Genomic DNA, 57,671 nt, shown 5'->3' on the forward strand with positions numbered 1-57,671 from the left:
CGACTCACTCCTTCCAATTTCATCAGATCGAAGGTCTGGTCGTCGGCAAAGGGATCCGGATGAGCGATTTGAAGGGAACCTTGCTCGAATTCACGAAGAAAATGTTTGGCCCGAATACGCAAATTCGTCTGCGTCCAAGCTTCTTCCCGTTTACCGAGCCCAGTGTGGAGGTTGACGTAACCTGCGTGAAATGCGGCGGCAACGGCTGCCGGGTGTGCAAGCACACCGGATGGCTCGAAATTCTGGGCAGCGGCATGGTACACCCTCGCGTGCTGGAGATGAGCGGCTATGATCCTGAAATTTATAGCGGTTTTGCATTCGGTATGGGTGTGGAACGAATCGCAATGCTGAAATATGGAGTGGATGATATTCGTCACTTCTTCAGCAATGATCTTCGTTTCTTGCAGCAGTATGCCAGAATTTAATAGCGGAAAGGGGAAAGTCAGATGAAAGTATCAGCCGAATGGTTATCTAAATATGTATCGCTTGAGAATGTAGATATTACTGAGCTTGCAGAGCAAATTACGCGCTCGGGCATTGAAATTGATTCGATCGAAAACCGCAACAAAGGGGTGACAAAGGTTGTTGTAGGTTATGTGAAGCATAAGGAGAAGCATCCGGATGCAGACAAGCTGAACGTGTGTACAGTAGATGCAGGAGAGGGTGAGGATCTGCAGATCGTCTGCGGAGCCAAGAATGTGGACGCTGGCCAGAAAGTTCCGGTTGCGCTCGTGGGCGCCGAACTGCCCGGCGGCTTGAAGATCAAGAAGGCGAAGCTTCGTGGTGTTCCTTCCCATGGTATGATCTGTTCTGCGAAAGAGCTGGGGCTGAATGATAAGCTGCTGCCGAAGGAACAGCAGGAAGGAATTCTCGTACTGCCGGAGCAAGTGGAGATCGGTACGCCGATTGCCAGGCTGCTCGGACTTGATGACCAGATCCTCGACTTTGATCTGACGCCGAACCGTTCCGATTGCTTGAGTATGCTGGGTGCAGCCTACGAGGTAGGCGCGATTCTCGGAAGAGAAGTCAAGCTGCCAACGCCGGAGAAGGAACTGGTAGAAGTGCGGAAGCCAGCCAGTGAATATATCGCTGTGAAGATCGATGCTCCGGCAATGTGCGATCGCTATGCGGTTCGCTATATGACAGGCGTTCAGATTGCCCCTTCACCGCTATGGATGCAGAATCGGCTGATGGCTGCGGGAGTTCGCCCGATCAACAATATCGTTGATATAACGAACTACGTAATGCTGGAATATGGTCAACCTCTGCACGCTTTCGATGCCGACAAAATCGCTGGCGGTGTGATCGGCGTTCGTGAAGCCAAAGCAGGGGAGAGCCTAGTTACGTTGGATGGACAGGAGCGCAAACTGGGAGCGGGAACGCTCTTGATTGTGGATGGCGAAGATCATCCGATCGCTCTGGCCGGTGTCATGGGTGGGCTTAACTCGGAAGTAACCGAACAGACGACGAATATTGTGCTGGAATCGGCCAAATTCAGCGGCAGCTCGGTCAGAGTGACGTCCCGTCATTTAGGACTTCGTTCAGAGGCGTCCCTCCGATTTGAGAAAGAGGTGGATCCGAACGCTGTAATTCCGGCTCTGAACCGGGCGGCTGCACTTATGATGAAGCATGCTTCTGGCAGCGTTCATCAAGGCGTAGTTGAGAAGGTTGTCAATCAGCCGAAGGAGCGGATTATTTCCTTGTCCCTCAGCAAGCTGAATGCTTTCCTTGGCACGGATATTTCGTCGCTTGAGACGAAGACGATTCTGAGCCGTTTGCATTTTGATTGCGGCGATGTGGCCGGTAATACTATTGAAGTGCGTGTGCCTACACGTCGTGGGGATATTACTCGCGATGTTGATCTAATCGAAGAAGTGGCCCGCTTGTATGGATATGACAATATCCCGACTACTGTAATTGAAGGGCCAACGACGGCTGGCGGTTATACGAAGCCGCAAGCTTTGCGCCGTTCCTTGCGCAAACTGCTGGTGCATGGCGGTTGGCAGGAAGCAATGGGATATTCCTTTGTGAAGGAAGGAAGCATTAAACGATTCCCACGTCTGGGCGAAGGAGAATATGAAGTGAAATTGGCAATGCCGATGAGTGAGGAACGGGGCGTGCTGCGCAGCAGCCTGCTGCCGGGGCTGACTGAGATCGCGGTATATAACCGTAATCGCAAGCAGGATAATCTGGCATTGTTCGAGATCGGCAACGTATTCTTATCTAAAGAGCAAAAGCTGACGAAGCAACCCCAGGAGATGTCCGTGCTTGGAATGCTGCTGGCTGGAAATCGTCATGAGAAACGCTGGAATGTGCCTCTGGAGAAGGTGGACTTCTTCGATATTAAAGGAGCGCTGGAAAGTGTATTTGAAGCGCTGGGTCTAAGTGAAAAAATCTCCTATGAAGCGAACAAGCCAGTCGGGTTCCATCCAGGACGTTCTGCTTCCGTGTATCTCGATACAGCGGAAGGAAAGCTGTGGATAGGTACTTTGGGACAGCTTCATCCAGAGCTGCAGCATGAATTGGATCTAGAGGATACGTATGCGGCAGAATTGCTGCTTGAACCGATCTACCGTCATGCAGGGGCAACGGTGGTATACCGTGATTTACCGCGTTTCCCTTCGATGCAGCGCGATATTGCTGTTGTGGTCAGTCAGGAAGTTCAAGCTGGCGACTTGATCGGGTCGATCCGTAAGACCGCTGGCGAATTGCTGGAAGCCGTTGAAGTATTCGATGTATTCACCGGCAGCAAGCTGGGAGATGACAAGAAGAGTGTGGCCTTGTCACTTGTGTACCGTCATAAGGAGCGGACATTGACGGATGAAGAAATTACGGCAGTGCATGGATCTGTGGTGAGCGCGCTTGAGCAAACTTTTGCTGCTGAATTAAGAAAATAGCAGGAATTGTACAAAGTCACATCGAATCAAGTACAAGTAAACGATTCGATGTGACTTTCGTGCAAAAAAATGCATATTTCAGACACCTAGAACAAAGCGCAATAAAGGAGGCACAAAGTTTGAATACCCCTGACCGAATTAGTGTAAACGTAGATATTTACGGTACTTCTTATAAAATTGTTGGCAGTAATGAAGCGTATATGAAACAGATCGCTAAGCGCGTGGACGAGCAGATGCGTTCCATCTCCAAGGCGTATTCACATTTGGATACTCCTCGTTTGGCGGTCTTGACCGCTGTTCGGATGACCGAAGAGGCCGCCAGAGTCGATCAGCTTCAAGGTGAATTGAAGAGTTTGCAGCAGGAGAAGGCGTCCCTTGTTCAGGAGCTTGAAGTGCTCAAGACATTAAATGTCAAGCAAGAAGAGCAGCATGCCAAGCTTCAGGAGGAGTATGGCAATTTGAAGGACGACAGAAAGGCGTTGTCTGACAAGCTTGCGGCTACCGAAGCGGCGTTCAAGCAGCATGAAGCCGAAAGCGCCAAGCAAGCCAAGGAGCAAGAGGCTGAGAATCTGAGGCACAAGAACAAAGTGCAGGAGCTGGAACGTCAGCTGAGTGAACAGCGGAACAGCAACACTCAATTGCAGAATAAGCTGCGTGCTACGGAACAAAACGCACAGCGGGAGAAGAGTGAGCATGACAAGCTTAGCGCTCAATTGAAGGCTGTGCAGCAGCGTGAAGAAGCGGCTAAGGTGGATGGACAACAATTAAGAACGACCGTAGATAAGCTGGAACTGCAGAAGAAAGGTCTGCAGGAATCGCTACAAAGTGCAGAAGCAGAGGCTAAGAAGCTGCAGCAGCATGCGCAGGAAGCGAATGAGAGGGAGAACAAGCTCCGCTCCGAATTAGATGGTGTTCTGCAGAACGAGAAATCGTGGCAGAAGCTGGCTGAGAAACGTAACGAAGAGCTAAGCGTACTCGAAGCAAAGCTGCTTGCGGTATCCGAAGAACTGGAGAAGAACGAGCAGCAGCTGCAATTCGCCACGAAGGAAACGAATGCCGCTCGACAAGGTCTACAGGTTGAGCAGGACAAGTTTAAACGGGCGGCCGGTGAGTTGGAAGAGCTGCGCATGAAATTGAAGCAAGCGCTGTCTGATCGGGGAACCGCTATAATGAAAGCGGAAGCGAGCGAAGCGGAGAAGATTCGTCTGCAAGATGAGATTCAAAGCATGGGTGAACGCATAAATGAGCTGACAGAAGAGTCCAAGGGTTATGCTCAGCTAGCGGAAGCGAGCGAAATAGAGAAGAATCGTCTGCAACAAGAGATTCAAAGCCTTGTCGATCGCATTCGAGGTATGGAAGAAGAGGCTAGAAACTATGATCAGCTTGTAGAATCTGGCGAAGTAGAAAATGAACAGTTGCGGCAGAAAATCCATAATCTTGAAGATCGGATCCGGACTCTTCAGGAGGAGTCACAGGACTATGCCCTGCTTGCAGAGACGAGTGAAGCCGAGAAGAATCATCTGCAAGTGGAAGTTCAAAATCTTGAAGAACGTATCCGTGTACTGAAGGAAGAGACTCAGGTCCATGCTCAGCTTGCAGAAGCAAGTGAAGCTGAGAAGAAGCGTTTGAGTGAGAAGATAGAGAGTCTTGGTGAGAAGAATCAGAGCTTGCAGGAAGAGTCCAGGGAGTACGCTCACCTCGTTGAGGCTGGCGAAGCCGAGAAAGAGCAGCTCCAAGCGGAGATTCAGAGCCTGGAAGAACGTATCCGGGAGCTGAAGGAGCAGTCCGGGGACTATGCCCTGCTTGCAGAAGCAAGTGAAGCGGAGCAGAGCCGCTTGAACGAGGAGATTCAAAGTCTAGGCGATCGTATTCGTTCCTTAGAGGAAGAAGCCAAAGGTTATGCCCAGCTTGCGGAAGAGCAAGAACAGGCGCGCAAGGAAGCCGAGCAGCAGGAGCAGGCCTGGAGGACCCAGTTGGCTTCAGCAGAACAGGAACTGGCATCCTGGCGGGAGATCGAGGCGGATTTGCAGCGACAATTGAATACATGGCAGCAGGAATGTGCGGCCAGCTCGGAGAAGGTTGAGGACCTGAACGAGCAGCATGCTGCTCTGCTGCAAGAAAAAGAGCAGATGTCAGAGCAGCTCCGGCAAATTTCCGAAGGCTACGAAATTGTGTCACATGAGTATCATTTGTTAAAATCAGCCAGAGAGCTGGACCAAGAGAATACGCAGAAGCTTGAGCAGGAATATAAGCGGCTGAAAGAAGATTATTCGAAGCTGCAGACGGAGTATGACGAGTGGATCGAATTGATTGAGCAGGATAACAACTAGCTCTGTGAATAGTCACGGTACTGAATAAGGGTCCTTAGGCGATTCGCCCAAGGACCCTTGCTGTGCTTATTGACTAACTTCAGCTGATTCTATTCTTCTACAATAATTTTGGAGATCATGGTTGAATGTCCGGTTCCGCACATAATGGAGCAGGCCAATTCAAATTCCCCGGCTTCCTGTGGGATGATTGTCTTGGACTGGCTTTTGCCGCTTAGCTGCAGCTTGAGTCCAGGCACGAGCATGCCATGATTGCCTTCCTTCCTCTTGAAAGTGATCTTCACCGGGACGCCCTTCTTCAAATGGTACTCAGGCTGATCAAATTGATAATCAGTCGCTTCGATCGTGAGCTCGGCTTCCGGTGTAATGTTGTTATTTTCAGAACTGGTATTGGAACCGCTGCCACAAGCAGCCAAGACGAGAAGTAGCACAGATGTAGCCATAAATGCAATGGTTTTCTTCATAATCATCACCTGCAATATAGTATTATTGTGACAAATTTAAGAATATTATAGCGCAGGTTTTTAATCAAAAGAGGGGGACGGTATGAATAATTAGTGAACATTTTCCAAATTTTTCAGATTTCCGAATATACGTGTCATCGGGAAATGAGTCCATATAGAAAACTACCCCGAAGCCTCCAGTTGTTAGGGCACGGGGTAGTTCTTGCTGCATCTTGTAGCTTTTAATGAAGAAGCTTATCGAGAGCCATTATCTCGGCCTGCCTCAAAGGGCGTAGATACGGGGATGAACAAGTCGATAATCCCGATCACTAGCGCTGCCAGTAAGGCGCCGATTACAGACACGGAGACTCCGGATACGACGAATTGAGCGAGCCAGATCACGAGTGCACTGGCTAGAAAACCGACGATGCCGCGTCCAAATGGAGTAACCTTCTTGCCGAATATGCCCTCAATGGCCCAACCCAATAAGGCAATTACAAGAGCGAGCACAAGAGCGCTCCAGAACCCTCCTACACTGAATTGTGGAACGAGCCAGCCCACAACCAGCAGTACCAGGGCGGAGACGATAAAACGGACAACATGCCCAAGAAAATGCACGGTATTTGCCTCCTTTTTTAATGAAATACATGTGGCAACTCGATATTATGATGTTCATGAAAGTCGGTTCTTATGTGCCTTTATTTTTAAATTAAGGCTAAATAGCGAAATTTGAGCGGTTTCGATATAATGTAACCATAGCTCGAGAGAGGTTGTGAAGTTTCTTGGATCAGAAAATACTGCATACAATGGAATATCCCAAAATAATAAATCAATTAGCCCGTTATACGCAGACCTCACTAGGCAAGCAAATGGCGGAGGAATTACAGCCGGTGACACGCTTGGAAGATGTGAAATTGCTGCTGCAGGGGACGGAGGAATCGTTTACGGTTGACCGGCTCAAGGGTTATCCTTCCTTCGGGGGAATTGTAGATATAACGTCGGCTGTGAGACGAGCCCGCATTGGCGGCACGCTGAATCCTCATGAACTGCTGGGAATTGCGACAACGCTTGAAGGTTCAAGGCGGATCAAACGCTATCTGTCCGCAGTGCATGAGGACAATCCGGTGGAAATCTTATTTACACTGAGCGATTCCTTGAGTGAGCAGAAGCCGTTAGAGGATGCGATCAAACGCTGCGTGGATGACAGTGCGGAGATTATAGACTCGGCAAGTGCGGAGTTATCGCAAATTCGCCGTGAACTGCGCGGTGGTGAAGTGCGGATCCGCGAGAAGCTGGATTCGATGATCCGTTCGTCGACGGTGTCGAAGATGCTGCAAGACCAGATCGTTACAATTCGCGGCGATCGCTTTGTTATCCCGGTTAAAGCGGAATACCGCTCGCATTTCGGTGGAATCGTACACGACCAGTCCGGCTCAGGGGCAACCCTGTTTATTGAACCGGAGTCGATTGTTGCGTTAAATAATAAGCTGCGCGAGACGAAGCTGCGCGAGGAGCGGGAAATCGAGGTTATTCTGCAGAAGCTAACCGCGCTTGTCGGTGAGCAGGCGGAGCTGCTGTTATATGACATCGATATTCTGGCCCAGCTTGATTTTATGTTCGCCAAGGCACGTCTGGCCCGCGAGATGAAGGCCACGCTGCCGCGAATGAATGACCGCGGCTTCATTAAGCTGCGGAGAGGACGGCACCCGCTCATTTCGATCGACAAGGTTGTTCCGATTGATGTTGAGCTTGGCAATCACTTCTCGACGATTATCGTCACCGGCCCGAATACCGGCGGTAAGACGGTTACGTTGAAGACGATCGGCCTGCTCAGCTTGATGGCAATGTCCGGGTTGTTCGTTCCGGTAGAAGAAGGCTGTCAATTATGCGTATTTGATGCAATCTATGCGGATATCGGCGATGAGCAGAGTATAGAGCAGAGCCTGAGTACCTTCTCCAGTCATATGACGAACATCATCTCCATTTTGAAAAATATGACGCCGAAGAGCCTTGTTCTACTCGATGAGGTTGGGGCGGGGACAGATCCTGCCGAAGGCTCGGCACTGGCGATCGCAATATTGGAGCATATACATTCGCTCGGCTGCAGAATGGTGGCCACAACACACTATAGCGAGCTTAAGGCTTTTGCCTACGAACGTAAGGGTGTCATCAACGCCAGCATGGAGTTTGATATCAATACACTTAGCCCAACCTATCGCTTGCTGGTAGGTGTGCCTGGCCGAAGCAATGCATTTGCAATAGCTGAGCGGCTTGGGCTTCCGGCTCCGATTCTTGAATTTGCCCGGGGCGAAGTTAAGGAAGAAGACCTGCGGGTGGAGAATATGATTGCCAAGCTCGAAGAGAATCGGAATATTGCGGAGCAAGAGCGTGAGAACGCTGAGAAACTGCGCAAGGATTTGGAAAGCCTGCGCGGCAAGCATGAAGCCGAGCTGGAAAAGCTGGAGCAGCAGAAGGAACGTTATCTGGAGAAGGCAAATGAGGATGCGAGAGCGATTATCGCTAAGGCTCGCAGCGAAGCGGAGAAGATTATCGAGGAGCTGCGCTTGCTTGCCATGGAAGAAGGGGCCTCGGTGAAGGAGCATAAGCTGATCGCTGCCCGCAAGCAGCTTGACGATGCTGAGCCGGCGATGCGCAAGAAGTCTGTTGCTCCTAAAGCTGCCAAGCCAAAACGTTCGATCCAGCCTGGGGATGAAGTGAAAGTGCATAGTTTGAACCAGAAGGGGCATGTTGTCGAGCTGTCCGGCGACAAGGAAGCACTTGTTCAGCTGGGAATTATGAAGATGAAGGTTGCGCTTGATGACCTCGAGCTGATTGGTTCAGCTCCCGTTACGAAGCCGGTTCAACGAACCGCGGCTAATGTGAAGCGTACGCGGGACGAGCATGTGCGGACAGAGCTGGATCTGCGTGGAGCGAATTTGGAAGAGGCGTTGATTGAGGTGGATCGCTTTATTGATGAGGCTTACCTGAGCAATCTGGGGCAAATCTACATCATCCACGGTAAAGGTACCGGTATTCTGCGCAGCGGAATATCCGACTATCTGCGCAAACATAAGCATATCAAGAGCTACCGTCTTGGAAATTACGGAGAAGGCGGCACAGGAGTTACGGTGGCGGAGCTTAAATAATTCGTTTGGAACGAATAGATCCATGTAGGGGGAGTAAGATCATGCTGAAGAAACTGGTCAGGGTTTTATTCGCAGCCGCCGTATGCTTTATTGTCGCTGGAATTATTTATCTCTGGGTGGCGTAACCCGCATTGAAGTGCATGTTTCTAAAATCAAGCGTTCAAGGGATTTTCTGATAATCTTTATATAACGAAAGGATGGGAACAATGGAGACCACGATTTGTCCATGGTGCCAGACAGAAATTGTCTGGGATGAAGAAATAGGGCCCGAGGAGTACTGCCCCTATTGCAACAATGAGTTGAAGGGATACCGGACTTTGAATATCGGAATCGATGAGATTGAGGAAGAAGAGAACGAATACGACGGGGATGAGGATCAGAAGGTTTTCTGGGAACATGAAGAGAGCGGACATCTCGATGCGATTCGTAGAGTAGAGACCTTTGCCAAGGCAGGCGGAGATTTGTTGGCTTATGACTCCGGAGTGGAGAAAGTACTGGATGGACAGGAAGAGGTCCCTGAGTGCCCTCATTGCCGTGAGTACATGTTATTTGCCGGCAGCCAACCCTTGCCGGACAGCTTCGTACCTGCAATTCCGGCCGGTCTTTCGAAGCCTTTAGTGCAGAAGGCAGCGAAGCTGGATATTTATATTTGCTCAGCCTGTTTTCATGTGAGTCATTTCTTGACAGAGGATGAGAGGATGCATCTCATCCGTACTGTTACTGAAGAAGAATAAGAGCAGACTTAAGTAGAACCTTCATTTCCGTTGATCGGAATTGAAGGTTCTTTTTTATTTGTAGTAACTCTTAGCAGAATACCATTCGGAATCTAATGGTGTTCAGGAGTAGGGCGGGAGGTGCGCGTTAGAGAGAATAACTGCATGTCCGGCCGTTCAATTCCGCTGAGGATATCCGTAATCATCTCCGCGGCAATCGTGCTGCATACCGTACCGTTGCCGCCGTATCCTTCAAGAAAATAACAATGCGGATAATCAGGGTGGGTTCCGATATAAGGAAGCCCGTCATGAGTATGCCCGAACACTGCGCCCCATCTATACTCTGCTTGGATTGCAGCGGACCGCGGGAACATTTGATGTACATAATCAAGCAACTGTTTGCTCTTGGCTAGATACCGTGCTTCCACCAGCTTGCCTCCAGGTAAAAGTTCATCCAAGCCTCCGGCAATAATTCTTCCGTCCCGGATAGTTCGCAGATAGTAATATGGGCGGGCTGTTTCCCAGATCAGGCATTGTTCATACCAATCCCGGAAGTCCTTAAGCGGTTCAGTAACGATGACATAGGAGCTTGTTAATTCTGCACCTTTCTCGCGTTTGTATTGCTGTGTTTCATATCCGGTTGCAAAAATAACATGCTTGGCAGTGATCTGTGACTGTCCGCAGCGACAGATCACCCGGTCTTGAGTAAATTCGCAGCCGCTAATAGCAGATTCTTCATAGATCCTCGCTCCCTCCCGGGCTGAAAGTTCGATCAGGCTATGAACAAAGGCGTAAGGATTAACCTCAGCGTCCCCTTTGGTATAGATAGCAGCTGGCTTTTTGAAGGGGAAGTGGGTTGAGATTTGGTCTTCCTCCCACCACGATGCATCAAAACCATAGCGCTGCAAGGTTATATGCTCCTCTCGGAGCATATCGACATCCTCAGGCGTGCTGGCGAAATATAAGCTCCCACGGGTAAGCAGGCGTGCTTCCTCGGGAAAATCCTGACTAAGACGGATTAAATGCTGAATTGCATCACGGCAGAGTTGATAGAAATGCACGGCTTCCTGCTCCCCAAACGTATGAATCAGTGAGGTTAAGGTCTTGTCATTGGAGAATTGAAGTAAGCCTGTATTTGCCAGGGAGCTGCCGGATGCAATTTGATGACTTTCAACCAGCACAGTGTCGATATTCTTCTGGGTTAAAAGAAATGCAGTGATTGCCCCGCCCATCCCGCCTCCGACAACCAAAACATCGCAGGAAATATCCGTGTTTAGGATAGGGTATTTGTTTGGCTTGGGGGATACGGTGGGCCAGTAGTAATGACCGGAATGCAGCTTCAAATTAAGCCACTCCTTTAAAGGAAATTCAAAAAGTTTGCTTTTGATCTCGAGGTGAATCGAGAAGTAAGTCGACATCGAATCTTGAATGCAGCCGGTCCTTCCGGTGCTCACGTACCCACAACGTACGCTCCGCTCCTCAGTCCCTGGCTTCATCCAACCTTCTTGGAGCTGAAAACCGGACTTTTTGAATCTTATTTGAATGAGGAAATTCAAAAAGTTTGCTTTTGATCTCGAGGTGAATCGAGAAGTAAGTCGACATCGAATCTTGAATGCAGCCGGTCCTTCCGGTGCTCACGTACCCACAACGTACGCTCCGCTCCTCAGTCCCTGGCTTCATCCAACCTTCTTGGAGCTGAAAACCGAACTTTTTGAATACGAATTAAAATAAGAAATTCAAAAAGTTCTCGGTTGTTCACGAGAATGTCGTTAGTATGTCCAATTAGAGACATCATAAAAAATCACTTGCGGGAGCATAATAGGCAAGAAATGAATCAAAAATCAGGAGGAATAGGCATGAACAATATGCAAATGAAGCCTCTCTCAGGCAAGGAATTGGATTACATCGCCGATTCATTGTCGAATGAGAATATGCTTATCAAGCTTTGTGCGACAGCAAGAAGTGTATCGGCCAACGCGCAGATCAGCCAGGTCATAGATCAGCATCTGCAGGTTCATGAGCAGCATACGCATCAGATGATTGAAATGCTGAAGCAGCACCAGTCAATGGCACCGACACAAAGTCATTAACCCACAATTCTTTGATTAAAACATCTAGGAGGATAGGAATAATGAATCAACAACAGAATCAATCACAGGGTCAACAAATGTTGAACGAGTCCGATTACCTGAATGTTATTCTGTCCGATCTGAAGAGAACGGTGCGCGAATACACAACCGCTACGACAGAATCGGCCTGTCCTGTTGTCAGACGCATGTTCACGGATCTGACTAACAGCACGCTGCGTTTACAGGGTGAATTATTTCAGGTGATGGAGCAGAATCAAATGTATACCGCGCCTTCTCCAGCACCGCGTCAAATGATTGATAAAGAGATTCAGACCGCGCAGCAGGATCACCAGCAGGCCCATCAGATGAGCCAGCAGCACGGGATGCAATCCGATGCTTTCTACCATCAGAGCAATGTGCAAAACCACAATTCAAACGTACAGAATCCATACTTAACCTAACCGTTCAAGCGGCTGGAGAAACGATGAGTTTAATTTTCCGGCTATAGTTCAGCGACCGTCCGTCCAGGGGAGAACTCCTCCCTATGGCGGGCGGTTTTTGTTTGCAGATGCATGAAATTCATGTAATATTAGTATTAAATTTAGTTTTCGGCAGGCGGCGCGTGGAGCAGGCTTACGATCTACCGCCCTGGCATTTGCCGGAACAGCGCTGGAGGATGAAGGATGAGACAAATAAGCGAGCTTAAGCTGAAAGTGCTGGATCTTCTGAAAGAGGACGCAAGGCGTGACCCAGATTTGCTGGCGACATTGCTCGGCGTGACTTCTGAGGAGATAGCGGAGGCGATTGCGGAACTGGAAGAGGATAACGTGATCGTAAAGTACGCTACGGTGGTTAATTCCAGCAAGCTGGACGATGAGAAGGTAACGGCGTTAATCGAAGTGCAAATTACGCCGGAGCGCGGAAGAGGATTTGAGACGATCGCCGAGCGCATTTATTTGTTCCCGCAAGTAATGAGTGTCTACTTAATGTCCGGCGCATATGATCTGTTGGTTGAGGTGGAAGGCCGAAACCTGAAAGAAGTGGCAAGCTTCGTATCCGACAAGTTGTCTACACTTGAGTCCGTACTGTCTACCAAGACGCATTTTATTTTGAAGAAATATAAGCAGGACGGCATTATTTTCGAAGATCCGGAAGAGGATCGCAGGCTTTTGATATCCCCGTAAAGGAAGTAATAATATGAGTGTAAATTCACAGGATGTAGAGAACAATAGCAAATCGATGACATCTTATCTGTCTCCCGTCGTTAGAGAGATACAGCCTTCGGGTATTCGTCGTTTTTTTGATTTGGTGAGTGGAAATAAGGATATTATTACTCTAGGCGTCGGTGAACCGGATTTTATAACTCCCTGGCATGTGAGAGAAGCATGCGTATATTCGCTGGAGCGCGGGTTTACGAGCTACACCTCCAATGCAGGCATGCCTGAGCTTCGCGAGGCCATTGCAGAGTACCTATATAATAGCTATGATCTGAAATACGATCCCAAAGAGGAAATGATCGTAACGGTGGGCGGGAGCGAAGCGATTGATCTTGCTCTTAGAGCTTTGATCGAGCCGGGGGATGAGGTTCTTGTGCCGGTTCCGTGCTATATTTCTTATTCCCCGATTACTTCAATTGGCGGAGGAGTCCCGGTAGAGGTTGAGACCTTTGCCAAGGACAGCTTTAAGCTGAAGGCCGAGCATCTTCAAGCAAAGATTACGCCGAAGTCCAAGATATTAATTTTAAATTATCCGAGCAATCCGACAGGTGGTATTATGACCTATGAGGATTGGCTGCCGATTGCCAAAGTGGTGGAAGATAATGATCTGATTGTGATCGCGGACGAGATCTATTCGGAATTGACCTACGACCACAAGCATGTCAGCTTCGCATCGATCCCTGGCATGAAGGACCGTACCTTGCTCGTTAACGGCTTCTCAAAGGCTTTTGCCATGACAGGCTGGCGCATGGGATATGTATGCGGACATCCTGACCTGATCTACGCAATGCTGAAGATCCATCAATATACCGTGATGTGCGCTCCAGTGATGGGTCAAGTGGCTGCGCTCGAGGCTCTGAAGAACGGCCTTGGGGAGAAGGATCATATGGTAGAATCGTATAACCAGAGAAGACGCCTGATCGTACAGGGCTTGCGGGATATCGGCTTATCCTGCCATGATCCTCAAGGGGCATTCTACGCCTTCCCAAGCATCCAATCGACTGGACTTAGCTCCGAGGAATTCTCGCAGAGATTGCTTATGGAAGCCAAGGTAGCAGCGGTTCCTGGCAACGCCTTTGGCGGTGGCGGCGAAGGCTTCCTACGTTGTTCCTATGCGACATCGGTCAGTCAACTTAATGAAGCGCTGCACCGAATGGGCCAATTCGTCCATAAACTGAAGCAAGGCTAGGACTGGGGCTGTGCCCATCAACTATTCACCCGGGAAAATGGTTCTATTTAACATTTCTTTCATTTATTAATTGATCATTGTCCAATTAATATGGTATAATATGTTTTCGGAGGAAGGTTATAGTTTCTCAGGGAGGGATAACTTTTGGGTTGTGGTGAATACAATCTAGTATATGATATGGCGGGGCTATTGATCGCTGAAGACAATGAATCAAACAAGTGGATGGTAGAAGCGAGCCGTAATACTTCACCACAAGCAGTGACCTTGGAGGATGAAATTCATATACTTCGTAATAGAATGGAAAAGATGTTCTTGCAAGAGAAGTCTTTTACCTCGGATATTGTAATCGAAATCAGTCGTTTGCTGGATCTGAAGATTAATGAATTTATGAAGAAGCGAAGCAAAAGACAATAATCAATTAATGGCCTGACAGAGTCAGTCGATGGAAGAAGATCTTTTACAGATCTTCTTTTTTTATGTGATATGGGTCGTCGAAAAAATGCATGAAGGCTGAAATGGTCTAGTAATCATCTGGAAAAGCCCTCAGCACTGTTTTATGGTATATTGGAAATATCGAGTTCTAAGGATAGGGGGAGTTTTTCTAATGGCGATTTACACACGTACTGGTGATCAGGGGCAGACCTCAGTGATCGGCGGAAGAGTATATAAAGATGATGAGAGAGTGGAAGCTTACGGCACGATAGATGAATTGAACTCTTTTGTTGGGCAGGCCGCGAGCCTTGCGGAAGGAGAGAAATTTGCCGACCTGCGCGAGGATTTGCTGCAAATTCAACAAGAGTTGTTCGATTGCGGCTCCGATCTGGCCTACGTCAAGATCAAAGAGAGCAAATATAAAGTAACGTCCGAGCTATGGGAGAGATTGGAACAGTGGGTAGACCGCTATGAACAGGAAAATCCTAAGCTTGAGCGTTTCATTCTGCCTGGCGGTTGCCAATTGGCCGCTGTTCTTCACGTCTGTCGTACCGTCTGCCGCCGTGCTGAACGCCGCGTAGTAACCCTGAGCCATAAGACGGACATTAACGAGGAAACTTTGAAATATATCAATAGGTTATCTGATTTCTTCTTCACGGTGGCCAGGACAGCCAACGCGCGTCTGGCAGTTCCCGATGTAGAATATATGCGCAGTCGGAAGGTGTTCGGCAATAAATCATGACAGACTACTATGAACCGATTACTTATCAAGTAACAGAGCTGGAAGAAGGTTGGCTGGTGAAGACGGTATTGCAGCGGCGCTTAGGCGTATCGCGGAAGCTGCTGTCACGGATCAAGTTGACGGAACGCGGTGTAATGCTGAACGGGGAACGAATATATATCAGCATGCCGGTAAGAGCGGGGGATATCGTATCCATCTCCTTGGAGCAGGAGATGTCGGAGGATATTTTGCCCCAGCCGATTTCATTCGATATTGTGTATGAGGATAAAGCACTGCTGATCGTCAACAAGGAACCGGGGATTATTGTTCATCCAACACATGGTCATTATGTGAACACGCTAGCCAACGGGGTTGTGCACTACTGGCAAGCCAAAGGCGAGAAGTATCGGTTTCGTCCGATCCATCGTCTGGATCAGGAGACGAGCGGGATTATTGCAATAGCCAAAAACGCCTATATCCACCAGCATATTTCCGAGCAGCTTATAGCCGGACAAGTTTCCAAGAAGTACATCGCTCTCGTTCACGGTTGTCCGCAGCCTGCGAGCGCCTCGATTGACGGTCCGATCGATCGTGATCCTCAGGAGCCGCATCGCCGCATCGTAACCGCGGATGGATACCCTGCATTAACTCATTATGAGGTAAAGGCTTGCTATGGACAAGGAGCTCTGGTAGAGCTTGGGCTGGAGACGGGGAGAACACATCAAATCCGCGTTCATATGACCTCAATCGGTCACCCGCTGATTGGCGACAAAATGTACCGCCATTTGGGTTACGACCAGCTGGATGAGCAGGAGCGGATAAGCATGCAGGCGCTGGATGCTCTGATTGACCGGCAGGCGCTCCATGCTGCTGAACTGGGGTTGATCCATCCGTTAACAGGTGAGCAAATGATGTTCACTGCACCGCTGCCCGCAGATATGGCTTATTTGCAGAACAGGCTGACATCGCAAGCGTTTGCTTAAGATCGGCCGGCTGAATTCATTTCGATGTCGAATATGTTTTAGAGAGGAACTATATTTATGAGTACACTTACAGTTTATCATTACCCTAAATGCGGTACATGCCGCAAAGCGGTTAAATGGTTGGAGGAGCGGGGTCATCATTTGGAACTGCACAATTTGAAGGAGACAACTCCATCAAGTGAACAATTGTCAGAGATGATCGACCGCAGCGGGCTTGAGCTTAAGAAGTTCTTTAATACGAGCGGTGAGGTATATAAAGAACTGGGACTTAAGGACAAGCTGCCGGGTTTGTCGCGCGAAGAGGCGATCCAGTTGCTTGTCTCTAATGGGATGCTGATTAAGCGGCCGCTTGTGACGGACGGACATAAGGTTACCGTAGGCTTTAAAGAGGATAGCTATGAGCAGTCATGGGGAGACAAGTAGATTTTAATAGGGGAGCTTATTTACGATTATGGAACAAACAAAACAACGTTTATTATTGGTTGATGGGATGGCATTGATGTTCAGGGCTTTTTATGCTTCAGCGGCAACCGGATATATCCGGCGCACCAAGGAAGGTTTGCCTACCAATGCTGTCTATGGATTTATGCGTTATTTCTGGGATGCTGTGCAGAAGTTTGGGCCAACCCACATTGCCTGCTGCTGGGACCTAGGCAGTAAGACTTTTCGCACCGAGAAATTCTCGGCCTACAAAGGCAATCGCTCGGACGCCCCTGATGACCTGATTCCACAGTTCAGTGTGATTCGTGAAGTAATGGATAGCTTGGGGATTCCTAATGTCAGTTCGCCTGGGTTTGAGGCGGATGATTGCATCGGATCGCTGTCCGTCAAATTCAGCGAGGATATGGATGTGTTCGTCCTGACCGGTGATCATGACATGCTTCAGTTGGTGACTGACCGAATCAGCGTAATCATTATGAAAAAAGGTCATGGCAATTATATGGTATATACGCCGGAAAGTCTGATGGAGGAGAAGCAGCTAAGACCGGCGCAGATTATCGATGTAAAAGGTTTAATGGGCGACCCAAGCGACAATTATCCGGGGGTTCGCGGGATCGGCGAAAAGACTGCGATGAAGCTGGTCCAGGAATATGGCTCTGTGGACGGTATTTTGGCCAATCTGGAGGGGTTGTCCACGTCGGTTCGTACGAAAATCGAGAATGATCTGGAGATGCTTCATCTCTCCAGGCAGCTTGCCGAGATCCGTTGTGACATAGAATTGGAGTGTACGCTGGAGGGGTGCTGCTTCGAGTTGAACCCGGCGCTGGTTGTATCCAAATTTGAAGAGCTCGAAATGGCGAACGTCTCTTCATGGATGGGATTGGCGGTAGCCAGATAGACAAACAGCTGTTATGGCTTGTGGAAATTTCCGCTGACTTGTCGTTCACTCATGACAGCATTCGTAATTGGATTTGCCAGGGCACTAGGAGAATTCGAGCCACGCTTGATGACCGCCAGCCATATACCCGGCAGAACGAAGATGCTGCTGGCGGTGATTTATATGGCGGTCGAATCCGGGGATACGAAACTCGGCTTGGCTATGGGCAGGCCTTAAGATATTAATCTCTTTCGCATTGCTAACAGTCACCAGCCCCCGTTCACAGTGAATGGGGGCCTCTATTATTTATTGTGACGTTGATTGGCTGTTTAATCCGTAAAGTAAGGGTCTCCTACGACTTGATATAGGAAGCTGCGCATTTCCTCGCCTTCTTGTTCTTCCAGTGAGAAGATATGCTCAAGGTAGCCTTCCTCTTCGAGGTCGTCGGTACCCAGGATGGCTGTACGCCCATTTTGCAAATCGGTGACAAGCTTCTTGCCGTAGAAGCGGTTTGTCGTCGTTACAGCAAGATCAAAGCGCTTCAATGAATGCCCGATGAAGGTTACAAATCTTGTTGAAGTGCTCTCTGTACTGTCGGATAAGAAATCAAGATCATTTGAGCCAGTCATAGTATAGCCCTCCTTAAAATGCAATGTCTTTTGTCATTATATCTGAAAAAACGGCATTTGTGGGAAAACAGCATTCCTCGTTGACAGCGCTTTGAAAAATGGTACAATTAGGAATAACAGTATACGTCTAGGGGAAGCACCTCTCTTGCTATTAGCAGGGGAGGTGCTTTTTGTCGTTGTAAGCACCCTGCCGTGTTGCTGAAAACATTGAGGAGGCGAAATTGAAGGATGCGGATCGTATTTTTGAACAGCTTGGAGAGAAAAAACCAGGAGGACAGGACGGTTGAGGCGCAGATTTGGATTGGTGAAAATGAGGGTGTATGGCATATGGGCTGGAATGAGCTGGAGCAGGAGGGGCAGAAGGAGACGATCTGGTTCGAAGGGGCATCGTGGTCGGAAATGCTGCTCGTGTATCGTCATCGTCTGGCAGCCAAGCTGAGTGAAGGCTTCAGGCCGATAATCGATGGCATATGGGATGAGCAGGATCTTGCGCACGGTCGGGGAATGGCCGCACAGAGGCTGATCTGTTATAGTGAGCTGCACCCCAACGAGGAATTTTATACTGAACTGGCCTCTTGGCGTAGAAGGAAGGCGTCCATGGAACGCAAAGCCCCTTATTTGATCGCCAGCAATCGTCTGCTTAAGCTGATTAGTGTATTTTGTCCGCATAGCAAGGAGGAATTGCTGCAGCTTCCTGGTGTTGGCGAGAATAAGGCGAATGAGTATGGGGCCGAACTACTAGAGCTGTCGAACGTTCGTGAACAACCTAGAGCCTTTCCGCTTGATTGGGTGGAGGAGAGGATCGACGACGAAATATTCCGGTCCTGGGTGTACAAGCAGAAGGAGGCTAAATACCGCGCTGAAATGGAGAAGTTCAGTCTGCGTCGCAAAGTGCTGGAATGTTTGGCAGATGGACAGGATCTCAACGATATCTGTATTCATAGCGGACTCGAACGCAGGGAGGCGTTAGAGCTGCTGGAGAATTTGGAGAAGGACGGTTATCAGATGGATGAGCTGATTAAGCTGGAGCTTCAGAATATGCCCGAGCAAGAGCAATCGGCAGCATGGCAAGCGTTCGAAGAGCTGGGGGATCATCTCCTTAAGCCGGTGTTATTGCGTGTATTTGGAGCAGAGGCGGCAGAGGATGAACAAGTGGACCAACTGTATGAGCGTCTGAGACTGATTCGTCTCTCTTTCAGACGCAATGCGGGTTCGGTTCAAAGAGCGGTGTGATTTGACCTATAGTCGAGTGCAAAAAGTCAGACTTTCAGCAGCGAGAAGGTGGATGAGCGCTATAGAATCTGCACGTTATCAGCGGAAGCTGATATAATTCCAGATCACAAGAAATCTATCTTTTAATCGCGGCCGCTCATCTTCGAAGGGCTTCGATCAGGCTTGCTTATTTAAGGGTGCTTTTTGGACTACCTCTCAAAAAAACGAGGAATATTCATCAAGGGAAAACCCGTTGGTGAATATTCCTCGCTATCTGTTCAAATCCAGTCCCGCTTGCGGAAGAGATAGAACATCCCGGCCCCAAGCACGGCCATGATGCCAAGTACAACATAGTAGCTGTATTTCCAATGCAGCTCAGGCATATTGTCAAAGTTCATTCCGTAAATCCCCGTTATCAGGGTTAAGGGAATAAAGATCGTCGTAATTGCCGTAAACACGCGCATGATTTCGTTCGCCCGATTGGCGATTGAAGCCTGGTAGGCTTCTCTTAAGTTTCCGACCAGTTCGCGGAACGTATCGAAGTTTTCAGCGATTTTTACCGCGTTCTCATAGATGTCGCTAAAGTATTTTTGCAATTGATCATCGATCAGCCGCAAATCTTTTTTATTTAAAATGTTGATAACTTCTTTTTGCGGGCCAAGCACTTTCTTCAGCCATAGTATTTCGCTTCGCAGACCGATAATTTCATTCAGGTGCGAACGTTTTGTATGCATCAGTATATCTTCTTCCAAATTTTCAATCTTCACTTCGATCCGGTCGCCAACGGTAAAGTAGTTATCAACGACAAGGTCGATCAGCAGATAGAGGAACCAGTCTGGCGAACTGACCTCCTGCTCCCATAGAAGCGGCTTGACCGCGCGAAGTTCATTGATTTTCTGCTTGGTAACTGTAATGATATAATGCCGTCCAAGAAACACGTTCAGTGCACGCAGGAAAATTTCCTCATCATCGTAACGGATGCTGTTCACAACGATGAAATAGTGATTCTCATAGGTTTCAATCTTTGGCCGCTGTTCTTCTTCAGACAGGCAGTCTTCCACTGCCAGATCATGCAAAGAGAACAGGGGCTGAAGCAGAGCGAGATCCTCGGCATCTGCATCAATCCAATAGAACCCTTCCTCCGGAGGGGTTGTCGTAATTTCCACGTCTTCTATAGGTGTGAATACACCTTCCTTGACATGACGAATTTTCATATTAAGTTCACTCCCTTTTCCTGGCTGTTGCGTCAGGTAAGCTCTCTTTTAGGTCGAGCACAGGAAAAGACAGCGTCAGTTGAGCAGACATGCGAAAGAGGCGCCACTACATAAAGCTCCGTGACAAGAAAGTGCCCGCGCTAATTCCACAGGTCGCCTGCTGACCGTTTTTCCTATGCGATTGTATCCTATAACTCTGCGGACTCGGGTCGCCTTCCATCTCGGATTTTTCACCTCTTTGTTCCTGATTTTAAAACACTTGTCTAGTATAACGCTGTGCCATCAAATGTTTCAAGACAAAGTTCATTCCGAGGGCGGGGGTTCGTGATTTAATCAACTGAAAGAAATGAAAGTCTTGTGAAAATGCAGAAATGATGTATAATAAGATCAGTAAATTCAAATTTAAAACAACAGAATACAAAATACATTTTTTCTTATCAAGAGTAGGTGGAGGGACTAGCCCGATGATACCCGGCAACCGGCGAATTTTGCACGGTGCTAATTCTTGCAGGATCAAATGCCCTGTCGGCGGATGATCTCTGAGAGATGAGAGAGGTATATTCAGTCAGATATCAATGGCCTTTCTCGATTTATACGAGTGAGGCCATTTGTTGTATCTCCGGCTATTAAATGAGTGTTCAAAAAATCCGGTGTTCAGCATGGAGTAGTTGATAAAGCCAGGGTCTGAGGAGCGGAATGTACGTATTTCGTACGCGAGCACCTGAGATGTTTCCGGAGGAAACATGAATTCATAAGCCTGCGCTTAGATTCGGCTGAATTCAAGATTCGATGCAGACATGATCAAAAGCGGATTTTTGAAGTTCTCTTTGAGATGACAAATGATTTGTATTCAAATCCAATGAAATGAGGAGTGGGGAAATTATGCCAATCAAGATCCCGGATTATTTGCCGGCCAAGGAAGTATTGAATCAAGAGAACATTTTTGTGATGGATGAAAGTCGGGCATATCGTCAGGATATTCGGCCACTCCGCATTGCGATACTAAATCTTATGCCCACAAAAGAAACAACGGAGACACAAATCCTCCGCTTGCTCGGAAATACACCGCTGCAGGTCGATATCGTGCTCTTGCATCCAAGCTCCCATACGTCGAAGAATACATCGGCGGAGCATTTGGAAATGTTCTATAAAACTTTTGATGAAATCAGGCATCGCCGCTTTGACGGTTTGATTATTACAGGGGCTCCGGTCGAACAGCTCGAATTCGAAGAAGTGAACTACTGGAAGGAATTGCAGGAGATATTCGATTGGAGCAAAACACATGTTACTTCGACACTGCATATATGTTGGGCTTCACAAGCCGGTTTATATCATCATTATGGCGTGCGCAAAATACCTCTGGGCCAGAAATGCTTTGGCGTGTTCCCTCATACGGTGAATAAACCTCATGTGAAGCTGCTGCGCGGCTTCGATGAAGTGTTCCAGGTGCCACATTCCCGTCATACCGACGTATTGCGAGCTGATATTGAAGTTAGAGAGGAATTGGAAGTGCTTGCGGAATCCGAGGAGGCTGGTATTTATCTTGTAGCTACCAAGGATGGCAAGCAGATTTTCGTAACCGGTCACTCCGAATATGACCCGGACTCTTTGAAGTGGGAATATGACCGCGATGTTGCCAAAGGGCTGGAAATCGATCTTCCGCTTCATTACTATCCAAATGATGATCCATCCAAGACGCCGGTGTCTACCTGGAGATCTCATGCAAACTTATTATTCTCCAATTGGCTCAATTACTATGTGTATCAAGAGACACCTTATGACATTGATGAGGCGAAAGATTTCGTATATGAGATTTAATTTGCGATAAATAAATAATGAGGGGAAAGATCGGCATGGATAAGAAGTGGCATATTGAGAGTAAGCTGGCACAAATCGGCTCGGTGGAGGAACCGGTGACGGGAGCGGTGAATTATCCGATTTACCAAGCAACGGCGTTTCGTCATCCGCGACTTGGCCAGAGCACGGGATTCGATTATGCGCGGACAAAGAGCCCGACCCGGGCGGTGCTTGAGCAAGCGGCGGCTGAATTGGAATGCGGAGATGCCGGGTTTGCCTGTAGCTCCGGTATGGCGGCACTGCAGACGGTGTTTATGATGTTCGCCCAAGGCGATCACTTGATCGTATCGCTTGATTTGTACGGGGGTACATATCGGCTGCTTGAACGGATATTGACGAAATTTGGAGTCACGGCCTCCTATGTGGACACGAATGATCTGGATGAGCTGGAGAGCGTACGTCAGCCGAATACAAAGGCTGTGTTCATCGAGACGCCGACGAATCCTTTGATGATGGTGACCGATATCGGTAAGGTAGGCAGCTGGGCAAAGCAGCATCAAATGCTGACCATCGTTGATAATACGCTGCTAACGCCGTATTTCCAGCGGCCGCTTGAGCTTGGCGCAGACATTGTAGTTCATAGCGCGACAAAATATTTGGGCGGGCACAATGATGTATTGGCCGGAATTATTGTGACCAAAGGGGAGGTATTGTCTGCCGAGATGTTCTTCCTGCACAATTCTCTGGGCGCTGTGCTGAGCCCTTCTGATAGCTATCAGCTGATGAGAGGAATGAAGACGCTGGCGCTGCGGATGGATCGTCATCAGAGCAATGCGCTGGCGATCGCAAAATATTTGCAGAAGCATCCGCAGGTGGCTGAGGTATTCTATCCCGCTCTACCAGACCACCCGGGCTATGAAATTCAAAATCAGCAAAGCAGCGGAAACACGGGAATCTTTTCTTTCAAAGTGACGGATGCCCGTTATGTTGAGCCCGTGCTGCGACATCTTAAATTGATTGCCTTCGCAGAGAGCCTCGGCGGTGTTGAATCGCTGATGACCTATCCGGCGGTACAGACCCATGCTGATATTCCGGTTGAGATTCGCGAAGCGGTTGGCGTTGATGATCGACTGCTAAGATTCTCGGTAGGGATTGAGCATGTGAACGATCTGATCGAGGATTTGGACCAGGCTTTGGAGGCAGCTAGAACCGAGGTTGAGGGAGGAGAGACTCATGAGTAAATTCTTTTCAGGCGATGAACAAGATCGTAAGTTTGAGACTAAACTGATTCATTTTGGCGGTGAGGTAGATCGCAATACCGGAGCTTCGAGCGTACCGATCTATCAGGCTTCCACGTTCCATCATCATGATATTTATAATCCTCCGGAATACGATTATAGCCGTTCGGGGAATCCAACCCGCCAGGCATTAGAGGATTATATCGCGGTATTGGAAGGCGGGGTAAAGGGCTTTGCTTTTGCAAGCGGCATGGCTGCGATATCCACCACCTTCATGCTGTTCTCGGCGGGAGATCATCTGATCGTAACGGAGGATGTCTACGGAGGAACTTACCGACTGTTATCGACTGTGCTGAGCCGGATGAATATCGAGACGACTTTCGTCGATATGACGGACCCGGAGCAAGTGAAAGCGGCTTTAAGACCAAATACGAAAGCTGTATATATGGAAACCCCCTCTAATCCGACGCTGAAAATTACCGATATGGCCGAGATTGCTGCCTGGGCTAGAGAACACGGCTTGCTCAGCATTGTTGATAATACGTTTATGACCCCTTATTATCAACGCCCCATTGAGCTTGGGGTAGATATCGTGCTGCACAGCGCAACTAAATTTCTTGGCGGACACAGCGATGTGCTGGCAGGGCTCGCGGTTGCACGTGACGAGGGGCTGGCCCAGCGCCTGAAATATGTGCAGAACGGGCTTGGCACAGTCTTGGGTGCGCAGGATTCGTGGCTGCTTATGAGAGGGATGAAGACGCTGGGCGCTCGCATGGCGTACAGTGAGGTCAGCGCCCGCAAACTGGCGGATTGGCTGCAGTGCCGAAATGATATTGAAGCAGTTTACTATCCGGGACTGGAACAGCATCCTGGACGGGCCATTCAGGAGAAGCAATCAACAGGGTATGGCGCGGTTGTCTCCTTCGATGTCGGCTCGGGAGAACGCGCAAAAAAATTGCTCAGTGAGGTTAAGCTGCCGCTCGTCGCCGTGAGTCTTGGTGCTGTCGAGAGCATCCTGTCCTATCCGGCCATGATGTCGCATGCTTCGATGCCGCGCGAGGTCAGACTGGAACGTGGAATTGGTGATGGGTTGCTGCGCTTTTCAGTGGGGCTTGAAGACATTGATGACCTGATCGCTGATTTAGATCAAGCTCTTGGCAGCAGCAAGATTTAAGGAGTCCCAAGCTTAGCACCTGATCCTATATCGGGTGCTGTTTTTATACGCTTGAGTGTGTTAGGATAAATTTATCTGATAATTAATTACATTTGTGATTGTTTTATATTGAGATAAGGGAGGGCACTTATATGACAGCTATTGACCATATACTTGATAAAGCACTTAAAGGGGAGCGCGTTAATCTTGAAGAGACGATCGCCTTGTTCGAGTCTGAAGAAGTTGAGAAGATGGGACATGTGGCGAACATTCTGATGGAGCGTAAACATCCTGAGCCATTGACGACATTTGTCATCGGCCGCAACGTGAACTACACCAATATTTGTGATGTTTATTGCCGTTTCTGTGCATTTTATCGTCGACCTGGATCAGAAGAAGGTTATGTTCTGCCAACAGAGGCAATTCTGCAAAAAATCCAGGAAACCATTGATGTTGACGGAACGGAGATTTTAATGCAGGGGGGAACGAATCCTAACCTGCCATTCAGTTATTATACGGATCTTCTAAAAGAAATTAAAACTCATTTCCCGGATATTACAATGCATTCCTTCTCTCCAGCGGAAATTATGAAAATGAAGGAAGTTTCGGATGGACTTTCGCTTGAGGAGGTATTGCGGCAGATACATGCGGCAGGCCTGGATTCCTTGCCAGGCGGTGGCGCTGAGATTCTTGATGACCGTACCCGGCGGAAAATTAGCCGTTTGAAGGGCTCCTGGAGAGACTGGATGGATGTAATGCAGACCGCTCACAAGATCGGCATGAACACGACGGCTACAATGGTTATCGGATTTGGAGAGTCCATGGAAGAACGTGCACTTCATTTACTGCGTGTGCGTGAAGCTCAGGACGAATGCATCCAGAATCACTATCCTTCGGAGGGCTTCCTGGCCTTTATTCCTTGGACCTTCCAGCCGGATAACACAAACTTGAAGAAGGAGCGGCAAACCCCGGAAGCTTACCTGAAGACGGTAGCGATCAGCCGGATTGTCCTTGATAATATTAAGAATCTGCAGTCCTCATGGGTTACGATGGGGCCTGAGGTGGGCAAATTATCCCTGCAGTATGGCTGCAACGACTTCGGCAGTACGATGATTGAAGAGAATGTTGTCTCATCGGCAGGTGCAACGTATAAAGTAAATATTGAAGCGATTCTTTCCATTATTCGTGAAGCGGGGAAAATTCCGGCACAGCGTAATACGAAGTATGATATTCTGCGTGTATTTGATAAGGAATCTCACGTTGAACGGGATTTTGTGATGCAAAATTAGGCTGGTGCCAGGCCGCAGTTAACCAGCTCCTGACCTGGTCTAGGTAACATTGGAAAGTCTGCCTTTCATTCCATGGGCTTGATCCGTATATCCGTTTTCTCCTCACCATATACTTGTGAAGAGGAAGCGGAAGGGGGAAAGTCCATGGATTTTTTTACAATTCGGATCAATATTGACGGTACAGACTCGGGTGCCCGCTTTACAGAGTGCTTCTCAGGACAAGATCTGTATATTGACTCAGGTCAGTCAGCAATCAGCTACTCCACAGACGGAAAAATCATGGATGTTCTCGTTGGGATATCTGGTGAGACTTCACACGGACACAAGTATCCGGACCCGGAATGGGGCGAGGGATATGAACGGTTAGCAGAGGGAATCGCACGATATGTAGTTGAGGTGAAGGAGGCGGGGATTCTGTCCGCGATGTTATCCAGGAAATATTCCTTCGCTTCAGCTGAAGATTATGAAGCGGTATCGAAGCTAAGTCTACGCTTGCTTGGAACGGATGAAGCCGGTTTTTCTGCCAGACGCACGCGGATGTCCATTATTAAGAAGGAATTGAAAAATTATTTGCAGCAAAGCGCTTTTGTACATTTGGACGGTCTGATTACTTTTCGGCTAAGGGAATATAGGGACAAACTGGATGAGATTATCGATTATGCGGTGGATGAGCTTCTGCTTGATAAGCAGTATGAAGAATTTATCGGCCTGCTCCAGTATTTTGTTCATTTTCAAGAGCCATTGACCCCACTTGTCCATTTGATGCATAAGAAGGATCAGGAATTCGTTGTTTTGGATGAGAAATTTACATCGATCCATATTCCTGCTGGCGGGGGGATGGTCGCACGAATCGCTGATCAGGAGCTGGAGATGGAAAATGCCGTTGTCAGCTCTTTGATTTCTCTGGCACCGGTTCGTATTTTAATCCATACGCCATGGCCGGAAATGCAGATGATCTCAACGATCTGCCGCATTTTTGGGGAGCGGGTGGAGATCTGTTCGCAGTGCCCGCAATGCACCTTGTTCCATCAATCGGATAGATCGAGGGATCAGTGTACCTAAACCGCCAAAACCAGCCTATTTCCTTGACTGTAGGACAGGATCGCTATATAATTTACACATTAGTTGTAATTAAAGCAGGATTCAAAAAGTCGGTTTTCAGCACCGAGAAAGTTGGATGAAGCAGGGCATAAGGAGCGCAGCGTACGTGGTGTGTACGTGAGCACCGGAAGGCCCGTTGAATTCAAGATTCGATGCCGAAAGACTTCCTGACTCACTACGTGATCAAAAGTGACTTTTTGATTAACCTCTAAAAGCGATGACAAAGATATGAACCAGATTTTGAACTGTACAGAGAGAGGGGACTTGGCTGGAATTCCCTTCGGATTCATTCTTGGTTTACCCCTTTGTAGCTGCTGTTCCGAACCAAGGAAACAACGGGCTTATGGGTTGATTCAACTGTTGCCCGGTTATCCGGTATTAGGAATCGCCGGTTCATTACCGTTACACAATGCTTAATTAAGGGCTTGTCTTGTATTGGGACAGCCGAATAAGGGTGGAACCACGGGTAAATCACGCTCGTCCCTTTTACGGGACGGGTGTTTTTTGTATGTCCGCTTCCGGCGGCCAAACAACGAGAGGGAGGAAATGAAAGTGGCACTATCGATTACTTTGCCGGACGGATCGGTCCGGGAATATGCAGAAGGTAGTTCTTTTGAAGACGTAGCGGCATCGATTAGCAGCGGTCTGCGCAAAAATGCGGTGGCTGGCAAGTTGAACGGGGTGGCCGTTGACCTGAACACGAAGCTGGAGGACGGCGCGAAGATAGAGATTATAACGCTGGATTCGCAGGATGGTCTGGAAATTATGCGCCACAGCTGCGCTCACTTGATGGCTCAAGCCGTAAAACGATTATTTGGCGGCAAAGAGGTTAAGCTTGGTGTTGGTCCTGTGATTGAAGACGGATTTTACTATGATATGGACCTGGAACACCCGCTGAATCCTGAAGATCTGCAGAAGATTGAGAAGGAAATGGAGCGGATTATTGGCGAGAACCTGCCGATTACACGCCGCGAAGTAAGCCGTGAGGAAGCGATTGTGATCTTCACTGAAATGGGCGATCCTTACAAGCTTGAATTGATTCGGGATCTGCCGGAAGGCGAGACGATCTCCATCTATGACCAAGGCGAATTTACCGATTTGTGCCGCGGGCCGCACGTGCCTTCCACCGGCAAGATCAAAATCTTCAAGCTTCTTAGCGTGGCTGGCGCTTACTGGCGCGGCAACAGCGACAACAAGATGCTGCAGCGCATTTATGGTACAGCATTTGTGAAGAAGGCTCAGCTCGATGAGCACTTGCATATGCTGGAGGAAGCGAAGAAGCGCGACCACCGTAAGCTGGGTAAGGAGCTTAGCATCTTTACTTTTAATAATTTGGTTGGACAAGGCCTGCCGATCTGGCTTCCAAAAGGGGCGACTCTGCGCCGCACTCTGGAGCGCTATATTGTTGATATTGAGGAACGCCTTGGCTATCAACATGTCTATACTCCTGTACTCGGTAGCACAGAGCTGTACAAAACCTCCGGACATTTGGCTCACTATGAAGAGGATATGTTCCCAAGAATGCAGGTCGATAACGAGGAATTCGTTCTTCGTCCGATGAACTGTCCGCACCACATGATGGTATTTAAAAGCGATATGCGCAGCTATCGGGATCTTCCGATCCGTATCGCAGAGCTGGGGATGCAGCACCGTTATGAAATGTCTGGGGCATTGACAGGGCTGCACCGCGTGCGTTCGATGACGCTGAATGATGCGCATATCTTCTGTCGCCTGGATCAGATCAAAAGCGAGTTCTCCCGTGTGCTTGACTTGATCAAGCAAGTATATAGCGATTTCGGCATCGGTGAATACCGCTTCCGTCTGTCCTATCGCGATCCCCAGGATACAGAGAAGTATTATCAGAATGACGAAATGTGGAACACTGCACAGCGTATGCTGCGCGAGGTTGTAGAAGAAGCAGGCTTGCCGTTCTATGAAGCAGAAGGCGAAGCGGCGTTCTATGGTCCGAAGTTGGACGTACAAATCAAAACCGCTCTGGGCAAGGAAGAGACTCTATCCACCGTTCAGATCGACTTCCTTCTGCCGGAACGCTTTGAGCTGGAATATGTTGGAGAAGATGGAGCAAAGCATCGCCCCGTGGTGCTGCACCGCGGTATTCTCGGTACAATGGAGCGGTTTACAGCGTTCCTGCTTGAGAACTTTGCTGGCAATTTGCCGCTCTGGCTGTCACCGGTACAAGCGAAGGTCATTCCGGTCTCGGCACATTTTGAGGAATATGCACGTCAGGTTGAGGATAAATTGCGGGCTGGAGGCATTCGTGCCGAGAGCGACCTGCGCAATGAGAAGCTTGGATATAAGATTCGTGAAGCTCAGCTTGAGAAGATTCCATATATGTTCGTTGTTGGCGAGAATGAGAAGAATGGCGGTACCGTCTCGGTGCGCAAACGCGGCGAAGGGGATCTGGGCGCGCAGCCATTGGAAGACGTGCTTGACTCCTTGAAAAATGATATCGCCAACCACACTATTTAATTGTTGCTTGTAGTGAGGTTAGAGACGAGAGCAATGGCTTTTTGAAAAATGAAATGTATAAATTGCGGCGCATATGGAAAACCTCTTGGAATAAGGGGGAGGTTTTTCGTATGCGCCAAATTATTTTATGGCAAAAAATTGTATTGGTAAGTATTTTGACGGGCATGCTTCTGCACGGAATTTCACTGGATCATATTCCTGCGGCAGCCAAATCGGCAAATGTGACAAATATATCGTATGCAGATCCGTACTATGAACAGAAGAAATATTTTGAGAAGATGCGTTTGCTGGACACTCAATCAAGGCAGGAATCATTTGGTAATCCAGCTGTCAAGCAGCAAACGGTCATGATACCTAAGTCGATGGAAATGATGCAAAGGCCGTTACAACCGAAGGTTGATAAGGCGGAAAAGGCCGAATCAGTCAAGAAGAAAGTGAAGACGGTCAAGGTGATGGCTACGGGGTATACCGCTGGTTATGAATCGACTGGCAAAAAGCCCAACCATCCGGAATATGGCATCACGTACTCCGGAGTCAAGGTACGCCGCGATAAAAATACAGTCTCTACGATTGCAGCGGATCTGAAGGTATTCCCGCTTGGAACGATTCTGTACATTCCTGGCTATGGCTATGGGGTTGTAGCGGATAAGGGCTCGGCGATCAAAGGCAAGAAGATTGATCTGTATTTTAAAACGACGAAGCAGGTTTATAAAGAATGGGGCAAGAAGGAAGTTGAGGTTCAGGTCATCCGCAATGGTAACGGTAAGTTGACGGAGGCTATGCTGCGTGAGCTGGGCGAGGCGATGGAGGTTGGTAAGGAGATCCCCGAAGACCTCTGGAACAAAGCCGTATAGAGGTCGTTCAAAAATTCGCTTTTGATCACGAAGCAGCACTGAGAGCATATTCAGCATCGAATCTTGAATTCAGCCGGGTCTTCCGGTGCTCACGTACCCAAACCGTACGCTGCGCTCCTCGGCCCCTGCCTTCATCCAATCTTCTCGGTGCTGAAAAGCGAATTTTTAAACCTGATTTAATGAGGTAGTTCAAAAATTCGCTTTTGATCACGAAGCAGCACTGAGAGCATATTCAGCATCGAATCTTGAATTCAGCCGGGTCTTCCGGTGCTCACGTACCCAAACCGTACGCTGCGCTCCTCGGCCCCTGACTTCATCCAATCTTCTCGGTGCTGAAAAATGAATTTTTGAACCTGAAATAGTGAGGTCGTTCAAAAATTCGCTTTTGATCACGAAGCAACACTGAGAGCATATTCAGCATCGAATCTTGAATTCAGCCGGGTATTCCGGTGCTCACGTACCCAAACCGTACGCTGCGCTCCTCGGCCCCTGGCAGTGAGTTATGAGGTAGTTTTAACCTGTTTGAAAGTTGCATAGTTTCCCTGAGGTCCTTGCATAATAAGGTTGGTTCGTTCTGAAAGAACGTGCCGTTAAGTCGATAATAAAGACTTCTTATCGCGAAAGTGCAAGGGAGGTGAAATCTGTGCCAAATCAAAATAAAAACAAAGCAGCTTCTCCCGGCTATAAGACTCCTAACGAGAAGTTTAATGCCGAGTTTGCTGAGGAGAACTTGACAACAGCTACGGCTAAAAAAGTTTCCCGTAATGTCAAACATAAACAAGGTTCTCATGTGCAATAACTGAGAGATACAACGAGATCTACAGGGCGCCCGTTCGGGTTGCCCTTTTTTGTATAAGCTGGCTGCTGGTTGCTTTAGAATTCCTATCCAGTCCTATCTCAAAGGATTCGCTTGGCAAAGTTTCAAATTAGTCTGTAAGAAAAAGTAAAACGACTCGGTCTCGAGACTGATAGCATGTTCCATCCCGCGCCGCTGTTGCTTGTCATTGAAATGCGTTACACTGTTGATACAGTAGATGACGAGTAAATGGAGGGGAATGAAAATGAAACATAACTACATAGGTCGCTTGATCGGCGGTCTTGTATTAATATCAATCGGCAGTATCTTTATAATGAATATGATGGGCTACACCGATATCAGTATAGGCTATTTGTTCGGAACATTTTGGCCGGTATTTCTTATTCTTGGCGGTATCGCGAGTTTTGCTAATGGAGACAGACGTGGAGGCAGCTTGATCGGCAGTGTTATTCTGATTGTGATCGGCGGTTATTTCCTGGCCAGGAATTTGGACTTGGTACAGGTTGACCCCGGGCAGTTCTTCAAGTTTTTTGTCCCACTAGCATTGATTATCGCCGGTATAAATCTGCTGTTCAAGCCGCGTTCTCCGCGGTTCAAGCAGCCTCCGTTCCCGCCTCCGGCACCTCCAAAGCCGCCGGTTCCTCCCATTTCGGAGATGGAATCGTCGCTGGACTCGATCTTTGAAGCGATGGAGAAGCCTAAGAAAGAGAAGAAAATGGGATCGGGCAACTTCGATTACAATCATTTTGGCGACAGTCCATTCGATAAGAAGCAGCAAGGAAATGGAATGCATGGATCCTACGATTCAGAGGAAATGGATAACAAATCAGGTTGGAAGGAACAGTTCCATAAGAAGTTCAACGATTTTGGTTCTAAAGAGACGCTTAACAAATCAGGTTTCGTTGGCGATGTTCATATGGGCCAGGAATATTTCCAGCTGCAGCCGATGAACATCTCCCATTTTATCGGAGATACCATTATCGATTTAACCAAGGCCCAGATTCCTTACGGTGAGACAAAGATTAATATTTCAGCATTTATTGGCGATGTGAAAATTTTTGTGCCTGACGATATGGATGTCGCCGTTGTAGCTGTGTCGAGTGCATTTATCGGCGACCTGTCTGTCTTCTCCCAGAAGCAGGGCGGTTTCATGAGCAATATTAAGGCGCAGACTCCATATTATAATGAGGCTAACAAGAAAGTGAAGCTGATCATCAGTGTATTTATCGGGGATGTCAAAGTAAATATGGTGGGTTGATAATATGATCGTTCAACGGATTCTAAAAAATACAAAATGGGAGCTGCTCGGATTCTTTCTGCTGACAGGCAGTTTGGCGGCCATTGCTTCCTATATCGGCGTTAGGGCGGGGATCATCATCATTGGTGATCCCCATGTCTGGTTCTATGAGACGATAACGATCGTCGTATTAACACTAATCATTGGCTATATCGCTGGCCGTCGTATTCAGGGACGGATTGATCTGCTGCATCTAAATATGCTTCAGGCCGCCAAGGGGAATTTATCCATACGAATGCCCGAAACACTGGATCAATCCTTTGCCGGGGTATATCAAGAGTTCAACAATATGACGGATGCGGTGGAAAAGAAGATGAAGCTCCTGCAGCAGCTTGGCGAGCAGGAGGTTGTCGAGAAGGAGCAAGCAGCTGAGCTTGCGGTACTGGAGGAACGGCGCCGACTGGCCCGTGACCTGCACGATACGGTCAGCCAGCAGCTATTTGCCATTCATATGGCCGCCTCCTCGCTTCCCAAGGTGTTGGAGATTAATGAAGCCCAGGCACAGACCGTGATGGAGCAGCTGATTCTAATGTCGAATACGGCGCAGAAGCAGATGCGCGCACTCATCGCCCAGCTTCGCCCGATGGAGCTTGTTGGCAAGTCGCTTGCAGAAGCGCTTGATCAGTGGTTTCCTGATTATTGCCGACAGAACGGGCTGAAAGGGATGAAAGACCTTGATATTCAAGGAGGCATATCGGAAGCCAAGGAACATCAATTGTTCCTGATTATTCAAGAAGCAATGGCCAACATTGTCAAGCATGCCGGTGCAAAAGTAGTCAGCATGTCGCTCAAGGAAGGTCCAAGACAGGTCATTCTCAGTGTTAGCGACGACGGCCAGGGGTTCAGCAGTAGTACTGCTCAGAGACCAGGATCTTATGGACTAACCACCATGCGTGAACGGGCTGAGAAGCTTGGCGGTCATGTCGAGATTATAAGCAAGCCAGGAGCGGGGACAACCATCCGTGTGCATATTCCGAAATTTGAGACGGGAAAAGAGGCGGCTGTAAATGAGTGATAAAATTAAGGTGATGATTGTTGATGATCATGATATGGTTAGAATGGGACTTAAAACTTATTTAATGATGGATCCCCTTTTTGAGGTTATTGCTGAAGCAGGAAACGGAAAAGAAGCGGTTGATTTTATGAACGCTAACCCGGAGAATGCTCTGCCTGATATTGTATTAATGGATCTTATGATGCCGGTGATGAACGGAGTAGAAGCAACAAGGGCCGTACTGGAGCGTTATCCGCAAATCAGAATCGTCATCCTGACGAGTTTCATAGAAGACGACCTGGTCGTGCAGGCGGTAGAAGCCGGAGCGGTTAGCTATTGTCTCAAGACGGTGTCTGCAGATGAACTGATCCATGCCCTGCAGCAGGCTAGCCGCGGCATGCCGGTGATGACCGGGGAGATCGCTCAAGCACTGACACGCGGCCTTCGCCAGCGGACGGTACAGGGCGATGATACTGATCTGACCGAGCGTGAAAAGGAAGTACTGCTGCTTATTGCTGAAGGAAAGAGCAACAAAGAGATTGGAGAAGAACTGCATATCAGCATCAAGACAGTCAAGACTCATGTCAGCAATTTGCTGATGAAATGCGATCTCGAAGATCGTACGCAATTGGCCATTTTTGCTCATCGTCAAGGGTGGGTTAGCTAACTTCCAGCTTTTATCTCCTTTTTAATTGTTTTTAAGGTATGTTTAAGGTTCTTGGTACAAAATAATAAATGTAAACGAGATAACAACCCAAACAATCAATTACCCCTGTAGCATCAAGGGGAAGGAGGTATATTAATCATGGAAGAGGATAAAAACAAATCGGGTCAACCCTTCAAAGAGGATGAAAGCGATAGATCACAAGGAACCCAGGATTCCGGCGCTTCCTACTATTATTCTTACGGTCCGTTCCAATCCTATAGCAAGGAGCCGGAAGGAATTAGCACCAGCAGCAGTTACTCGGGCAGCGAAGGCCCGTCGCAGGATGTTGAGATTACAAGACCGCAGCCGGTGAAGCCGCTCCCGAACGCATATGGTTACCGTTCCTCAACCGAGGACGCTGGCGCATTAAATGGTGGAGGAGGAGGGGCACTACCTCCCAAAAATTCAGGCAACTGGCAGTTCAATAAGCCGAAGAGGAAATCCTCTGCCAAATCCATCATCGCTGCTTTCCTGGCAGGTATGCTGATCATGGGGGGCGGGATGGCGTTTGCTGACTATGCTCATGTTTTTACAGGAAATCCATCCCAACCAACCGTAGCTGAACAGAATATGAATCAAGGCAGCAACGATACTACAGCTTCGAAGGCGTCGACCACTTCCTATCCGGTGGCAGGCTCTACAGATGTGGCGGGTGTTGTGAAGGAAGCCGGACCGGCGGTGGTTAAGATTGAGACGCTGGTCAAAGCTGGCAAGCAGTCAAGCCGCAGCAATTCCTATAGTGATGATCCGTTCTATCGTTTCTTCTTCGGTGATGATTCGAGTAACGGAGGTTACGGTAATGGAAACGGCAATGGCACTGATGGCAGTGGTTCCTCATCCAACTCGAACCAATTGGTTCCAACCGGTATCGGTTCCGGGTTCATCTTCGATAAGAGCGGCTATATCCTGACCAATGAACATGTGGTCCACAATGCCGATGTTGTTCAAGTCACGGTACAAAATACCGAGAAACCCTATGAAGCCAAGGTGCTTGGCACGAGCTATGAGCTTGATCTCGCCGTGCTGAAGATCGAGGGCAATAACGACTTCCCGTCCATCCCGCTAGGAAGCTCTGACAACTCGCAGGTCGGCGATTGGCTGGTAGCTATCGGGAACCCGAAAGGCTTTGACCATACCGTTACTACGGGCGTACTTAGTGCAAGAGAGCGCAGCATCACCATCGCTGGCGAGAATGGGGAGAAAGACCGGGAGTATGAGCACTTGCTGCAGACGGATGCCTCGATCAACCCCGGCAACTCTGGCGGTCCGCTCTTGAACTTGAATGGTGAGGTTGTAGGGATTAACGTTGCAGTTAGCGCGGATTCTCAAGGTATTGGATTTGCGATTCCGACCAGTACGGTCAAAGAAGTCATCGATAAGCTGAAGAATAACGAGAAGATTCCGGAAAAACCGGTTCCATTTATCGGCGCCACACTGATGACGATGAGTGATGAAGTCGCTGCGCAAATGGGTTCAGATGTGAAGGAAGGCTCGGTGGTATCCAGCGTTGTGTTCAAGTCTCCGGCCTATAATGCAGACCTGCGCCCGTACGATATCATTACAGGAGCCGATGGCAAGAAGTTTGCCACCAAGGAAACGCTGATTGAATATATCCAGAAGCAAAATGTCGGTGATGAGGTTACCTTCAATATTGTCCGTGATGGCAACAAGATGGATCTGAAGATTAAGATTGGCAATAAGAATGACTTTGCGAACGTTCAGTAATCGCGTGTATTCAAAAAGTCTGGTTTTCAGCACCGGTAAGGTTGAATGAAGCCAGGACTTTTTGAACTACCTCTTATCGGCAGGTCGATGCGTCTGATCCTGGGCGTTAAAGGAGGCGGCGGGCCCTTGGGCCTGCCGTCTTTTTGCGACAAGTTTAAGTTTGGGTTTGAATTTTGATAGAATATAGGTAAAGACTGGGGCCATAATTGCTTGATCCTGACATATGGTTCTTGATCAGAGGAGGTTGCTTATGAGGTCAGTTATTCTAGTTATCGATGATGATGAGAAGATCACTTCAATGCTGCGGCGTGGCTTGGCATTTGAAGGGTACGATGTATATACGGCCCAAAATGGTGCGGAAGGCTTATCTATGGTGATGACGGCAGAGCCGGATATGATCATTCTGGATGTGATGATGCCGAAGGTGGATGGCTTCGAGGTATGCCGAAGATTGCGCGAAGGCGGGAGTACGGTGCCGGTGCTGATGCTGACGGCCAAGGATGAAGTGGAGAGCCGTGTTAAAGGGCTGGACACCGGAGCGGATGACTATTTGGTGAAGCCGTTTGCGCTTGAGGAGTTGTTGGCCCGGGTACGCGCGTTGCTTCGACGGAAGGATCATGGGAGCGGAGAAAACGGTGAACATCGCTTGATCTTTGAGGATATCATCATGGATCTCGATTCACGAGAAGTGATTCGTGGCGGGGAGAGACTGGAGCTGACCGCGAAGGAATTCGATCTGCTGCATCTGTTCATGCAGAACCCGAAGCGCCTCCTGACTAGAGATCTGATTATGGATAAAATTTGGGGTTATGATTACAGCGGCGAGTCCAATGTACTTGAGGTTTATATTGCCATGCTGCGGCAGAAGACGGAGGAGTTCGGCGGTAAACGCATTATTCAGACGATTCGCGGAGCCGGTTACATTCTGAGAGGAGACTAAGAGCATGTCGATAAGATTACGGCTCACGGCTTGGTATACTAGCATACTAGCAGTCGTATTGATATTGTTCGGTGCTTCGTTCTATGGATTGGTACGCTTCTATACGTATCAGGAAGTAAAGACCCGGCTGGAGGAGCAGGCTAACCGGATTCAAACTTTGATTCTGGATCCCGTGAATTTAGACATCTCTTTAGAGCCCAGCCAAAACAATCGTTTGGAGGATGCGCAGATTTATGCGCAAATCTATAACGATGTGAAGAAGACGATCAACCGATCGAATAATATGCAGGAATTAAATCTTCAATTTCCGCTGCCCAAGGGGGCGCTTAAAAATGGCAATGGATATCAGAGCATTCGGATCGGTGAGAATTCATTTTTACTGTATCAGACCATTTTACAATATAAAAATACGAATATCGGTCTGCTCCAATTAGGTGCCTATACCGGGGCTGAAGAGCGTTTGCTGGGTCTGGTCAGAAATGTGTTATTATTCGGATCATCGATTTCGCTTATTTTTGCCGCAACGCTGGGGATGTTCCTGGCCCGTCAGTCTATGGCGCCGATCGGCAAGGTTATTGAGGCGGCTAACGGGATCCAGACTGGGAATGATCTGAGCGTACGAATCGATTATGAAGGTCCGGACGATGAGATTGGTCAATTAATTGGCACGGTCAATCGGATGTTAGAGCGCACGGAGGGATTCTATAACGAGCTGGATGAAGCCTATTTAGCTCAACGCCGCTTTGTCTCCGATGCCTCCCATGAATTGAGGACGCCGCTGACGACGATTCGTGGCAATGTGGATCTGCTGCAGAAGATGTGGGGCGAGATCGGAGAAAAACGCGTAGAGCTGGATGAGGAGCAGAAGCGGATCTATACGCTGGAGGCGATTACGGACATCGCGGATGAAGCGCGGCGGATGAGCAGTCTGGTTAACGATTTGCTGTCGCTCGCCCGGGCTGATGCTGGCAAGACTATAAACAAAGAACCGCTGGCTCTCTCTCCGTTAATAGAAGAGGTCATACGCAGAGCACAATTCCTTCCCCGCAATGCAGCCTGGCTGCAAGGAAATCTGGATGCTGTCAGGGGGGCTGCTGTGATGGGGAATAAGGATTATTTGCAGCAGCTGTTATTCATTTTTATTGAGAATGCCTTTAAATACACGCCGGAGGGCAGCGTAACGATTGATGCGGCCAGACAGGGGGAACAGATTGGTATTCGCATCACGGATACAGGCATAGGCATGGATAAGAGCGAGATTCCGCATATCTTCGAGAGATTCTATCGGGCCGATCCTTCCCGCGGTGTTATCCAGGGGGTTGGGCTCGGATTATCCATTGCAAAATGGATTATTGATGAGCATGATGGATCGGTTGAGGTGGTTACCAAGCTGGGCGAAGGGACTTCTTTTATCATCTGGCTTCCGGCTCTCTTTAATGCCTTGCCGGAATAGGCTATAATAGGGAGGATTCGTATTATCCGCTTCTCTCGCTAGTAGAGGTTGCTCAAAAGTCCACTTGTGATCAGAAAACGGATCGAAGCCGTTCAAGGATGACTTTTGAATACACACTAGAAGGGACGCACGGAAAGAAGGGAATAATTCATGGAAGTGCTTAAAATTACGCCGCGCGGTTATTGCTATGGAGTTGTCGATGCGATGGTGCTGGCCAGACAGGCTGCGCAAAATCTCGATCTTCCACGGCCTATATATATTCTGGGCATGATTGTTCACAACAGTCATGTGACTCAATCCTTTGAGGATGAAGGCATTATTACGCTGGATGGCCCGAATCGGATGGAAATTCTGAGTCAGGTAGAGAGCGGGACTGTGATCTTCACGGCTCACGGGGTATCTCCGGAGGTTAGAAAGCTGGCTCGTGAGAAAGGGTTGACCACGGTGGATGCGACTTGTCCAGACGTGACCAAGACCCATGTATTGATCAAGGAGAAGGTTGCCGAAGGCTACGAAGTTGTCTACATCGGCAAGAAAGGCCATCCGGAGCCGGAAGGGGCAATCGGCGTCGCTCCTGATAAGGTTCATCTGATTGAGAAGGAAGAGGAGATTGCCGATCTTCAGCTGACGTCTGACCGAATTGTGATCACGAATCAGACGACGATGAGCCAGTGGGACATTAAGCATATTATGAAGAAGCTGTTGGAAAAGTACCCGGCGGCCGAGGTGCATAATGAGATCTGCCTGGCTACCCAGATGCGCCAGCAAGCAGTTGCTGAGCAGGCCAGTCAAGCGGACCTGGTTATCGTTGTAGGCGATCCGCGCAGCAATAACTCCAATCGGCTGGCACAGGTATCGGAGGAGATCGCCGGCGTGACGGCATACCGGATTTCTGATGTGACTGAGATCAAGCAGGAATGGCTGCAGGGAGTCGGCAAGGTAGCGGTGACTTCAGGAGCTTCTACACCAACGCCGATCACGAAGGAAGTCATCAATTATTTGGAGCAGTATAATCCGGACGATCCGTCCACCTGGGAGATCGTCAGAACGGTTAATATGCAGAAGCTGCTTCCTCCGGTTAAGGTTGCCAAGAAATAAAGCTTCCTAATCATATACGATTTATCACGGAGCTCTTTCGTCACTTGAGGCTTCGGGATCGGGAATTTTGCATTCGAGCCGCAGCTCGAATGTATGGTCATCGAATTCTCGTATTCCTGCAGCCTTCGGTCGAACGGGCTCCTTTGTTATGCATGTTTTTAGTACGAGATTCACATTTCTACTTGCTGTTATGAGGCAATCTTGACGGAAGTGGTCCAATAGAGTATATTTTCTTTAACGATTAAAAGCTTAAAAGCGAACAAGCGTTTAAGCGCAACAGTGAAACATAGCTGGGAGCTATATAAATATCCCTAAATGATATCAATGGATAAGGAAAGGATGAAATGATAATGATCGTAGTAACTTCAAATCGAACATCTGAGGAACGGATTCAGGAGATTATAGCCGTTATAGAGAAAGAGGGATTGCAGGTTCATATTTCACGTGGGGAGGATCGTACAGTGATCGGTCTCATTGGAAGTATTGAACCCAAGCTTGCTGAGCATCTGCGGCAGATGAAGGATGTTGAGAATGTTATCAAAATATCCAAATCGTATAAATTAGCGAGCCGTGATTTTCATCCTGAGAATACGGTCATCACAATCGGTGATGTAAAGATCGGCGGGGGAGACCTGGTCATCATGGGTGGTCCTTGTGCCGTTGAATCTCCGGAACAAATTGATGAAATCGCCGGCCTAGTCAAGGCGGCTGGGGGTCAGGTGCTGCGCGGGGGCGCATTTAAGCCGCGTACAGGCCCTTACAGCTTCCAAGGAATCGGTGTCGAAGGACTTGTAATGATGGCCGAGGCGGGCAAGAAGCATGGCCTGCTGACGATTACGGAAGTCATGACACCGGAATATGTTGACGTTTGCGCGGAATACGCTGATATTCTCCAGGTGGGCACAAGAAATATGCAAAACTTTGATCTCTTGCGCAAGCTGGGGTCTTGCGGCAAACCGGTATTGCTCAAGCGGGGATTCAGCGCTACATACGATGAGTTCCTGAATGCTGCCGAGTACATTTTGGCAGGTGGGAATCCGAATGTAATGCTCTGTGAACGCGGTATTCGTACTTTTGAGACCTATACCCGCAATACCCTCGACTTGTCAGCCATTCCGGTGCTTCAATCGCTTAGCCACCTGCCGGTGATTTCGGACCCGAGCCATGGCACCGGACGACGCGAGCTGGTTGAGCCAATGACAAAGGCTTCGGTTGCAGCCGGGGCGGATGGACTCATTATTGAGATGCATACCGACCCTGACAATTCGATGACCGGGGATGGCGTGCAGTCCTTGTTCCCGGATCAATTTGCCGCCTTGCTGCAGGATCTCGAGAAGTTGGCTCCGATTGTAGGCAAGAGATTTGACACGCCAAAGGCTGCACTGCAAAGCAGATAGTTCGTAAAAGATCCATGCTTGGCCATGAAATAAACAGGGTCCTCTGTCTTTATGACGGAGGGCCTTTATACTATTTAGCCATAAGTTTGTACTAGGTGTAATAATACCTTATTTATGATGTAAAAATACCTGACATCACTATTGACGACATAATTTCACGGTTTTATAATGACCTCAGAATAAATCGTAAGCATGAACATTTAATGTAATTATTGCAAATAATGTTCGTGATCTGGGGAGGAAACAACATGTCAGCAGAGCTTGTAATGAGAACTATCAAGGAAAAAGGGATTGAATGGGTGGATTTCCGGTTTGTTGATCTGTCTGGCCGGGCTCACCATATTACGCTTCCAGCGAAGCAAGTTGACGAGGATACCTTCGTTAATGGAGTAGCTTTTGACGGCTCATCTATTCCCGGATTCCGCGGGATTGAGGAATCTGATATGGTGATGATGCCGGATCATGGCGCAGTATTCGTAGACCCGTTCACCGCTCATCCGACGTTAAACGTATTTTGTGATATTTTCACGCCGGAGGGAGAGCGATATGAGCGTGACCCGCGCAGCATCGCGGTAAGAGCCGAAGAGTATTTGCAAGCGAGCGGCCTCGGTACAGCAGCTTACTTCGCACCTGAATCGGAATTTTTCATTTTTGACGATGTTCGCTATGAGAATAAGATTAACGGAACCTTTTATTCCGTTGATTCCGAGGAGGCCTCCTGGAATTCGGGACGAACTGAGGAAGGCGGCAATACGGGCTTCAAAATTCCGGTAAAGGGCGGTTATGTACCGGTGGCGCCGGCTGACAAGCAGCAGGATATCCGCAGCGAAATGTGCCGCCTGCTTGAAGAAGCTGGACTTGAGGTGGAGCGTCACCATCATGAAGTGGCGACTGCCGGCCAGGCCGAGATCAATTTCCGCTTCGACACCCTGCTGAAAACGGCGGATAATCTGATGGTCTATAAATATATCGTTCACAATACGGCGATTCAGTACGGCAAGACAGCGACCTTTATGCCTAAGCCGCTATTCGGCGATAACGGCAGCGGGATGCATGTGCATCAATCGATCTTCAACGGCGATATCCCGCTATTTTATGAAAAAGGGGCGTATGCCAACCTGAGTGAGACTGCGCTGCATTATATCGGCGGCATTTTGTACCATGCCCCGGCGCTGATCGCTTTTACCAATCCGAGCACCAATTCCTTTAAGCGTCTAGTTCCGGGGTATGAAGCTCCGGTCAACCTCGTATATTCCAAAGGCAATCGTTCTGCGGCTGTACGGATTCCCGTCGCCGCTGTAACGCCAAAAGGCTGCCGCATCGAGTTCCGGACTCCGGATTCCACGGCTAATCCATACTTGGCTTTCTCAGCGATGCTGATGGCAGGACTGGACGGGATCAAACGCAAGATCGATCCGGTTAAGGAAGGCTACGGTCCTTTTGACAAAAATATTTACGAACTGTCCAAAGCGGAGAAGGAAGGCATCCGCAGCGTACCGGGTTCGCTGGATGAAGCATTGAATGCACTTGAGGCGGACAGCGAGTTCCTGACCGCAGGCGGCGTGTTCACGAACGAATTCATCGCCAACTATATTGAATTCAAGCGTGCTGAGGCCAGAGCGGTAGCGATTCGTGTTCATCCTTATGAATTCGGCTTATATTATGATTTGTAAAATTGCATCCAGCTTCCTATGATAGAAGGGGTTGAAGCTCTCCATGAACCGGAATAGAAAGAGGTTCAGGGGAGCTTCTTCTTGTATGTCCAGATCGTGGCGATTGAGGGATAGCAGTTCTTGGATAATGATGTTGCAGATTCGTGAACATCCCTTTACATCAGAGAGGCGGAAATGAGATAATAAATAAAACGAAACCGGTTTCGAAATAGAGGGCGACTGCGTGATAGAAAATCCTCTCTTTCAGCCGATAAATGACTGCAATTCAGCTTACAGGAGGTACAGCATCAATCTCGCTTCGAATGAAGTAATAGGTACTTTATCAGCAACTATTCATGAGGAGGAAGATGGGATGAAGGCAAGAGGATGGCAATATGCGGGGAAGCAAGGGGAGTTCAAGCTTGAGCAGCCGGAGAGTTACAGCTATTTGTATTTTCCGTTAGTGAATGAGGCAGGGATGATGTCGTCGATCACCCCGAATTTGCATGGACAGATCACAACCGGACATAACAGCTTTCTGACGGAGCCTGTATCAGCCGAAACCCTGCACAATTCAAAGGCAGCACGGAATTTTTGGATTTACACGGAGAAGGAAGGGGCCTGGTCGGTCAGCGGCAATTCCGCGCGGCAGAACGCTCAACAAGTTGCCAGGGGCCGAGAGTACAGTCAGATGGAGGCCGGATTTCTATGGCATCGCATCACACGCAGGCATGGCATGCTGCCGCTCACTGCCGAGACGACGAACTTTGTCCCGGTTACTGAAGATCAAGTTGAATTGATGAAGGTGAAGCTCACGAATACGGGGGATACGCCTGTCCGCTTCACCGCTACAGCGGCGATTCCGTTGTATGGACGTTCGGCCGATGACCTTCGCGACCACCGGCATGTGACCTCTTTGCTGCATCGCATTTATACTTCTACATATGGCATTGAGGTACAGCCTTCGTTGTCCTTTGATGAACGGGGACACCGGGTCAATAAAGTTACCTATAGCGTGCTTGGGGCAGAGGCACAGGGTCGGAGACCTTCGGGCTTCTTTCCGGTGATTGAGGATTTCATTGGAGAAGGCGGGGCCTTGGATTGGCCAGAGGCTGTCGTTCTCAACCGTGAAGCGCAGGCAGGCCCTGACGTTCATTTAGAAGGTTATGAAGCGGTTGGAGGTTTGAGATTTGAAGAGGTCGAATTAGGCGCAGGCGAGTCGAAATCCTATATTATTGCAATGTTGATTACCGGGGAACGAGTGAACGGTGAAGAGTACGCGGCAAAGTATTTGTCCGAGGCCAGCTTCGATAAATTGCTTGCGCAGAACGAGGGCTATTGGCGCGAGAAGCTGGATACGATCATTTTCCACTCCGGAGATGAGGAACAGGATCTGTGGTTGAGATGGGTGACCTTGCAGCCGGTACTGCGGCGCCTCTACGGTAATTCTTTTCTGCCTTACCATGACTATGGCCGCGGTGGCCGGGGCTGGCGCGATTTATGGCAGGACTGTCTGGCGCTGATGGTGATGGAGCCTGCGGAGGTCCGTTATTTGCTGCTGAACAATTATGCCGGGGTACGTATCGATGGCAGCAACGCGACGATCATCGGGGCTAAGCCGGGGGAATTCATCGCTGATCGCAACAATATCCCGCGCGTATGGATGGACCATGGTGCCTGGCCGCTGCTCACAACAATGCTGTATATTCATCAAAGCGGGGATCTTGATTTTTTGCTGCAGTCTCAGACCTATTTCCGGGACAGCTTTATTCAGCGCTCCAAGGGACGGGACACAAACTGGCTGCCGGAGCAGGGCAATAAGCTGTTGACCCGTGAAGGGGATATCTATGAAGGGACGATTTTGGAACATATTTTGCTGCAGAATCTGGTTCCGTTCTTTAATGTCGGGGAACACAACAATATTAAGCTGGAGGGAGCGGACTGGAACGATGGGCTTGATCTGGCCCCGAACCGCGGGGAGAGCGTCGCTTTTACCGCCTTTTATGCCAGCAACCTGCTGGATTTGTCCGACCTGCTCTTGCAGTTGAAGCAAAGATCGGGAATAAACACGATCCAGTTAGGCCAAGAAATCGCTGGGCTGCTGGACAGCTTGTCACATCCGGTCTCTTACGATAGCACAACATCGAAGCTCGCTCTGTTGGACAGCTACTATCAATCGATCGTACCGGCCGTAAGCGGCAAGCTCGTCGAACTAAGCATCGAGGATGTGGCGCAAGACCTTAGGCTTAAAGCTGAGTGGATGATAACGCATCTTCGCCGCAACGAATGGGTGACTAGCCAGGAGGGTTATGAATGGTTCAACGGCTACTACAACAATGATGGCGAGCGTGTAGAGGGGGACGATCCTGAGGGAGTCAGAATGACTTTGACGGGGCAAGTATTTACCATTATGGGCGGGGTAGCAACCGATGAACAGGTCGATAAAATCCATGCTGCAGTAGAGCGATATCTAAAGGATGAGCGCATCGGCTATCGCCTGAACTCACGATTTGGAGGCATTCAGCAAAATCTCGGCCGCGCCTTTGGCTTTGCGTTTGGTCATAAAGAGAACGGGGCGATGTTCAGCCACATGACGGTTATGTATGCCAATGCCTTGTATAAACGCGGATATGTACAAGAGGGCCACCAGGTTCTCGATTCGATATATCGATTGTCCAGTGATTTTGCCCTTAGTAAAATGTACCCGGGTGTCCCGGAGTATATTAACGAACGGGGCAGGGGGATGTATACGTATTTGACCGGCTCGGCCAGCTGGCTGTTGTTGACACAGCTTACGGAAGTGTACGGGGTAAAGGGATACTACGGTGATTTACTATTGGAACCGAAGCTGATGAGAGCGCAGTTTGATGCTGAGGGCGCTGCTTCTGTCGAGACATTGTTTGCCGGGCGAATGTTGAAGGTTGTCTATCACAACCCGCAGCAGATCGATTACGGCCAATATCGTATAGGTGCGGTAAAAATAAATGGCCAGCAGACAGACCTCAAAATGAGCGGAAGAGGTTGTCTCATTTCGCGGGAGCTGCTGGACGTGCTGCCGAAGCAGGGCAATCAAGTCATCGAAGTGCTGTTGGAACGAATCCCTTAGTATGGAAGCGCGGAGAGCGCAGTCTGTTAGGACTGCGCTCTCTCTTCAAATTTCCGGATAATCCCGACGATAACCTCAGTCGCTTTGATCATACTATTCACGGAAATGTATTCGAATTTGCCGTGGAAATTCTCACCGCCGGCGAACAGATTCGGCGTAGGCAGTCCCATATAAGACAGCTGGGAGCCATCCGTACCGCCGCGAATCGGGGTAATGATCGGTTCGATCTTCAATTCTTTCATAACTTCGGCGGCTACGTTCACGATATCGCTAACAGGCTCGATTTTCTCGCGCATATTGTAATATTGATCGCGCAGGTCAAGGGTAATTCGCTCAGGACCATATTTCGCCTTCAGCTCGTCGGCGATGCTCTGCATTTTGGCCTTGCGGGCCTCGAATTGTTCGCGGTCAAAATCGCGAATGATGTAATGCAGCCGTGTCTGCTCGACATCGCCCTGGATTGAGGACAGATGGTAGAAGCCATCATAGCCAACGGTATGCCCAGGGGCTTCCGCCGCAGGCAGCATGGCGTTAAATTCCATTGCTATCTTGGCGGAATTGACCATCTTGCCCTTGGCTGATCCGGGATGAACACTGACCCCTTTGCAGGTTACTTTGGCTGCAGCTGCGTTAAAACTTTCGTACTCCAGCTCGCCTAATGGCCCGCCATCCACCGTGTAGGCAAATTCTGCCCCGAAGGCATCAACATCGAAGCGGTCTGGACCGCGGCCGATCTCCTCATCCGGCGTGAAGGCAACGCGGATCGTGCCATGCTTGATCTCCGGATGCTGGATCAAATAATTCATCGCGGTCATAATCTCGGCGATGCCGGCCTTATCATCCGCGCCAAGCAGGCTTGTACCATCGGTCGTAATAAGCGTATGGCCTTTGTAATGACTTAGCTCGGGGAAGTCGCGCGGAGACAATATGATATCACCGGGTTCATTCAACAGGATATCTCCGCCATCATAGGATTCTAAAATCTGCGGCTGAACGTTAGCGCCACTGAAGTCGGTAGCGGTATCTAGATGAGCCAGGAAACCGATGACGGGAACATCTTTTACCGTATTGCCAGGCAGGGTTGCCATGACATAACCGTTGTCATCAAGACTGATATCCTCCATGCCGATGGTTTCCAGCTCCTCCACGAGCTGTCTGGCTAACGTAAGCTGCCCTGGTGTGGATGGGCAGACCAGATTGTCCTCGTTGGACTGTGTATCGACTTTAACATAGGATGTAAATCTGTTGATAAGCTCGTCTCTCATCAAATTAGCCTCTTTTCATCGATTTAATCACAAAGTGTACATGTTCAAAAAGGGTCGGTATTCGCATCAAAGCCTATTTCATCTATGCAGGGTGCGTTTCTTGAGGATGCCGCTTCCTGATTTCATTATATGATCACCAAGCGACTTTTTAAGCAACCTTTATATAAATTGTATCAAACCGGGCAGGCGGATAAAAGCGGGACAGAAAAACCCCCGGCTCTATTAACGAAAAGAGTGGAGGAAGGTATACTTATTTAATAGGGCTGCCGGAAGTAAAGGAGCCTAAATGAAGCTCGAAAAGATCAAGATATGGGCTGAAGCTTCAGTCCTTGGAGAGGAAGGAAAGAATAGATGGGGTATCAATTAAAAAACGATCAGCTAATCATAGATTTTGCTGAGCAAGGATTTTATCAGGGCAAGCGTTTTGATTGGAGCGGTTTTATTACGGGGGTGACCCTAAGGCAGGGCAATCATAGCTTTTGCGTACCGGAAAGCCTTGTTCCCGGATTCGGTACCGGGGGCGCTGGACTGTGCAATGAATTTGGCATCGCCGATCCGATCGGCTATGAGGATGCCCAGGTCGGCGAGCAGTTTCCCAAGCTGGGAGTAGGTCTGTTGACTCGGGTGGATGAAGAGCCGTATCAATTTCACAAGGAATATCCCCTGATTCCTTATCGGCAGGAGGTCAGGCAGGAAAGCCCGTCTAAACTCGGCTTTACGGTATTTCCGGAGGAGTGCCGCGGCTACGCGGCCCGGCTGGAGAAACAGATCTATATCGAAGGCAACCGTCTGATACTGGACTATACATTGCATAATGAAGGCAGCAAGGCGATCTCTACAACCGAATATAATCACAATTTTCTCGGCATTGACCAGCGTGGGATTGGAACGGGTTACACTCTGAAATTCCCGTTTGAGTTGGTTCCTGAAGTAGATGAAGAGGGATCGATGGACAGCCTGTTGTTTCAAGGCAATGAGATTCATTGGAGCGGAAGCCAGGATAGCTGGTTTTATTTCCGTTTGCAGAGCGTAGGCCAAGCCAATGAGTCCCAGGGTTGGATCTGGGATTTGTATCATCGTGAGAGCCGGGCCGGAGTCAGAGAAATCAGCAGCTATCCGGTTGATTCTGTCGCAGTATGGGGGGAGAAGCATGTTATTTCACCAGAAATATTTATTAAGCTGAATGTTGCTCCCGGTGAGAGCTATAGCTGGTCCAGAATCTATGAGTTTTATACTAAATAATCAATTTATCTCTATATCTTGGTGAAGCGTTAATGTGTCAATTCTGCGAATTGGTGATATATCATGAAATATCAGCTTGCTGTAGAAAAGAATAGTTGCTATGATTATGCTTATCAAAAAACTACGCAGGTATAAGGGAAAATAGGAGAGGATGGGAGAAATGAGTAAGAGAGCTTATAATTTCAATGCCGGCCCGGCTGCACTGCCGCTTGAGGTATTGGAACGCGCGCAAGCTGAATTTGTTGATTTTCATGGTACAGGAATGTCGATCATGGAGATGTCCCATCGCGGGGCTGTGTATGAAGGAGTTCATAATGAAGCGTCCAGCCGTCTGCTGCAATTGCTAGGCAATCCGCAAGGTTATAAAGTGCTGTTCCTGCAAGGCGGGGCATCGACGCAGTTCGCGATGATTCCTATGAATCTCTTGACTGGAGGCAAAGCCGGGGCTTACGTAAAGACGGGAAGCTGGGCTAACAAGGCGATTAAGGAAGCGAAGCTGATCGGCGAGACTTATGTGGCTGCGTCCTCTGAAGAAGACAAGTACATGTCCATTCCTGATCTTGGCAACCTCCAATTGCCAGACCATACAGCTTATCTGCATCTGACCTCCAATGAGACGATTGAAGGCACCCAATTTACACAATATCCGGATACCGGCAGCGTGCCGTTGATTGCGGATATGTCGAGTGACATTTTGTGCCGTCCGTTTGATCTGACTCAGTTCGGCATGGTGTATGCAGGGGCGCAGAAGAATCTGGGTCCTTCCGGGGTAACGGTTGTCATTGCTCGCGAGGAGCTGATCAGCAATTCTCCTAAGCATCTGCCAAGCATGCTTCGTTATGATATTCAGGCGGACAACAATTCGCTCTATAATACACCTCCATCCTTCTCTATTTATATGGTGAATGAAGTATTGCGCTGGATTGAAGAACAGGGCGGGCTGCAAGCGGTTGAGCAGAATAATCGCAAGAAGGCAGACCTGCTGTACAACGCGATCGACAATAGCGGCGGGTTCTTCCGCGGCTGCGCAGAGCTGGGGAGCCGTTCCCTTATGAACGTGACGTTCCGTCTTGCTAATGAAGAGCTGGAGAAGCAGTTCATTAAGCAATCGGAGCAAGAGGGCTTCGTAGGACTTAAAGGTCACCGCAGTGTCGGCGGACTCCGCGCTTCGATCTACAATGCAGTGCCATATGATAGCATTAAGGCTCTGGTTGATTTTATGAACCATTTCCAACAGCAAAATGGCTAATATCGCTTGGATTTATTTACCTTCCGTTGCAAATGGCGACGGAGGGTTTTTCTTTTCATAGATATTCAAAAAAAGTTAGCTTTCAGCCACCGAAGCCGAAGCTTAGGTTTCCGAGGTGCTTTTTTTCAAAATGGCTTTCGTTGATAAAGCTAGGGCCTGGGGAGTGGAGCTGCATGTTTTCGAACGTTCGCAGGCCTTTTCTCATAGTAAAATAACTGTACCTGTGAGGTTTCCGAGGGAAATATGGTTTTGCAGGTATTTGCTTAGGCTCGGCTGAATTCAGAATACGCAGGTCAAGATTACTTTCTACGTTGCTTCGGGTTTAAGTGCACTTTTTGAGCTACCCCTTTTAATAGGATTTTATTTTAAAAACGATTCTTATACTTTGAGAGCTAAACTGTTATAATAGGTGAGGACTACCCTTGGACAGCTATGGAAAGTACAGATTCTACTATTTGATGAGGAGTTAATCAGCATGGCATTGCATATCGTACTCGTGGAGCCGGAAATTCCGGCGAACACCGGGAATATAGCCAGAACCTGTGCGGCAACAGGGGCTCATCTGCATTTGGTGCGTCCGCTTGGCTTCCGTACCGATGATAAAACGATGAAACGGGCCGGTCTTGATTATTGGTATGCGGTAAATATCGAATATCATGATTCGTTCCGGGAAGTAGAAGAGAAATACGCGGGCAGCCGCTTCTTTTTTGCTACGACGAAGGCAAAGCAGTATTATACGGATCTTGAATTCCGTGATGGGGATTTTCTAGTGTTTGGTAAAGAGACCAAAGGACTCGCGCCGGAAATTCTCGAGGCGAATCCGGATACATTAATGAAAATGCCGATGAGCAACAAGGTGCGCTCGCTTAATTTATCTAATTCAGCGGCGATTATTGTCTACGAGGCATTAAGGCAGATCGGCTTCCCCGGCATGGAGTAGGCCCAAACGGGCTGTTTGGCCACCGGGCCGCGCCTGCTAAATTGTCGATCGGTCGGTAGATATTAGTTGGCGTGGTCAATTACATAACGCTACGTCTAACCCGTTCCGGGATCGGAGAATCCAGGAGAAGCATTTTTACTGTCGAGATTAGCAGGAATCTGCAAAAAAATAGCGAAATATATATTATTAGATAGGTATTTCGTTCTATTTTTTACATAATAATTTTATGTTGGAGAGGTGTATCATATCATGAAACCAGCTGGAGTGGTCCGGAAAGTGGATCAACTGGGGAGAATCGTATTGCCTAAGTCGCTGCGCAAAAGATATCAAATGAATGAGGGAGATCCTGTAGAAATTCTTGTACAGGGTGATCATATTATTTTGGAAAGATATCGCCCTAAATGTGTATTTTGCGGATCTATGGACAATGTTAGCGACTTTAAAGAGCGTTCGATCTGCAATCAATGCTTGGTCGAGATGAACCATTTGACCTAAATCGGTGTGTTCAAAAAGTCAGGTTTCAGCACCGAGAAGGTTGGATGAAGCAAGGGTCAGAGGAGTGGAGATACGTAGCAGGTATATGAGCGCCGGAAGACCCGGGTGAATCAAGATTCGATGCGAGCTGCTTCTTGATTGACTTCGTCCTTGAATCGCGGCCGCTTAGCCATAAATTTAACCTTGATTGGTTGTATTATCAAAAACGGACTTTTTGAATGTCCTCTAAATGTAATAAATAAGCTTCCCTATGAAGGGAAGCTTATTTATTACAGGCCTTTTGTTTTATCGTCGTTATAGGATGCTGTGAGAATTCCGCACAGGAACATAGCCAGTACAATGGCGATAATCCAGAATGTTAATGAGAAAGACAAGGACGACACCTCCAAGTTAACATCTCTTGTTCCTATTATATCCATCTCTGCGGTAAAAATAAATCAAAATATGATATATTTCACAGACACAATGAGATCACTGGGAAAGTGATCTTTTTTGCTATTTAAAAAACAGAAAATGAGTAGGAACAGGACGAAGCTGCCCATCAGAGGGATGATTCACAATCTGGCCGTTAAAGACGAGCGATGTAGAACCACCGCCGTCCAGATTGTATGCATCGTGAACGCCAAGCTTGTACAGTCTGGTCTGCAGCTCCTCGAGAGTCGCCCCGGAGCCGCCGTTCTCATTATATCCATCCACGACGAGAATCAGCAGCTGATCGTCTTTATAATTGCCGATAACGGTGCGCGGAGCACGCAGAGGCGAGGTTTTCCATTTGTCGGGAATCTGCTTCTTTTGCCCATTCTTGAGCAGAATCGGCACGAAGGAAGCGCCGAAGCTCGGATGGAGTCGGTCCAGCTCCTCTTGCGTGGCGAACTTTCCGCCGATCAATTTGCCGGATTTATTCAATCCCACAAAGAAGAGATCCTTGTAGCTCGGTTCAAATCCGCCCAAATACTTGCCGTCCAGGACGGTTGTACTGAGCGGGAAGCGCCCCTTCTTGGAGTCGGCGAACCCGCCGGCATTGATGCCAGCGATCGCTCCATAACGTTTGGCTGCGGCGAGCGTCGTCTCAGAACTGCCCAGCTTGTCCTTGCCCAGGGTCATCCGCATTGCATCTGGCGATTTCAGCTTTACCTTCATGGCATAGCCGTGATAAGTACCGGGATTGACGGTGAACAGCTCAAGCCTGATCCGGTCGGACTCCACGGTTTTGTAAGGAGAACCAAGCTTGCTTGTAATTTTGTTGTTGTAGATTGTTTCAGGCCGTTTGGCAGCTTTCTGCGACGACTGTACGATTTTCGACATCGTTGAGGTTGTCTTATTGTACAGCTCCGCCGTCTTCTTAATAGAAGATATCGTTGTCTGGGCCGCTTCCTCTGCCTGATCCAGCTGGTCGGAAATAGCAGCAGCGGTGGCAGGAATATCTGTGTCGATTGTAAATGGCGCGGGTATCTGTTGAACATGCAGGCTGGTTCCGCTAATCAGCATGGCGATGAGAAGTCCCAAGAGAGGCCCTGTCACAAGTAAAAAGAAGCGATTGATTTGCTTATGGGACGTTATCATTTTAACAGATCCATCTTTTTCTGCAGCGCGGCGAGTTGCTCTTTGACTTCGTTCAGCTGCGAGTACAGCTTGTTGCTGTTATCCGTCTTATTGCTGGAATTATCTTTCGTGAAGGTGAGCAGCTCATTGAAGGCTTCCACCTTGCTGTTCAGCTCCTGAATCTCAGCGGACAGAGCGGATAGCTGCGTTGTGTAGTCTGTTTTCATTGCGTCCGTGCGGGTTTGTATCTCCAGGTTCATCTGTGCGATCATCGAATCTTTTAAATGGTTGCTGTATAGGTAAGCGGCAGTTACGCCGAGGGCGATAAGTAGAATCCAGGTTAGTAGAATCATCTTAACGGAAGGCCGGCGCTTCTTTCTGCTTGGGACGTTATCTGACATAGGCTCCGTGGAGTAATGCATTATATCACCTCTAGTTATTATTCCAAGATTACATTCTATCATGTGGTATCGTTTCTCGCAAAATGAAGTATTAACGATGAGCAGATGTTTAAAAAATACGCTTTTCTGCTGCTATGCTTCTGCTTCCAATGTATTTTTGCTACAGGCACCTACGATGCTTATAAGTGAACAACAGCCATATATCAATTTTAACGGACGTCACGGGCCCCCAAATGCTGCGAATATAGCTAAAAAGAGACATTTTCTCTAAATAACTTGCAGGCTGTGCCCGTTAGAGTGAAGGCATTTGAAGTTATCTTCCTAAGCAGCCAACTTGTCCGTTAAAAGATTATTTGTAGCTAGCGTTACCCGTATTGGATCGATGTGATTAAGCACAATACATAAATAACAGATACTGCTTGCTGGGCGAGCATCCGATTCTTGCAGCATATGGGGGGGAAAGGCAATCGGAGGGACTATAGAGGAGCTACCTTAGCATTGAGGCTGGTCACCATTGTCGGCCATGTTCAACTTTGCTATCCCATGCCGGATTTGTTGATAGTCTCTAGTGGAAAAAAAGCAAACAATAGATTTGCCGCTACAATTTGTCCTCAGGTACAATCGCCTTAAGGGTGATGATACGGAAGGGGAGGAACAACATGGAAAGGTGGTTGGAGCAGACGATCAGTCAGCTGCCGGAAATATTTCGCAGCGATGTGGAAGGTTTGATTCGTGACGGAGATTTTATATCCTTCGCCGGGAGTTCTGCTGGGGAGTTGTCTTCACTAAACGCTCCTCTGGCGAGGATTGTGGATGAGTTGGGATTACCCGGTGGAAACAAGCATGTTGCCGGTCGAGAACCAGAAATAAAGCGCCCACAGAGAAGCGGGTCAGCTGATCATGGAGCCGCCAGAGCGAGTGAGATCGATGGAGCGATAAGGTCAGGGACGGATAGGACGAGTGAGATTGATGGAGGGATAAGGTCAGGAGTAGATAGGGCCAGAGAGACCGATGGAGAGGTAAAGTCAGGGGCAGATAAGGCGAGAGAGAGCGATGAAGTGGTAAAGGCGGGGGAAGATAAGGCAAGCAGGATCGATAAAGTGGTAAAGCCAGGAGCGGATAGGGCGAGAGGGATCGATGGAGGGATAAGATCAGGAGCAGATAAGGCCAGCGAGATCGATGAAGTGGTAAAGTCTCGGACTAAAGAGATTGGTCAGATCGATGAAGCTGCGAAGTCAGAAGCTGAGGCTGTGAAGCGGCTGCTGGAATGGTTAGGCTCCGCTTATCGGAAAGCGGAGGGTGGGCATAGAGCAGCAGAGGCGGAGGACCGTCTGCTGCTGGTGGACAGTGCAGCAGAGGCGCTGGAGCTTGCGATTTGCGCATTGCTGAAGCCGGGCGACGCGGTGGTGGTGGAGTCGCCCACCTCGCCGGAGGCGCTGTGGGCGTTGCGCCGCCGCGGCGCGGTCCCTGTCCCGGTCCAATGTGACCGGGACGGCATGCTGCCGGACGACCTGCGGCGTCAACTCCGCGCGGCGAAGCCGGCGCTGGTGTACGTGACGCCGCTGCACAGCACCGGGCCGCCCGGCGCGGTGTGGAGCCAGCAGCGCATGCTGGCGCTGCTGGAGCAGTGCGATCGGCACCGTGTGCCGATCGTCGAAGACGGCACCGCCTGCGGGGTGCTGGGGTCTGCGCGCACCGCCGCCGGGCGTGGCGGCGCGGGCACCGCATCGGTCCGGGCAGCGTCCGACTCGTTCTTCTCCTTATGCCTTAATCAAGCCAAATGGAGAAGAACGGGCGTCGTCTTGCTGGATTCGTTCGAGCGGGCCCTGTTCCCATCGCTGCCGCTGGCCTGGCTGCGCGGCAATACGGCGATGCCCGCCAGGCACGCCGCCGCTCGCACTGAAGCTGGGCTAAGCCCAGCTTCGAATCAAACCTGCCTCATGCTCGGCAGGCTGCTTACAGATGATCGCTTCTCAATAATGAAGTTTACTGCAGCAGTATTGGATGAATTAAATGCCCGGCGGATATATATGAAGGAACTGCTTACGGATACAGAGTGGAGGAAGGCGGAGGTTCATGAACCGGGCAGCGGATTATTTCTGTGGGTACGGCTCCCGGAAGGAATTTCCTCGGAGGCGCTGCTGAAGGCCTCAATGCTAGAGGGGGTGGCATTTACACCGGGCGCTCGCTGCTATGCCGCTTTAGAGGAATGGAAACAGCCCCCGATTACGGAAGGGGACTGGATTCGGTTGAATTATGCAGCTTATCCGGCAATGGGAATCGCTGAGGGCATAGCGCGGATCGAAGACGCCCTGGCAGAGTTCACGGCGAGGAGCTAGGGACAAAAACACCGCATGCTGGTTCGCATGCGGTGAAAGGCAGGATTGGAGTGAGAATTCCTGCTGAAGGAAATATTGTTTTATAGGAAGGATCACGCTTTTACTCTTCCGCAGAAGGAGCAGAAGTACGCCATGCCTCGATGATGTGACCGTATTGCTTCAAACCGTGTTCGCCCTCAGAGGTCAGGACATAACGTCCGCGTGAAACTCTGCGGAACCAGAGATAGTAGTTCTTTTGCAGAATTCCTGCGGTCTGGCCGATGCCGCTTAGCAGCTTAATGTCTTTGGGGGCCATCTCTCCGCCTTCTTGCAGGACCATTGCAATACGCAGCGCTTTCTCGCGGTACGCGGTCATCAGCTTCGTGCCGTGGCTGCCGCCTACATTATAATCGCCGCTTCTTTCATTAAATTCATACTGCAAGCGGGCAGCCCGGGCCTTAACGACGTTCTGCGAAGGCGCGGGCAGATGCTCCCCAGGCATACAATGAATCTCCACAAAGGGCTTCTTCGTCTTGTACTGCGTAATCGTAATGAAGCCAAGGCCGAGTCTGCGGCACAGATTCGTGATTTCGCTCCAGCGCTGATTATGCGCTCCCTTCTTGGCTCGCGCTCGTTCTACAGCCAAATATACCTCGCTGCTGAGCTTCTGACGCTCCAATCCTTGCAGGAGAAGGGGCAGATTGAAGCTCTTCTTCATTTCTACGATTAATGGCTCATCGTTCTCTGGGCGATATCCGACCAGATCACAATGCCGGACCTCGCTTTTTATTTCATATCCCCGCTCTTCAAAAAAAGCTTTCAGCGGAGCATACAATTCCGTCTCATGCTTGACTGCCATGCATATCTCCCTCTACTTCCAAGATTTACACGCTAACGAAACTGGGAAACGTTATTGACGCAAAAACGCTATGTTTTTATTTCTAACGAAACACAGACACGCTATTAGGAGAAAATACGGCCAAAACGGCTCATTTTAGCTCAAATAACGCTCCCCAGTTTCGTTAGAAATTTAAATGCCCTATATTGGCACAAATAACGCTCCCCAGTTTTGTTAGAAATCCAATGCCCTATATTGGCACAAATAACGCTCCCCAGTTTCGTTAGAAATCTAATGCCCTATATTGGCACAAATAACGCTCTCCAGTTTCGTTAGAAATTTAAATGCTCTATATTGGCACAAATAGCGCTCCCCAGTTTGGCAAACTATTCCATCGCTTTGTTGGTGTCAGCCGGCCGTCTTTCATAGGGCTGCTTGGCCCAGTGAATTGGAGGTGTATGCACTCAAAGCTTTGTTCCTTTTGGCTAAGCTTCGTTTCCGGGTTCAGCGCATGCTCCATTTACTCATCCATGGCACATGCTGTTGCTATGACTTCGGCGATCTATCGATGGTTAGATGCAGCTTATAACCCAAATTATAGCACAGCCTGAAGCGCTCCTCGATCATTTGCATGATGCGAGTATGAAACTGGACTATTCCGACTGGAATAATTAATACGGATAAAAAAGGTCAACTTCTTGCTTGTTTCCGCATAGGTATGTAATACACTTTTTCTAATTAAGTCAGGTGTAGAGATTTGACTAAATAAATGATGATGCTGCAGGTTATTCCATTGCTGGTCAGGATCAAAGGGACGGGGAGACCCCAAGCGGAGTACAGGAGGTACCGAACATGGACATTTTTGAACGTATAGCGGCTTACCGGGCGGAAAGCGATGCTTTAGCATGGAACGGAACATTTAAGGACTATGTCGCTCTGCTCGCCGAGGATCCTTCACCTGCCATGACAGCCCATGCCCGGGTGTATGAAATGATCGAGTCTTACGGCGTGGAAGAGCTGAATGGCCGGAAAAAGTATAAGTTCTTTGAACAGGAAATTTTCGGACTGGATCGGGCTGTGGAGAAGCTGGTAGAGGAATATTTCCATTCCGCGGCCAGAAGGCTTGATGTCCGCAAACGCATCTTGCTGTTAATGGGTCCGGTGAGCGGGGGCAAATCGACGCTTGTCACAATGCTGAAGCGCGGTCTGGAGCAATTTTCCCGTACACAGCGCGGAGCGGTCTATGCCATCTCTGGCTGCCCGATGCATGAGGAGCCGTTGCATCTTGTTCCTCATGAGCTGCGCCCGGAGGTAGAGAAGGCGCTTCAGGTCAGAATCGAGGGGAACCTCTGCCCGGTCTGCCAGATGAGACTGCGTACAGAGTTTGGCGGAGATATCGAGAAGGTGCCGGTTGAAAGGGTGCTGTTATCTGAGGAAGGGCGGATCGGGATTGGCACATTCAGTCCTTCAGATCCGAAATCACAGGATATCGCCGACTTAACCGGAAGCATTGACTTCTCCACGATTACGGAATTTGGCTCTGAATCCGATCCCCGAGCTTACCGTTTTGATGGTGAATTAAATAAAGCGAATCGCGGGCTGATGGAGTTCCAGGAAATGCTGAAGTGCGATGAGAAGTTTCTCTGGAATCTGTTGTCCTTGACGCAGGAGGGGAATTTTAAAGCGGGAAGATTTGCTTTGATCTCGGCCGACGAGCTCATTGTGGCACATACAAACGAATCCGAATATAAATCCTTCATCGCG

General features: G+C 48.9%; 48 protein-coding genes and 1 riboswitch (2 of these 49 only partly in view). Of the genes, 39 read left to right on the forward strand and 9 right to left on the reverse strand.

The genetic code is table 11. The annotated features are described in order from the left end of the window. From pheS to zapA, 3 genes are all read left to right on the forward strand, one after another. Nucleotides 1-425 carry the end of a phenylalanine--tRNA ligase subunit alpha gene (gene pheS, locus DMN77_RS11940; RefSeq protein ID WP_179015123.1) on the forward strand. It extends 610 nt beyond the left edge of the window, so 425 of the gene's 1,035 nt are visible here — the last part of the coding sequence; its start codon lies beyond the left edge, outside the window; its stop codon occupies nt 423-425. A 21-nt stretch (nt 426-446) separates the two neighbouring features. Next, nucleotides 447-2,897, forward strand: coding sequence for a phenylalanine--tRNA ligase subunit beta (gene pheT, locus DMN77_RS11945; RefSeq protein ID WP_179015124.1), 2,451 nt, complete (start codon nt 447-449; stop codon nt 2,895-2,897). Nucleotides 2,898-3,016: 119 nt separating this feature from the next. Then, entirely contained in the window at nt 3,017-5,227 is a 2,211-nt protein-coding gene (gene zapA / locus DMN77_RS11950; RefSeq protein WP_179015125.1) for a cell division protein ZapA, read from the forward strand. Between the two features lie 89 nt (nt 5,228-5,316). On the opposite strand, the gene DMN77_RS11955 is transcribed toward zapA, so the two are convergent. Further along, nucleotides 5,317-5,688: a cupredoxin domain-containing protein gene (locus tag DMN77_RS11955; RefSeq protein ID WP_179015127.1), complete on the reverse strand. Its 372-nt coding sequence runs from the start codon at nt 5,686-5,688 to the stop codon at nt 5,317-5,319. 234 nt (nt 5,689-5,922) lie between these two features. After that, a complete protein-coding gene (locus DMN77_RS11960) occupies nt 5,923-6,285 on the reverse strand; it encodes a phage holin family protein (RefSeq protein ID WP_068780150.1) in 363 nt (120 codons plus the stop codon). A 164-nt stretch (nt 6,286-6,449) separates the two neighbouring features. On the opposite strand from DMN77_RS11960, the gene DMN77_RS11965 reads away from it, so the two are divergent. Both DMN77_RS11965 and DMN77_RS11970 read left to right on the forward strand, forming a co-directional pair. Next, nucleotides 6,450-8,813: an endonuclease MutS2 gene (locus DMN77_RS11965; protein ID WP_179015129.1), complete on the forward strand. Its 2,364-nt coding sequence runs from the start codon at nt 6,450-6,452 to the stop codon at nt 8,811-8,813. A 206-nt stretch (nt 8,814-9,019) separates the two neighbouring features. Then, nucleotides 9,020-9,547 carry a hypothetical protein gene (locus DMN77_RS11970; protein WP_179015130.1) on the forward strand — a complete coding sequence of 176 codons (528 nt, stop codon included), beginning with the start codon at nt 9,020-9,022 and terminating at the stop codon, nt 9,545-9,547. A 92-nt stretch (nt 9,548-9,639) separates the two neighbouring features. Here the strand turns inward: DMN77_RS11970 and DMN77_RS11975 are convergent, their stop codons facing one another. Next, a complete protein-coding gene (locus tag DMN77_RS11975; RefSeq protein ID WP_256872359.1) occupies nt 9,640-10,869 on the reverse strand; it encodes an NAD(P)/FAD-dependent oxidoreductase in 1,230 nt (409 codons plus the stop codon). A gap of 513 nt (nt 10,870-11,382) precedes the next feature. Here DMN77_RS11975 and DMN77_RS11980 point away from each other — a divergent pair. The 9 genes from DMN77_RS11980 (at nt 11,383) to DMN77_RS12020 (ending at nt 17,476) form a co-directional block, all read left to right on the forward strand. Next, a complete protein-coding gene (locus DMN77_RS11980) occupies nt 11,383-11,616 on the forward strand; it encodes a hypothetical protein (RefSeq protein WP_068780154.1) in 234 nt (77 codons plus the stop codon). 41 nt (nt 11,617-11,657) lie between these two features. Beyond that, nucleotides 11,658-12,056, forward strand: coding sequence for a spore coat protein (locus tag DMN77_RS11985; protein WP_068780155.1), 399 nt, complete (start codon nt 11,658-11,660; stop codon nt 12,054-12,056). A gap of 222 nt (nt 12,057-12,278) precedes the next feature. Further along, entirely contained in the window at nt 12,279-12,779 is a 501-nt protein-coding gene (locus DMN77_RS11990) for an Lrp/AsnC family transcriptional regulator (protein WP_068780156.1), read from the forward strand. A gap of 13 nt (nt 12,780-12,792) precedes the next feature. Then, a complete protein-coding gene (locus DMN77_RS11995) occupies nt 12,793-14,001 on the forward strand; it encodes an aminotransferase class I/II-fold pyridoxal phosphate-dependent enzyme (RefSeq protein WP_068780157.1) in 1,209 nt (402 codons plus the stop codon). 177 nt (nt 14,002-14,178) lie between these two features. Then, complete coding sequence (locus DMN77_RS12000; protein WP_148466569.1) at nt 14,179-14,415, forward strand: aspartyl-phosphate phosphatase Spo0E family protein; 237 nt, start codon at nt 14,179-14,181, stop codon at nt 14,413-14,415. Nucleotides 14,416-14,605: 190 nt separating this feature from the next. Continuing rightward, nucleotides 14,606-15,175: a cob(I)yrinic acid a,c-diamide adenosyltransferase gene (locus tag DMN77_RS12005; protein WP_179015132.1), complete on the forward strand. Its 570-nt coding sequence runs from the start codon at nt 14,606-14,608 to the stop codon at nt 15,173-15,175. After that, nucleotides 15,172-16,137, forward strand: coding sequence for an RluA family pseudouridine synthase (locus tag DMN77_RS12010; RefSeq protein ID WP_179015134.1), 966 nt, complete (start codon nt 15,172-15,174; stop codon nt 16,135-16,137). Before DMN77_RS12005 ends, DMN77_RS12010 begins: the two co-directional genes overlap by 4 nt. A gap of 57 nt (nt 16,138-16,194) precedes the next feature. Next, a complete protein-coding gene (locus DMN77_RS12015) occupies nt 16,195-16,560 on the forward strand; it encodes an arsenate reductase family protein (RefSeq protein ID WP_068780161.1) in 366 nt (121 codons plus the stop codon). 25 nt (nt 16,561-16,585) lie between these two features. Next, on the forward strand, nt 16,586-17,476 hold the full coding sequence (locus DMN77_RS12020; RefSeq protein ID WP_179015271.1) for a 5'-3' exonuclease: 891 nt from the start codon (nt 16,586-16,588) through the stop codon (nt 17,474-17,476). A 308-nt stretch (nt 17,477-17,784) separates the two neighbouring features. On the opposite strand, the gene DMN77_RS12025 is transcribed toward DMN77_RS12020, so the two are convergent. Then, on the reverse strand, nt 17,785-18,084 hold the full coding sequence (locus DMN77_RS12025) for a DUF3055 domain-containing protein (protein ID WP_068780163.1): 300 nt from the start codon (nt 18,082-18,084) through the stop codon (nt 17,785-17,787). Nucleotides 18,085-18,312: 228 nt separating this feature from the next. Between DMN77_RS12025 and DMN77_RS12030 the strand changes: the two genes are divergently transcribed. Then, on the forward strand, nt 18,313-19,317 hold the full coding sequence (locus tag DMN77_RS12030; protein ID WP_068780164.1) for an HRDC domain-containing protein: 1,005 nt from the start codon (nt 18,313-18,315) through the stop codon (nt 19,315-19,317). A 257-nt stretch (nt 19,318-19,574) separates the two neighbouring features. Here the strand turns inward: DMN77_RS12030 and corA are convergent, their stop codons facing one another. Then, entirely contained in the window at nt 19,575-20,510 is a 936-nt protein-coding gene (gene corA, locus DMN77_RS12035; RefSeq protein ID WP_068780165.1) for a magnesium/cobalt transporter CorA, read from the reverse strand. A 431-nt stretch (nt 20,511-20,941) separates the two neighbouring features. Continuing rightward, nucleotides 20,942-21,063: riboswitch (SAM riboswitch) on the forward strand. A gap of 329 nt (nt 21,064-21,392) precedes the next feature. Between corA and metA the strand changes: the two genes are divergently transcribed. The 18 genes from metA to DMN77_RS12125 all read left to right on the forward strand — a co-directional run bounded on the left by metA (nt 21,393) and on the right by DMN77_RS12125 (nt 45,617). Further along, nucleotides 21,393-22,328: a homoserine O-acetyltransferase MetA gene (gene metA / locus DMN77_RS12040; protein WP_068780166.1), complete on the forward strand. Its 936-nt coding sequence runs from the start codon at nt 21,393-21,395 to the stop codon at nt 22,326-22,328. Between the two features lie 35 nt (nt 22,329-22,363). After that, nucleotides 22,364-23,548, forward strand: a complete 1,185-nt coding sequence (locus DMN77_RS12045) for a PLP-dependent transferase (RefSeq protein WP_179015136.1) — start codon at nt 22,364-22,366, stop codon at nt 23,546-23,548. Further along, entirely contained in the window at nt 23,541-24,719 is a 1,179-nt protein-coding gene (locus DMN77_RS12050) for a trans-sulfuration enzyme family protein (protein WP_179015137.1), read from the forward strand. The genes DMN77_RS12045 and DMN77_RS12050 overlap by 8 nt, the downstream gene beginning before the upstream one ends. Nucleotides 24,720-24,850: 131 nt before the next feature. Then, nucleotides 24,851-25,987 (forward strand): cyclic dehypoxanthinyl futalosine synthase, encoded by a 1,137-nt coding sequence (gene mqnC, locus DMN77_RS12055; RefSeq protein WP_068780169.1) that lies wholly within the window; start codon nt 24,851-24,853, stop codon nt 25,985-25,987. 144 nt (nt 25,988-26,131) lie between these two features. Next, nucleotides 26,132-27,049, forward strand: coding sequence for a putative sporulation protein YtxC (gene ytxC / locus DMN77_RS12060; RefSeq protein WP_068780170.1), 918 nt, complete (start codon nt 26,132-26,134; stop codon nt 27,047-27,049). Nucleotides 27,050-27,640: 591 nt separating this feature from the next. Further along, nucleotides 27,641-29,578: a threonine--tRNA ligase gene (gene thrS / locus DMN77_RS12065; RefSeq protein WP_179015139.1), complete on the forward strand. Its 1,938-nt coding sequence runs from the start codon at nt 27,641-27,643 to the stop codon at nt 29,576-29,578. A 110-nt stretch (nt 29,579-29,688) separates the two neighbouring features. After that, nucleotides 29,689-30,432: a 3D domain-containing protein gene (locus DMN77_RS24145; RefSeq protein ID WP_068780172.1), complete on the forward strand. Its 744-nt coding sequence runs from the start codon at nt 29,689-29,691 to the stop codon at nt 30,430-30,432. Nucleotides 30,433-31,075: 643 nt separating this feature from the next. Beyond that, nucleotides 31,076-31,231 (forward strand): hypothetical protein, encoded by a 156-nt coding sequence (locus tag DMN77_RS12075; protein ID WP_179015141.1) that lies wholly within the window; start codon nt 31,076-31,078, stop codon nt 31,229-31,231. Between the two features lie 262 nt (nt 31,232-31,493). After that, nucleotides 31,494-32,507 (forward strand): cell wall-active antibiotics response protein LiaF, encoded by a 1,014-nt coding sequence (liaF, locus tag DMN77_RS12080; protein WP_179015143.1) that lies wholly within the window; start codon nt 31,494-31,496, stop codon nt 32,505-32,507. A gap of 4 nt (nt 32,508-32,511) precedes the next feature. After that, nucleotides 32,512-33,561 (forward strand): sensor histidine kinase, encoded by a 1,050-nt coding sequence (locus tag DMN77_RS12085; RefSeq protein ID WP_068780174.1) that lies wholly within the window; start codon nt 32,512-32,514, stop codon nt 33,559-33,561. After that, a complete protein-coding gene (locus tag DMN77_RS12090; RefSeq protein ID WP_068780175.1) occupies nt 33,554-34,207 on the forward strand; it encodes a response regulator in 654 nt (217 codons plus the stop codon). Before DMN77_RS12085 ends, DMN77_RS12090 begins: the two co-directional genes overlap by 8 nt. A 138-nt stretch (nt 34,208-34,345) precedes the next feature. Further along, the gene (locus DMN77_RS12095) at nt 34,346-35,971 is read left to right on the forward strand and encodes a S1C family serine protease (protein WP_068780176.1); all 1,626 of its coding nucleotides are present in this window, start codon (nt 34,346-34,348) and stop codon (nt 35,969-35,971) included. Nucleotides 35,972-36,221: 250 nt separating this feature from the next. Beyond that, on the forward strand, nt 36,222-36,911 hold the full coding sequence (locus DMN77_RS12100; protein ID WP_068780177.1) for a response regulator transcription factor: 690 nt from the start codon (nt 36,222-36,224) through the stop codon (nt 36,909-36,911). A gap of 4 nt (nt 36,912-36,915) precedes the next feature. Continuing rightward, nucleotides 36,916-38,364 carry a sensor histidine kinase gene (locus DMN77_RS12105; RefSeq protein WP_068780178.1) on the forward strand — a complete coding sequence of 483 codons (1,449 nt, stop codon included), beginning with the start codon at nt 36,916-36,918 and terminating at the stop codon, nt 38,362-38,364. 150 nt (nt 38,365-38,514) lie between these two features. Further along, complete coding sequence (locus DMN77_RS12110) at nt 38,515-39,462, forward strand: 4-hydroxy-3-methylbut-2-enyl diphosphate reductase (RefSeq protein WP_068780179.1); 948 nt, start codon at nt 38,515-38,517, stop codon at nt 39,460-39,462. A 350-nt stretch (nt 39,463-39,812) separates the two neighbouring features. Next, entirely contained in the window at nt 39,813-40,859 is a 1,047-nt protein-coding gene (gene aroF / locus DMN77_RS12115) for a 3-deoxy-7-phosphoheptulonate synthase (protein ID WP_068780180.1), read from the forward strand. 248 nt (nt 40,860-41,107) lie between these two features. Beyond that, a complete protein-coding gene (gene glnA / locus DMN77_RS12120; RefSeq protein WP_179015144.1) occupies nt 41,108-42,532 on the forward strand; it encodes a type I glutamate--ammonia ligase in 1,425 nt (474 codons plus the stop codon). A gap of 352 nt (nt 42,533-42,884) precedes the next feature. Beyond that, on the forward strand, nt 42,885-45,617 hold the full coding sequence (locus DMN77_RS12125; protein ID WP_179015146.1) for a GH36-type glycosyl hydrolase domain-containing protein: 2,733 nt from the start codon (nt 42,885-42,887) through the stop codon (nt 45,615-45,617). Nucleotides 45,618-45,643: 26 nt separating this feature from the next. Here DMN77_RS12125 and pepT read toward each other — a convergent pair whose 3' ends face one another. Then, entirely contained in the window at nt 45,644-46,882 is a 1,239-nt protein-coding gene (gene pepT / locus DMN77_RS12130) for a peptidase T (protein ID WP_179015147.1), read from the reverse strand. Between the two features lie 351 nt (nt 46,883-47,233). Here pepT and DMN77_RS12135 point away from each other — a divergent pair, with 351 nt between their 5' ends. The 4 genes from DMN77_RS12135 to DMN77_RS12150 all read left to right on the forward strand — a co-directional run bounded on the left by DMN77_RS12135 (nt 47,234) and on the right by DMN77_RS12150 (nt 50,808). After that, nucleotides 47,234-48,124 (forward strand): hypothetical protein, encoded by an 891-nt coding sequence (locus tag DMN77_RS12135; protein ID WP_068780184.1) that lies wholly within the window; start codon nt 47,234-47,236, stop codon nt 48,122-48,124. Between the two features lie 160 nt (nt 48,125-48,284). Next, nucleotides 48,285-49,373, forward strand: a complete 1,089-nt coding sequence (gene serC, locus DMN77_RS12140; protein ID WP_179015149.1) for a 3-phosphoserine/phosphohydroxythreonine transaminase — start codon at nt 48,285-48,287, stop codon at nt 49,371-49,373. A 475-nt stretch (nt 49,374-49,848) separates the two neighbouring features. After that, the gene (gene trmL, locus DMN77_RS12145; protein WP_068780186.1) at nt 49,849-50,313 is read left to right on the forward strand and encodes a tRNA (uridine(34)/cytosine(34)/5-carboxymethylaminomethyluridine(34)-2'-O)-methyltransferase TrmL; all 465 of its coding nucleotides are present in this window, start codon (nt 49,849-49,851) and stop codon (nt 50,311-50,313) included. A 249-nt stretch (nt 50,314-50,562) separates the two neighbouring features. Further along, a complete protein-coding gene (locus DMN77_RS12150) occupies nt 50,563-50,808 on the forward strand; it encodes an AbrB/MazE/SpoVT family DNA-binding domain-containing protein (RefSeq protein WP_068780187.1) in 246 nt (81 codons plus the stop codon). Between the two features lie 495 nt (nt 50,809-51,303). Here DMN77_RS12150 and DMN77_RS12155 read toward each other — a convergent pair whose 3' ends face one another. Together DMN77_RS12155 and DMN77_RS12160 are read right to left on the reverse strand one after the other, a co-directional pair. Further along, entirely contained in the window at nt 51,304-52,371 is a 1,068-nt protein-coding gene (locus tag DMN77_RS12155; RefSeq protein WP_068780188.1) for a phosphodiester glycosidase family protein, read from the reverse strand. Next, complete coding sequence (locus DMN77_RS12160; protein WP_068780189.1) at nt 52,368-52,772, reverse strand: hypothetical protein; 405 nt, start codon at nt 52,770-52,772, stop codon at nt 52,368-52,370. Before DMN77_RS12160 ends, DMN77_RS12155 begins: the two co-directional genes overlap by 4 nt. Before the next feature lie 638 nt (nt 52,773-53,410). On the opposite strand from DMN77_RS12160, the gene DMN77_RS12165 reads away from it, so the two are divergent. Further along, nucleotides 53,411-55,090, forward strand: coding sequence for an aminotransferase class I/II-fold pyridoxal phosphate-dependent enzyme (locus DMN77_RS12165; protein WP_179015150.1), 1,680 nt, complete (start codon nt 53,411-53,413; stop codon nt 55,088-55,090). 100 nt (nt 55,091-55,190) lie between these two features. On the opposite strand, the gene DMN77_RS12170 is transcribed toward DMN77_RS12165, so the two are convergent. Next, nucleotides 55,191-55,928, reverse strand: coding sequence for a DUF2161 domain-containing phosphodiesterase (locus tag DMN77_RS12170; RefSeq protein WP_179015152.1), 738 nt, complete (start codon nt 55,926-55,928; stop codon nt 55,191-55,193). An 831-nt stretch (nt 55,929-56,759) separates the two neighbouring features. Here DMN77_RS12170 and DMN77_RS12175 point away from each other — a divergent pair. Continuing rightward, on the forward strand, nt 56,760-57,671 hold the start of the coding sequence (locus DMN77_RS12175) for a PrkA family serine protein kinase (RefSeq protein WP_068780202.1). Its footprint extends 984 nt past the window's final position; the window shows 912 of its 1,896 coding nt (coding positions 1-912); its start codon is at nt 56,760-56,762; its stop codon lies beyond the right edge, outside the window.

The organism is Paenibacillus sp. 79R4, from assembly GCF_013393165.1.
GTDB lineage: Bacteria > Bacillota > Bacilli > Paenibacillales > Paenibacillaceae > Fontibacillus.

Bases quoted from the DNA above. Each gene is read 5' to 3' on its own strand.
- DMN77_RS12015 (WP_068780161.1), top strand. From the start codon at position 16,195: ATGAGTACACTTACAGTTTATCATTACCCTAAATGCGGTACATGCCGC.
- pepT (WP_179015147.1), bottom strand. From the start codon at position 46,882: ATGAGAGACGAGCTTATCAACAGATTTACATCCTATGTTAAAGTCGAT.
- DMN77_RS24145 (WP_068780172.1), top strand. From the start codon at position 29,689: ATGCGCCAAATTATTTTATGGCAAAAAATTGTATTGGTAAGTATTTTG.
- DMN77_RS12135 (WP_068780184.1), top strand. From the start codon at position 47,234: ATGGGGTATCAATTAAAAAACGATCAGCTAATCATAGATTTTGCTGAG.
- DMN77_RS12100 (WP_068780177.1), top strand. From the start codon at position 36,222: ATGAGGTCAGTTATTCTAGTTATCGATGATGATGAGAAGATCACTTCA.
- DMN77_RS12045 (WP_179015136.1), top strand. From the start codon at position 22,364: ATGGATAAGAAGTGGCATATTGAGAGTAAGCTGGCACAAATCGGCTCG.
- DMN77_RS12025 (WP_068780163.1), bottom strand. From the start codon at position 18,084: ATGACTGGCTCAAATGATCTTGATTTCTTATCCGACAGTACAGAGAGC.
- DMN77_RS12050 (WP_179015137.1), top strand. From the start codon at position 23,541: ATGAGTAAATTCTTTTCAGGCGATGAACAAGATCGTAAGTTTGAGACT.
- mqnC (WP_068780169.1), top strand. From the start codon at position 24,851: ATGACAGCTATTGACCATATACTTGATAAAGCACTTAAAGGGGAGCGC.
- DMN77_RS11985 (WP_068780155.1), top strand. From the start codon at position 11,658: ATGAATCAACAACAGAATCAATCACAGGGTCAACAAATGTTGAACGAG.
- DMN77_RS12110 (WP_068780179.1), top strand. From the start codon at position 38,515: ATGGAAGTGCTTAAAATTACGCCGCGCGGTTATTGCTATGGAGTTGTC.
- aroF (WP_068780180.1), top strand. From the start codon at position 39,813: ATGATCGTAGTAACTTCAAATCGAACATCTGAGGAACGGATTCAGGAG.
- DMN77_RS12095 (WP_068780176.1), top strand. From the start codon at position 34,346: ATGGAAGAGGATAAAAACAAATCGGGTCAACCCTTCAAAGAGGATGAA.
- DMN77_RS11995 (WP_068780157.1), top strand. From the start codon at position 12,793: ATGAGTGTAAATTCACAGGATGTAGAGAACAATAGCAAATCGATGACA.
- DMN77_RS12005 (WP_179015132.1), top strand. From the start codon at position 14,606: ATGGCGATTTACACACGTACTGGTGATCAGGGGCAGACCTCAGTGATC.
- DMN77_RS12160 (WP_068780189.1), bottom strand. From the start codon at position 52,772: ATGCATTACTCCACGGAGCCTATGTCAGATAACGTCCCAAGCAGAAAG.
- DMN77_RS12010 (WP_179015134.1), top strand. From the start codon at position 15,172: ATGACAGACTACTATGAACCGATTACTTATCAAGTAACAGAGCTGGAA.
- DMN77_RS12030 (WP_068780164.1), top strand. From the start codon at position 18,313: ATGCGGATCGTATTTTTGAACAGCTTGGAGAGAAAAAACCAGGAGGAC.
- DMN77_RS11970 (WP_179015130.1), top strand. From the start codon at position 9,020: ATGGAGACCACGATTTGTCCATGGTGCCAGACAGAAATTGTCTGGGAT.
- DMN77_RS12090 (WP_068780175.1), top strand. From the start codon at position 33,554: ATGAGTGATAAAATTAAGGTGATGATTGTTGATGATCATGATATGGTT.
- DMN77_RS12150 (WP_068780187.1), top strand. From the start codon at position 50,563: ATGAAACCAGCTGGAGTGGTCCGGAAAGTGGATCAACTGGGGAGAATC.
- DMN77_RS11980 (WP_068780154.1), top strand. From the start codon at position 11,383: ATGAACAATATGCAAATGAAGCCTCTCTCAGGCAAGGAATTGGATTAC.
- ytxC (WP_068780170.1), top strand. From the start codon at position 26,132: ATGGATTTTTTTACAATTCGGATCAATATTGACGGTACAGACTCGGGT.
- DMN77_RS12165 (WP_179015150.1), top strand. From the start codon at position 53,411: ATGGAAAGGTGGTTGGAGCAGACGATCAGTCAGCTGCCGGAAATATTT.
- DMN77_RS12170 (WP_179015152.1), bottom strand. From the start codon at position 55,928: ATGGCAGTCAAGCATGAGACGGAATTGTATGCTCCGCTGAAAGCTTTT.
- DMN77_RS12000 (WP_148466569.1), top strand. From the start codon at position 14,179: ATGGCGGGGCTATTGATCGCTGAAGACAATGAATCAAACAAGTGGATG.
- DMN77_RS11955 (WP_179015127.1), bottom strand. From the start codon at position 5,688: ATGAAGAAAACCATTGCATTTATGGCTACATCTGTGCTACTTCTCGTC.
- DMN77_RS12155 (WP_068780188.1), bottom strand. From the start codon at position 52,371: ATGATAACGTCCCATAAGCAAATCAATCGCTTCTTTTTACTTGTGACA.
- pheT (WP_179015124.1), top strand. From the start codon at position 447: ATGAAAGTATCAGCCGAATGGTTATCTAAATATGTATCGCTTGAGAAT.
- DMN77_RS11990 (WP_068780156.1), top strand. From the start codon at position 12,279: ATGAGACAAATAAGCGAGCTTAAGCTGAAAGTGCTGGATCTTCTGAAA.
- DMN77_RS12085 (WP_068780174.1), top strand. From the start codon at position 32,512: ATGATCGTTCAACGGATTCTAAAAAATACAAAATGGGAGCTGCTCGGA.
- metA (WP_068780166.1), top strand. From the start codon at position 21,393: ATGCCAATCAAGATCCCGGATTATTTGCCGGCCAAGGAAGTATTGAAT.
- serC (WP_179015149.1), top strand. From the start codon at position 48,285: ATGAGTAAGAGAGCTTATAATTTCAATGCCGGCCCGGCTGCACTGCCG.
- corA (WP_068780165.1), bottom strand. From the start codon at position 20,510: ATGAAAATTCGTCATGTCAAGGAAGGTGTATTCACACCTATAGAAGAC.
- DMN77_RS12125 (WP_179015146.1), top strand. From the start codon at position 42,885: ATGAAGGCAAGAGGATGGCAATATGCGGGGAAGCAAGGGGAGTTCAAG.
- trmL (WP_068780186.1), top strand. From the start codon at position 49,849: ATGGCATTGCATATCGTACTCGTGGAGCCGGAAATTCCGGCGAACACC.
- liaF (WP_179015143.1), top strand. From the start codon at position 31,494: ATGAAACATAACTACATAGGTCGCTTGATCGGCGGTCTTGTATTAATA.
- glnA (WP_179015144.1), top strand. From the start codon at position 41,108: ATGTCAGCAGAGCTTGTAATGAGAACTATCAAGGAAAAAGGGATTGAA.
- DMN77_RS12105 (WP_068780178.1), top strand. From the start codon at position 36,916: ATGTCGATAAGATTACGGCTCACGGCTTGGTATACTAGCATACTAGCA.